Below are 57,671 nucleotides of genomic sequence, written 5' to 3'. Positions count from 1 at the left end.
CATAATAAAAATAAGGACACCGTCTTTTCCATCATACTTCAAGAGCTATTGTTAGTTGATATTTTCCCAGTTGTTATCAAGTTACTTGATACACCTTGGGAACTTGCTGATTCAAAAAACAGTGCTCCTAAAATACTTAAGAATGAAAAAATAAAAAAGAAAAAAACACACCCTATTATAAAAACTTCATTTATTATTCTTTCAATATTTATTGTTTTTTTTTCGTTTATGGTCACATTCCCAAATGATAATAACCATACTCAATCAAAGAAAATTACTGAAATTGAAAACATTCTTAAAGGAACACAATTTCCTATTATCGTATCCGAAGAAATACAAGGCAAAAATCTTATCTTGGTAAGAACACAGCGAGATTTAGATTGGAGCATGCAACGTCTGGTAAATACCAATTACGGCGAAAGATTTATAATCAAAAAAATTAATCAATTTGAAGAAGAACTTGAAGGCAAGCTAATAGAATTAATTCCAAATATTTTAAAAATTGATCTATCTAATCCTTGCCAACCTGTGATTAAAAAATTATCGATTGATAGCGAAGTTAAAAGCAATGACGCCATAGACAATCTATTTTCAAGCTATTTTAGTTGTTATAAAAAAATTGAAATACATCAAATCAATTCCGATGAATTACTAAAAAAATCAGAATTAGGACTGACAGAGATTGATGTAAAATGGCATAAAATAGTTAAAGATAAAAAAATAATTTATGTCATAAAAGATAGTCTCAATGATAAACAGACTATTTCTTTAATTAATTTCACAAATTCATTTTATAAAGAATGGGGGGAAAAATATATTCAATTTTCTATTTCTCTTGAAAACAATGTTTTGATAGGGAAATCATTTATCACTAACGCCAGTGGCTATGTTCTTTTAGGTAATAATCATTGGCTATTTAATTCAACTACATTTTAATAAACAAGGTATTTATATGGCTCTAGTGAACGGAAACTGGGCGGCATCAACACTTGAAGCAGATCGTATTGTTAAAGATAGCTCAGGTCAAGATATTGTCGATAATGGTAAGTGGGGAATGATGTATCGCAGCTCTGCGGGGATCAGCGATCGCGTTAAAGTCGTCGGCGATGAATTAAAATCCATGCTTGATAACCCAAGTTTAGAAGTCGATAACCCATTAGTACTGGGAAAAATTACTGCACTAAGTGGCAACTACAATATGGCAAGGCAATTACAAAGTAATGTCATGAAATCAATTAAAGATGCGGCACAAGCTATTATTCGCAATGTTTAATCTTATAACCATGATTTATTAATTAAAATTAATTTAAAGAGGAAAATAATATGCCAGCAATAGATACAAATGGGAATTGGACTGCATCTACATTAGAAACAACCAGCACAACAGCGAGTGATAATAAATGGGGCATGATGTACCGCAGCTCTGCGGGGATCAGTGATCGCGTTAAAGTCGTCGGGGATGAATTAAAATCCATGCTTGATAATCCAAGTTTAGAAGTCGATAACCCACTGGTACTTGGCAAAATCACCGCATTAAGCGGAAATTATAATATGGCGCGCCAATTACAAAGTAATGTCATGAAGTCAATAAAAGATGCTGCTCAAGCGATTATTCGAAACGTCTAATATTTATTAGAGCATCACTCAATATGGTGCTCTAAAGTTTAAAGGAAACAATTATGTTAACGATTACTACACCAAAGTTTTCAGTATCTGATTTTACCGATATGACACCGACATCAACGGTAACATCATTACCATTAGAGGATACAGTAAAAAAACTTTTTGCTGAATACACAGCAACTGTTGGGAATGAAAAAGCGAACCTGATTACAAAAGCAAATAATACTGACCCAAGTAATCCCGCTAAATTATTGGAACTCCAAAACCAAGTTGGTAATTACAGCCTGGCTCTAAATATGATCAGTACATTGGTACACAAGAGTGTCTCTGCAGTTGATACCGTAATAAAAGCACAATAGCTTATGAATATGCTGAAGAAGTTTATTTTAATTGGTTTTATTGGCTTACTACTAGGTTGTGATAATCAATTATTACTTAGTAAGCTCAGCCAAAGGCAAAGTAACGAGGTGCTTGCAATATTACAACAGCATGGCGTTGATGCTAATCGTAAACAAGATAATAAAAATGGAGATTCTATTCGTGTTTCGCCTCGTGATTTTGTGATTGCTGTTGACTTATTACGCCAATACAATTTGCCATCAAAAGATCCGGTAGAAATTATTCAAGCATTTCCTGGAGACTCGCTGGTTGCATCACCGCAGGCCGAGCGTACCCGCTTACTTTCTTTAATTGAACAACGGTTAGAACAATCATTACTGACTATCCCTGATGTAATTAATGCAAGAGTTCACGTTAGTTATCCTTTAAATGGAAATGGAGCCGTAAAACAAGCTCAAAAAGTCTCTAGCCTAGTGACCTATTCAGGCAATGAGGACCCAAAAATGATGATGAATAAAATCAAGTTATTCCTAACCAGCAGTTTTGCTGAAACGGGTTATGACAATGTTTCAGTTGTTATTGTTAATCGCCCTCCTCTACAGTATCAAATAAAACCTGAGTCAGATTATTCAACTAACCCAGTCTTAATCAGCACTATTATTGCAGTAATTATAAGCCTATTTAGTGCGCTACTTTTACTTTGGTACCGCCAAAATAAAAAGCAACAAACAGTAATCAATAGTTCAGAGATACAACCTCATGACACAGTTGAATAAACTTTTAATTCACCAGAGCAATATTTTTCTCGCACCCGGTCACTATTTTCATCGGGAGTTTAATCATGCTCTGTATCATGAATTACCCCCTTTACTACAAAAAGAACATAACCAATGGCTGATACAACAATATTCACTCACATTACCCAATGAAAGAACCTGTCTATTGCCCACTGTGTTATCTAATCATTGGCTAGATTTACCTAAAATTGCATTAGGTTTAGGTGTGATATTACACCCTACTCCTCTTCCTTGGTGGGGTGAGTTATCGCAATACCGCATACTACATACACGTTTAGGTCAATCATTTTGGCAGTTAGATAGCCTGCCTTTAGTAACACCACAAACATTGCTTGCTCTTGGAATGGATCAGCTATTGCTGTGTTTATCGCCTTTTGGCGATATTTACACCCACAGAGCGAAATACATGTTTAGTAACGCTATACAGACGCTAGCACGACCATCGATAAAAACGATGCTACCTTGGAATATAATTGAAGAAACATGTCACTATGTCAGAGAAAACACAACCCAATATCAAGCAGACTTTATTTGAAAAAGTTTTAATTAAAAGCCCGATACTAAGTGCAGATAAATACTGCAGGGCTGTCGTTAAACAAGCCCATAAAAAAGCAAATGCTTACTACCAAACAGCGATACAAGAAAAAAATGAAATTTATAATACAGCTTACCAAAACGGTTATAATAATGGCATAAAACAATTACTCTCTAATTTCATTAACACGATAGAAAATAGTGAAAAGCAATATCAAGAAAAAATAAAAACAAGTGAGGCTCTATTAGTGCAACGACTCACTGAATTTTTTACTGATGAACGCTTACACGATATTATCGTTCACTATTTTAAACAACAGAGAACTAAATTAGAGAATGTGACTTTGTATCTACCCTCTAAAATGCAAAAACAATTTAGAGATACCATGCCAGATATTTCACTAAAAGTGAGTACCTCAAATACGATTGCACTTGAAATTGATAACAAAATTACATATTTCTCTCCTACTGTGGCCATAAATAATATATTACCTCATGTATTTTCAGTCTCAACACGTTGTAACCTATTGAAAGAACAGAAAGATAATTATCAAAAGATGATTGAATTAATTAATTTATCGAGCAATCAAAATGAAGATAACACCACCGATTAATCATGCCTCTACATTTCCATCAACACAGCTATCCAATGGAAACTTGCAGCAAAAAGTTTCATCAGAATGGCAATTAAAGTTTGAAAATAAGAAGGAAAATAATATTAACATGACCAATTTTTCAACTGATGATCAGGCAAGTATTAATCAGTTTATTAGTGAGTTTAAAGTATGTAATGACTCAAAAGCATTTTTTTCATGCTTATTTAAAAAAATGATTAGCTTAAAAAAGCATGAAAAAGAAAATTTTATTGCCGGTACTATGCAAATGATTCAATCACCTAAAAACCCTGAGCTGAATCATTTAAATGAAAAATTCAAGAAGGCATTGTATCGCTATATGTCCGTAAGCCTAATGAGCTCACCATTAACGGAGCAACTTAGTCATAATATGAACAAATTTAGCCTCGATGGTGAAGATGACGACATTTCATTCATATAAAAAAGAATTCTAAATATTGTCGCCTATAAAATATCCGACCAGAATTAACAGGTTTAGTTTGTATTCTTAATAAACTAAACCTTTCCCATTATAAAATATAAAAAATACAAATATAAAATTGATATAAATACATCCATATAATGAGTTAAATTTACATCATCAATGTACTTTGTCTTATTATAAAAAAACGCCTTAATTTTTTAGTTATCTTATAGTGTGTCGTTTTTTATATTGACACTAATTTATGGATAATTAGGATGTATATAATTACTATTCAATTAAACTATTTTTATGGGAAATATTATGAGTAACATCAACCATCATGAAATAGAACCTATGGTTCTTTTGTCTGAACAAGTGGTTTATGACCCTCTCAAACGTACGCTTTCTCGAGGAAAATTAACGGTAAATCTTTCAGAAAACGAATCTTGCTTATTAAAATTATTATTAATAAAAACAAATAGTAAGAGAGATGTCATGTATGAAATATGGGAAAAACGCGGTACGATAGTGACCGAAAGTAGCTACTATAAACTGGTTAGACAATTACGCCAATCCTTCAAAAAAATCGAATTAGACGAAAGCCTTATAATGACATTACCAAGAATTGGAATTTTATATACGGGTGAAAAATCAGAGATGCCTATTCTACCCAAAAGAAGTGAAAAACATAATCTTTATACTTATATTAAATGCTTTTTACAAAGGGTTTTTAATCACTCATCCCAATAAATTATCAATATAGTTACAGGTAAATTATGCGAAAATCAAATAGATTTAATCACTTATTACGCCCTATGCTTACATTAATATTCATGAGTTTATTATTTGGGTGTGCAAATTTCACTAAAAATATAAAGTCTAAATTTAATATTAAAGGTGATGTTTATTCACAATCAACGGATATTCCAGAAAATTCAGATATTACACTTTCTATTACTAATCTAGATATAACTCATTCAATTAAAAACAGTTTTGATTTCCATTTCAAAACAACTGAAACTAATCGTACAGTTTCTTTTTCAATTAATCTACCGGATGAATTAGTCAATAGCCCTCATCAACTAGGTGCAAGCGTTAGAATTGAAAAGGAAGGTGAATTGATTATGATGAGCAATAAAATAATTGAAATCCCCATGAATCACTCAGAAAAGTTATCATTACCTATTATACCGATACAATAATAAAAAAACCAACACTGACCAAAAAATAAAAAATACAACATCAAAATTTAAATAAAAAACAATTATAAACTCATAAAATTAAATTTATTAAAATTTAATTTTCATACCTGTATGCCTATAAATCTTGAAATAAATTTCAAATTAGACACTGACAACCAAGTCCGATGAGAAATGTTTATTAGAAAATGAATTTATTATATTTAAACCACCCTTTCTGGAGCTATTAATGAACACAGAATTTAGGAATAATATTCCTAAACGCTTTAAGCTTATTGCTTGGCTAAATATTATTACACAAGTTAGCTTCCCGCTATCTTGTGTTTTTACCCCAACTATCGCAAATAGTACCACCATTTTTAATCAAAAATTATTATCTGAGAATCAATTAGACTTCCATCAAACGCAAGCTTATAGATTACAAGAGGGGGAAACCATTCTCTCTATTACTAAAAAATATAATATTACTATTGATTCTTTACGTAAATTAAATCAGTTTCGTACTTTCTCTCAACCATTTGAACAATTGCAATCTGGTGCGGAATTAGATATCCCTATGGCGCCATTACCAACCATAATATGGGATAGTACAAAGCCAAAAGAGATAATACCAACAAATGATGAGATTAAACTTGCACAATTAGCGTCTCAGACGGGTAAATTTTTAACCAATAAACCTAGCCAGGAAAATACTGAAACGTTAGTTCGTAACATGGTCACCTCAACGGTCAGTACTTCTATACAGAATTGGATGAATCAACGTGGTAATGCCCAAATTCGCTTAGAGGCTGATAAACAATTATCATTTAAAAATTCTCAGTTCGATATATTACTTCCTCTGTATGAAACTGAACAAAAACTCCTATTTACCCAAGGAAGCCTTCATCGCACCGATGATCGATTACAAACTAACCTTGGATTTGGTATTCGTTGGTTTGGCGACCAACAAATGTTCGGAGCTAACACATTTTTCGACCATGACATTTCTCGGGGACACTCTCGTTTCGGCTTAGGAGCCGAATATCACCGTGATTTCCTAAAGCTTGCCGCCAATAGCTACCACCCTATCAGTCAATGGAAAGCATCTAAGGATTTAGACGATCATGCTGAACGCCCGAGTCATGGTTGGGATATTCGCGCCGAAGGCTGGTTACCCAACTATCCACATTTAGGCGGCAAGCTCACCTATGAACAATATTATGGCGATCGCGTTGCGCTTTTTGGAGCCAAAAATTTACAACGCAATCCCCATGCTATTACTGCGAGTGTTAATTATACCCCATTCCCATTATTGACCTTTACGGCAGAGCAACGTCAAGGTAAATCCAGTCAACAAGATACTCGCTTAGGCATGAATATCACTTATCATTTAGGAAAGACATGGAAGGAACATATCAATCCTGAGGCAGTCAGTAAACTACGCTCACTCGTGGGTGGTCGCTACGATTTTGTTGATAGAAATAACAACATCATCCTCCAATACCTTAAAAAGGAAGTTATTCATCTCTTATTCAGTAGCGTCATTACCGGTTACGCTGGCGAGAAAAAGCCATTAGAGTACACCGTCAATAGTCAATATGGTTTTGATCATATCAATTGGTCTGCGCCAGTAATGATCGCTGCAGGCGGTCAATTTATTGATGAAAAAAATGGCCGCTACAGTGTTATTTTGCCTGAATATAAATCTGACACTAAAGCGGTTAATCTATATACCGTCAACGCCACCGCTATTGATAAAAAAAATAATTCATCCCCGAATGTCACGTTACAAGTTATTGTCACACAACCTGCTATTTATTCGACAAAAAGTGGGATTACGCCACAAAAAGTCTCATTGACCGCAAATGGAAAAACGGAGCAAACCTTAACGTTATTAGTGAAGGATAAAAATGGTCATCCGATTGATATTGCCGCAGATGAAATTCGTTTAGAAAAAACATCTATGATGAAACGTGCTAAACGTTCAGCGCCTCATGGAGAAGCCCGTGGCTTAAAAGCATCACGTAAGAAAACCGTAAAAATCAGCCCATTTTCACGCCTAGCCGCTGGCCAGTATCAGGCAACACTAACTGCAGGTATAACGCCAGAAATATTTAGTTTAACCCCTGTCGTACGCGAAACATTATTCTCACCAATACAAGTGACGATAGTGGCAGACAAGACCACACCGCAAATTTCATCACCAATCGTGAACACTACTCAACCCCAAGTCGCCAATGGCAAAAACCCGGTTGAAATCAAAATCCAATTAACCGATACCCACGGTAACCCACTTGCTAATACCGAGGTAACGTGGGGCTCGAACAAAGACTCTAAAGAGGTGATCTTTAAAGATACCGTGACCACCACCGATAAAGATGGCTTTGCTACCGCGACCATCAACAGTACCGTATCCGGTGAGGTTCAAATTACCGCAACTGCTGATAGCGCCACACCACAAGATATTCAAGTCACCTTTGTGCCGGATAAAACCACTAGCACCATCGCAACTAACAATATTCACATCGCCCAAAAAGAGACGGTGGCAAATGGTAAAACGCCGAATGTGGTTGAAATTAAAGTCACCGATGCCCATGGCAACCCCGTTCCCAACACAGAAGTGAAATTTGCAACCGACAAAGGCCAGTTAACGGAAACAACCGTTAAAACAGACAGCCATGGTGTTGCCAAAACGGAGATCACCAGTGCCGTCGCCGGTGATGCTATCATCACCATTACCGTTGATGGCAAAGAGACTCAGCAAACGCTTCTGTTTGAAAGTGACAAAACCACGCCACAAATTTCATCGCCCACGGTGAACACCACTCAACCCCAAGTTGCCAATGGTAAAAACCCGGTTGAAATTAAAATCCAATTAACCGATACCCACGGTAACCCACTTGCTAATACCGAGGTAACGTGGGGCTCGAACAAAGACTCTAAAGAGGTGGTCTTTAAAGATTCCGTAACCACTACCGATAATGACGGCTTTGCTACCGCGACCATCAACAGTACCGTATCCGGCGAGGTTCAAATTACCGCAACTGCTGATAGCGCCACACCACAAGATATTCAAGTCACCTTTGTACCCGATAAAACCACTAGCACCATCGCAACTAACAATATTCACATCGCCCAAAAAGAGACGGTGGCAAATGGTAAAACGCCGAATGTGGTTGAAATTAAAGTCACCGATGCCCATGGCAACCCCGTTCCCAACACAGAAGTGAAATTTGCAACCGACAAAGGTCAGTTAACGGAAACAACCGTTAAAACAGACAGCCATGGTGTTGCCAAAACGGAGATCACCAGTACCGTTGCCGGTGATGCTATCATCACCATTACCGTTGATGGCAAAGAGACTCAGCAAACGCTTCAGTTTGAAAGTGACAAGACCACGCCGCAAATTTCATCACCAATCGTGAACACTACTCAACCTCAAGTCGCCAATGGCAAAAATCCGGTTGAAATCAAAATCCAATTAACCGATACCCACGGTAACCCACTTGCTAATACCGAGGTAACGTGGGGCTCGAACAAAGACTCTAAAGAGGTGATCTTTAAAGATACCGTGACCACCACCGATAAAGATGGCTTTGCTACCGCTATCATCAACAGTACCGTATCCGGTGAGGTTCAAATTACCGCAACTGCTGATAGCGCCACACCACAAGATATTCAAGTCACCTTTGTACCCGATAAAACTACTAGCACCATCGCAACTAACAATATTCACATCGCCCAAAAAGAGACGGTGGCAAATGGTAAAACGCCGAATGTGGTTGAAATTAAAGTCACCGATGCCCATGGCAACCCCGTTCCCAACACAGAAGTGAAATTTGCAACCGACAAAGGTCAGTTAACGGAAACAGTCGTTAAAACAGACAGCCATGGTGTTGCCAAAACGGAGATCACCAGTACCGTCGCCGGTGATGCCATCATCACCATTACCGTTGATGGCAAAGAGACTCAGCAAACACTTCAGTTTGAAAGTGACAAAACCACGCCGCAAATTTCATCACCCACGGTAAACACCACTCAACCCCAAGTCGCCAATGGTAAAAACCCGGTTGAAATCAAAATCCAATTAACCGATACCCACGGCAACCCACTCGCCAATACCGACATTACATGGGATTCAAACAAAGCCCCTAAAGAGGTGGTCTTTAAAGATACCGTGACCACTACCGATAAAGATGGCTTTGCTACTGCGATCATCAACAGTACCGTATCCGGCGAGGTTCAAATTACCGCAACCGCGAGTGGTGCCACACCACAAGATATTCAAGTCACCTTTGTACCGGATAAAACCACCAGTACTATCGCGACTAACAATATCCACATCGCCCAAAAAGAAACGGTGGCAAATGGTAAAACGCCGAATGTGGTTGAAATTAAAGTCACCGATGCTCATGGCAATCCCGTTCCTAACACAGAAGTGAAATTTGCAACCGACAAAGGCCAGTTAACGGAAACAACCGTTAAAACAGACCGCCATGGTGTTGCCAAAACGGAGATCACCAGTACCGTTGCCGGTGATGCTATCATCACCATTACCGTTGATGGCAAAGAGACTCAGCAAACACTTCAGTTTGAAAGTGACAAAACCACGCCGCAATTAGTTAAGCCAAATACAAGTAATCCACCACAAGTGGCTAATGGAGCCGCGCCTTTTGAAATCAAAACACAACTTACCGACGCTAATGGCAATCCACTCGCCAATACCGTAGTCAAATGGCTATCAGATAAAAGCTCAAGTGAAGTCACGTTCTCAAATACGACAACAATGACAGATAAAGATGGTTATGCAACAACTCAAGTCACCAGTACTACCGCTGGAAATGTTGTTATCACTGCAACGGCAAACAATACAAGTCCACAAAAAATCAGCGTCGAATTTTTGCCAGATAACAGTACTGCAACCATTAAACCTTCTGATCTTGTTATCAGTCATACTTCATCGGTCGCGGATGGTTCAACACCGAATACCGTTTCAGTTACCGTTACCGATGCTAAAGGTAATAAAATCCCTAATATCGAGGTTGGGTTTAAAACAGATAAAGGCAATCTAACAAATACCAAAGTCATGACCGATGCCAATGGTATTGCAAAGACAGAGCTAAAAAGTACTGAAATAGGTAATGCCTTGGTGACTATTTCCGTGGGTGGGAATAGCTTCGATAAAACAATTAGCTTTATTGCTAATCACCAAACAGCCAAAGTTAATTCCGTTATACCTGAACCCAAGAAACTCTATCTAGCGGATGGTAAAACACGTGTTATCTATACGGCTAAAGTTATTGACGCCAATAATAATCCTATTGCCAATATGGATGTTAATTGGTCATCTAACTTACCGACTTCAGAGCTGGAAATTACGCCAAAAATCAGTAAAACCGATGCGCAAGGCGTCACAACGATTGCAGTCACTAGCACCAAAGCAGCTCCCGTTATCGTAACTGCATCGGTCAATAATAACAGTAAGTCGGCTTCTTCAATTTCGTTCACTGCGGATAACACCAAAGCACAAATTTCAGCATTTAATATCAGTAAGCAAACGATTATTGCTAATGGCACTGACACGACGCTAATTGACACATATATTACTGATAATTATGGAAATCCATTAGAAGGAGTTGAGGTTAAATTTACGAATAACAGAGGGAAAGATGTTAATATTGCAACACTATCTCCCCTGTTTAAAACCAATAAAAATGGTTACGTAAAAGTTGAAGTCAGCACCCGAAAGGCGATGGAAATTATTCTGTCTGCACAAATTGCGAGTAACTCATCAGCTAAATCGACCACGATTCGATCTATTGCAGATAATAGTACTGCCACAGCCACTATTACCGCCTCAAAAGATAGTGTTCAAATTAGTCAACGAACGCAAAAGGTAACATTGAAAGCAGTCGTCAAAGATGCCGAACAAAACCCACTAGTAAACACACCGATTACATGGTTAAGCGATAATAACCAGCTCAACACCAATACCACGCTAACTGATAGCCAAGGGCAAGCTCAGGTCGAACTCTCTGGCTATACGGCAGGTAAAACCACGGTGACAGCTCAATTACTCAACAGCAATGAAGAACAAAAAGTTATCCAATTTCTTGCTAGCGAAGCAAAAGCTCAATACAGTTCTTTCGAAATAAAACCACAAACTATTACGGCAAATGGTCAAATGCAGGCAACTGCTATCTTTACGTTGAAAGATCAATGGGACAATCCAATTACAGGGAAATCAGTTCAATGGGAAAGCGATAATAAAGCCATTACTATTTCTGATAAGCAAGAATTAGCAACGAACAAAGGTGTTTATCAAGCCAAAATTAGTGGAACTCAAGCCGGTAGTTACACAATTAAAGCAATTTCAGGAACAATCATTAAGCAAAAAATGATTGGCTTTGTTGCAGACCAGAGCACTTCAACACTGACCGATATTAACATCACCGGCCTATCTTCCGTCAAAGCGGATGGCGTCAGCCATATTACGGTACAAGCCATCATTAAAGATGCTGCTGGTAATCCTGCTTCCGGTATCCCGGTTGGTTGGAAAACAGAAATAGGCGAATTAAATCAAGTTATTAGCAATACTGACTATCGAGGTATTGCACAAGTAACGCTAACAAGCTCTATTGCTGGAAAAGGTAAGGTTAGTGCAATTTTAGGTCAATCAACTAAAAAAATTGCAAATGAAATTACATTTTTACCCGACAGCCCTTCTAAAAGTGCATCAACTGTCGTACTCACCGTGCCATCTATCAGCGCGGCAACAGGAAAGACGGAAGTGATTGTCACGATTAAAGATAACACCGGAAATCGACTCTGGGGTCTTCACAAGAAAATTAGCTTAGGTTATTCAACAGACTTAGGTTTAGAAAAAACACCTGTATTCACAGAAAACAAAACGAGGGTCGGCACATATCATGCAGAGCTTAGTGGTATTAAAGCAGGAAAAACTAATGTTAGCGTCTATGTTGATGGCGTAAAACTAGACAATGATGTTGCCCTCACGGTAACCGCAAATAGCAGAACAGCAAAAGTGCGCGGGGATATTACATCGGTAAAAACAACGGAAGTCGTTGGTAATGAGGTAACCTACAATGCGACCTTTGAAGACGCTAACGGTAATTTACTCGGTGCTGGCGTTCCGGTATTTTGGATCGCTAATGACGGCACTTTGTTATCTGCTAGCCAAACAATAACTGATGCTAATGGGCAAAGCCGTATTACGGTAAAACGTAATCTTGTTGGTAGCGCTGAGGTAACTGTAAATCTAACCTCACAAAATAGCAAAGCCGCGCGTGTCGTCCACTTTACGCAAGCTACGCTTGATATCAGTAAAACTACATTCGGCTTAGTCACTGACACTATTGTGGCAGGAAAACAAACACACTTAAATATTGTGCTAAAAGACCAGTTTGGTAATTTACTCACCCGTCCAATAGCATCAATAAAAGTGAAAAGTTCAACTTCTCACATTTCAATCAAGCCCGTCACCGAAGTCGCATTGGGCCATTATCAAGCGGTAGTCACCAGTAATCAGGCTGTCACCGGTATATTAAATGTTGAGGTCGATGGTGTTGCTTTAACACAACCCAAAAACCTGAATATCATTGGTGATAAAGCAGATTTAAATATTAAGGATTTAGTTGCAAGTACCAAAACCGTAAAAGTGGGTTCTTCAACGGGTGTTATCTATCAAGTGACTGTCGTTGATAAATATGGTAATCCGCTCCCTGCGGTAAACGTCTCATGGCACTTACAGGGTAAAGCAGAACCGTTCCCTTATTCATCGACGACCAATCTCCAAGGTGTTGCAGAAATAAAGCTAACCAGCCTTAAAGCTGGGGAGCTAGTTATGACGGCGGTGTTATCGGATAAAGTTGAGAAGAAAGCCAGTGTAGTCCAAGTCATCGCAGGTGATATCAATACACAATTATCAACCTTTACGGCGAATAAAACCGAAATTGGGCCAGATAACAAGGAAGAAATCTTCTTCACCGTAAAACTACAAGATGACTTTGGTAACGCGATTTCCAACCAAAAAGTGATGATTGAAAGTAATCTTCCTAAGAGCGATTTCATTATTCAATCAGTGGTCGATCACCAAGATGGTCGATATAGTGCAAAAGCTACAGCCGCTACAACGGCGGCCAAAAAAGGGTCGGTTAAATTAACAGCTAAGGTAAATAACAAAACTATCGCTAAATCGATTGATATTAAAATTGATGCGATCACACCGATATTAAGCTTTGATAAAAGTGTAAAGAGTACGACTTATTCATCAGCCATTGATAACGGACAAACGATTAAAGGGCTTCCTAACGGGTTTATGCCAAGATGGTCTAGTGATAATACAAGTATTGCTACGGTTGATGACCAAGGAAAAGTCAAACTCAAAAAAGCGGGGAGAACAAAGATTTGGGCACGCATTGATGGTGATGGGGTCTATAAATCAGCGGCGGTTAGCTATGATCTCGATGTGGAAAAAGCGAAACCAAAGCTTAAGTTAACCAGCAGTAAAACAATTAAAGCAACTTGGGATGATGGCGCTAAGCCAAAAATTGAAGCCGCTTTCGACAATACAGATGCGGCGACGCTTCCTGTGGAATACATCAGCAAACACTCGAATATTGCCCAGATTGACTTCCAAACAGGGGTAATCGCCCAAATAAAACCCGGTGTTGCTAAATTAACCATCAATACAAAAGAAACTGAGCAATTCTTAGCGGATAGCCAAGAAATTACCTATGACTTAGCCAAAGCTCACTTCAACATTAAATTTACACATTCGGAACAAGAGACGACCGATCAAAAAAACCAATTTAACTTGCAACAAGCGAGCCCTGCTGTACCACAAAAAGCAGGTGCAGTATGGGTTTCAGACTCAAAAGCTATCGTTGATATTAGCTCAAATGGCTCCATCAATCGCTTAAGCAAAGGGAAAACTAAACTAACATTAGCCATTAAAAATAATGATTACTATGAAGATACACAAGCTTCATATACCACCAAGGTCTATGCCAAACCTAACCTGTCATCAACCAATATCGTTTATCGCAATAATGGGCAAGAAAAACGTAGCGGAACTGAGTGGTTGCCCGTTTATACGGACGATACACTAACCGTTAATATTCCCCCTATTCAATATACGGAATACGATAAACCTTTGAGTGTTGAAGTTTTATTAAAATCAGGTAACCGAATACTTAAAACGGAAAAACTGCAAAATATAGGTAAGCATAATAGTGTGACTTTCCAGCCCGATAAAGATTACTATAAAAAAGATCTTGTTATTGAAGTTAATGCACCAGGAAAAACCAACCTAGGTATCGTGGCAAGCAAACAACATAATGTATTAGTTGATTATATTGACCCACTGCGAATAGGCAAACTACAAACCGATTATCAGCCACGTTATATCGTCACGGATGATGATAAAGACGATGCTGATAATAAGTGTCTAGATGCAGCTTCAGCTTGGCTCTATTCATCACATCGACATTTTCTTATTCAGCCAATCACTAAACTGGATATTGGTACTAAAAGTTTATTAGTTCCATTGCGTATTAGCCATAGTGTTCAAAAAGTCAACGGTGACGTTGATACTTTTGATTTTAAAAATCACTATGAGGTCAAAAATACGGATCGTTATAAATTTGATAGCGTCAGTCGAAAATATTCCGTAAAGAGTGCCTGCCTAAGCGACTACTACGGTAATGGCATATTAAAAACCCATTTAGAATTTGGTGATAAATCAGAAAATTATGAAATGAAATTCTACTGGGAAGGGTTAAATCGTCATCCACATAAACCCAGTATTTAACTAAATACTTTACCAAGCCAACTGTTCAACACAGTTGGCTTTTTATTAAATTCACGCCATCTTTTCCCCAAACATTAACGGAAAACTGATAAAAAATTAATCTTTTTTAAGGGTACTAAATAATCATACCTTTGAGACCATCAGCAACTTACTTTAATCCCAATCTTTTCGCGAGTCGGTGTAAGTTTGCAATATTCATCTCTAGGTCTCTTGCGCTAGCTGACCAATTATGGTGATTTTTCTCTAATATTTGAGTAATCATTTTTCGTTGAAAATCTTCCGTTGCATCACGCAAATTTTTTGCTGGCACGATTAATGTATTTTCAGGTATTCCTGTATTTGTATCGTGACTATTTTCAAATATAAAATGTTGTGGCTGTAAAATAATCTCATCTTTATTACTTGATGCACGTGCTAATACAATAGCTCGGTGGATCGCATGTTCAAGCTCACGCACATTCCCAGGCCATGGATAATTAAGTAGATACGTCCGTAATGGTGGGCTTAATATCACTCTCGATAAGCCAAATCGTAGACGGTATTGTTCACAAAAATAACCTGCTAAGAGAATAATATCTTCACCACGCTCTTTCAGTGGTGGAACCAATAATGGGAATACACTCAAGCGATGAAAAAGGTCTGCACGAAACTGCCCTTTTAGTACCTCTTCACGCAAATCACGATTCGTTGCGGCTAATACCCGGACATTAACTCGTAAATTACTGTCATCACCGACTCGTTGAATGTCCCCATACTGTAAGACACGTAATAATTTAGCTTGTAATGACAATGAAAGTTCACCGATTTCATCTAAAAATAATGTGCCATTATCTGCCATTTCAAATTTACCGCTGCGGTGACTTATTGCCCCTGTAAATGCCCCTTTTACATGCCCAAATAACTCACTTTCCGCAACACTTTCGGGTAATGCTGCGCAATTTAAATAAATAAGAGGCTGGTCTGCTCGAGGTGATTTCTCATGAATCGATTTAACGACCAATTCTTTACCGGTTCCCGTTTCCCCCCCAACCAATACATTTAGCTCAGATGCCGCTACGATTTCAATTTCTTTTTTAAGCTGCATCATCTGAGGTGATAAACCGATAATTTCGGTATTTACCGCGGGCTTAAATAAAATAGGCTTATTCGGTAAGATATTCTGACTCTCAAGTTGCTCAATCAACAATGCATTATTGAGTGCCCCCGCTGCCAATGCAGAAATAAGCCGTAATTCTTCATTACTAAAGAAATCGAATTGGTCTGGTTCCATTCCATCTAGTGTTAATGCGCCAATAAGATTTTGTCCTGCATATAATGGTAGCCCAACACATGCATGCACTTTTAAATGTTGATGGTTTGGAATTAAGCCGTCATAAGGATCAGGTAATTGGCTATCTGCGGGAAAACGCACCACATCACCAGCTCGTGCAATCGCCTCTAAGCGTGGATGCCCTTCCAATAGAAAGCGTCGCCCCAACACGTCAGGTACTAAGCCATCAATTGCTAGCGGGATAAATTGACCCGATTCATAACGTAATAAAGCGCAAGCATCGCATTTTAATGTTTGGCGTAATGTGGTGATCAATCGTTGAAAACGGTCTTGGTGTTCAATACCACTTTGTAGCTCTATCGCAATACCCGCCAAAATATCCACAGAAAACCCCATATACCCCCCTTTGTCAATTTGACTATTATTATAGTCATAATGACAATCATTGATAGTGTCATTATGACTAACATTTCATGATAAAAAACAAAATAATTAGACAAATCAAAAAGATAAAACTTGGCACGTATCTTGATAATACCTCTGTATATTCTAGAAAATGATAGGACCAATAAAGATGGCAATTCAGGTAAAAAATAACATTCAATGGGTTGGGCAGCGGGATTGGGAAGTGCGTGATTTTCATGGCACTGAATATAAGACACTCAAAGGAAGTAGCTATAATAGCTATCTGATTTGTGAAGAAAAAAATGTGCTTATTGATACTGTTGATCACAAATTTAGCCGTGAGTTTGTACAAAATCTTCGTGCTCAAATTGATTTAAACGATATTGATTACATTATTATCAACCATGCAGAAGAAGATCACGCGGGTGCTTTAACCGAATTAATGAGCTGTATTCCCGACACGCCAATTTATTGTACCGCCAATGCGATTGATTCGATTAATGGCCATCACCATCATCCTGAATGGAATTTTAATATTGTCAAAACAGGGGACACGCTTGATATTGGTAATAATAAACAGCTCATTTTTGTCGAAACACCGATGCTTCATTGGCCTGACAGTATGATGACCTATCTCACTGAAGATGCGGTTTTATTCAGTAATGATGCCTTTGGTCAACACTATTGCGATGAACGATTGTTCAATGATGAAGTCGACCAAAATGAACTATTTGAGCAATGCCAACGTTATTACGCCAACATTCTCACCCCATTCAGCCGCTTAGTCACCCCCAAAATCAATGAAATTTTAGGCTTTAATTTACCTGTTGATATGATTGCGACTTCCCACGGTGTGGTCTGGCGTGATAATCCAACCCAAATTGTTGAACTGTATTTAAAATGGGCCAATGACTACCAAGAAGACCGTATTACTATTTTTTATGACACCATGTCGAATAATACCCGCATGATGGCAGATGCTATTGCACAAGGTATTAATGAAGTTGATCCAAACGTATTTGTGAAAATTTTTAATGTGGCTCGAAGTGATAAAAACGACATTCTGACCAACGTTTTTCGTTCGAAAGGAACGCTCGTGGGCTCATCCACAATGAATAATGTCATGATGCCTAAAATTGCCGGCATGTTGGAAGAACTCACCGGACTGCGTTTTCGTAATAAAAAAGCCGCTGCATTTGGTAGCTATGGTTGGAATTGTGGCGCGGTAGATAGAATACAAACGCGCTTAATGGATGCCGGATTTGAAACCACATTATCACTCAAAGCAAAATGGCGACCAGATAGTCATACTTTAGACCAATGTCGCGAATATGGACGTGAGATAGCGCGACAGTGGGCGCTAACCCCATTACCTTTATCTGCTGCGTGCTAAAATTTTATATAAAAATAGATCATATTAAGGAATAACAATCATGCAATTAAGAGATAAAACATTAGGGCAATTAGCACTTTCAATACCCAGAGCTTCATCCGTATTTCGTCAGTACGATATTGATTTTTGCTGTGGTGGAAAACAAACCCTAAGCCGATCTGCAGAGAAAAAAGGTCTCGATATCGATATGTTAGAAGCGCAATTATCTGAGCTCTCTCAAGAAACATTAGAAAAAGATTGGCGCGAAGCCCCCCTTGCTGAAATTATTGATTTTATTATTGTCCGTTATCATGACAGACACAGAGCGCAATTACCTGAACTTATATTACAAGCAGAAAAAGTGGAACGTGTTCATGCCAATAAACCAACTGTCCCTAAAGGGCTAACAAAATATTTAGAGGCACTACACGAAGAACTCAGCAGTCATATGATGAAAGAGGAACGTATTTTATTCCCGATGATAAAAAATGGCTTAGGTCAAAATGCAGCTGCACCGATTAGTGTTATGGAACAAGAGCACGATGATGCGGGTGATATTTTAGAAGCCATTAAAAGAATTACAGATAACGTCACCCCACCACCTGAAGCCTGTACAACTTGGCGTGTTTTATACAACGGAATTAATGAATTAATTGACGACCTGATGAATCATATTAATTTAGAAAATAATTTATTATTTCCTAGAGCTTTATCTGGCAACTCATAATTTTCCCCCAGCCATCTCACCTCGAGGTGGCTACTCGTCACAATATGACTGTATATCGAAATTATTGTATAAGTTGGATAAAAACTCCAACTTAAGGCGCTTACCATACTTATTTCCAGTTTTTAGGTCTAAGTGCTATTTTTAATAGTACTAGACTTGTTTTTATTGAAATTCAATTCTAGGTTTTTATACTTTTTAAAGGGTTGGTCTGAAAACCGGATTTGAGCTTTATTTCTTTATTAACGATAACGCTAATTGACTGTCTTCTGATGATGAACAACGGATCCTGTTCTGCTATTCCAGTAAATATGTCATAAATAAAGTTCTCTGAATCCCACTTTGATAAAAATTGGAGATAAAATGAGTTCTGTGCACGCAGTAAATCAAAAATCGCAAACCAGTTCTTGGCGGCGCATCGTTTCCGACCTTTTAGACAAAGCCGATATCGAGATCAATGGTTGCCGAGAGTTTGATATTCAAGTTCATAATAACCAATTTTTCAAACGGGTATTACAGCAAGGATCGATGGGGCTAGGTGAAAGTTATATGGATGGTTGGTGGGACTGTGAACGTCTGGATATTTTTTTCCAACGCATCTTGCGCGCAAAGTTAGAAAATCAGCTACCTCAGCGTATCAATGACATCATCAAAATTGCGACGGCTCGTCTTCGTAATCTACAAACCCGCAAACGGGCGCGTATTGTCGGTGAGGAACATTATGATTTGGGTAATGATTTATTTGAACATATGCTAGACCCGTATATGCAATATTCTTGTGGTTATTGGAAAGGTTTAAGCGATGACCCTGCAAATTTAGCGCAAGCTCAAGAACAAAAGCTAAAACTTATTTGTGAAAAACTCCAATTAAAGCCGGGTATGCGCCTGTTAGATATTGGTTGTGGATGGGGTGGACTCGCGGCCTACGCGGCCAAAAACTACGGCGTATCGGTGACAGGCGTTACCATTTCAGCCGAACAACAAAAATATGCCCAAATACGCTGTACTGACCTTAATGTTAATATCATTTTGGAAGATTACCGTGACTTAAATGACCAATTTGATCGAATTGTGTCTGTCGGTATGTTTGAGCATGTGGGTCCCAAAAATTATGCCACCTACTTTGACGTCATCACCCGAAACTTAAAACCAGATGGGCTTTTTTTATTACACACCATTGGCTCTAATCAAAATAAGGTTAGTGTCGATGCATGGATAGATAAATACATTTTCCCTAATGGTTGCCTACCTTCAATACAAAATATTGGCGATAGTAGCGAAAATAAATTAGTGATGGAAGACTGGCATAATTTTGGTGCGGATTATGATCGCACGTTATTAGCATGGTACGCCCGTTTCCAAGCCGCGTGGCCTGAGCTTGAAAAAAACTATACCCCTCGTTTTAAAAGAATGTTTGCTTATTATCTTAATGCCTGTGCTGGTGCTTTTCGCGCTCGAGATATTCAATTATGGCAAATATTGTGGAGCCCACAGGGTCATGACGGCGGGTTAAGAGTACCCCGGTAAATATGATTAATAAGCTTATCGCTATTGAGTATTTTATTTCTCTTCATAAAAACTAGAGAATTATCTTTTACATTAAAAAGATAATTCTCTGTAATTACAGCTTACTTGTAATTCTGCTTAATCTCTTGCGAGATAACAAAACCACGTTTTGATTCTTTTTCTGCAATTTCAACAGATAGCCCAATATAGGCTCTAGGATCGAGCATTTCTTTAATTTCATCACGACTAAATGCTGCCGAAATAACTGCATTTTTGGTTAGATTGGTATAAAAATCCTCACCATCTGCGGCAGTTTTAATCGCTTCCTCATACAATAAAGCGTGCGCTTTATCTTTACCGAGTTTTTCGGCCATTTTCATCATAACGTATTCGGTATTATCTAACCCTTTATTTCTTAGTACGTTATGTAGCATTCTTTCCTCATGTGGCACTATCGTTCTAGAAAGTTCTTCCGTTCTCAATAGAATTTCAGTGGTTAGCTCTAATGCCTCTTCAAGTAATCCATCAAATAACATATATGAACTACTATCACCTTCATAAGGCCTAACGGCAGAGTACATACCAACACTTGGTAAGGAATATAGTTTCTGTGAATTAGCGATAATTCCTTTGGCTAATTTAGGGTTAATTTTATGTGGCATCGTGCTACTCCCCACCGTCCCCTTAGTAAACCCTTCAGAAACCTCGGCAATTTCTTCTAATGTTGTACTGTAAACCTCTTCACCAATTTTATGACAAATATTCGCCATCAAGGCTAAATTAGCGATGTACTCTAATTTATGCGTACTGAGATTTCTTGATGGAACTTCCATCGCTTCCATGCTCGTTAATTCAGCAACTCTTTTTTGAACGGCAATCCCGACCTCAGGCATTGAGTTAAATGCGCCGACCGCGCCTCCCATCATAATGGTGAACACACGCTTTTCGCACTCTTTCATTCTCTGGTAGCAATCGATAAAATCGCTTATCCATACCGAAACTTTGTATCCATAAGTGATAGGGATCGCATGGCGTCCATGAGTTCTTCCTGGCATCACCATTTTTTTTGTTTTCTCAGCTAAGTTTGATAAATTTTCAATAATCTCACTGAGTAATAACATAAATTTATGATGTACCGTTTTCATCATATACAGCTGTGAACTTTGTTGGATATTCTGCGTGGTAATACCGTAATGGATGTATTTACCACTCTCTTCCGAACATGCATTCACTAATACTTTTAGAAAAGGAACGAAGCCATGGCCAATTTTTTGATAAATACGGTTCATTTCTTCAAAATCAATATTCTCTATTACTGCCTTTTCTTTTATTTCATCAGCAGCTGATTGAGGAATAAAACCGAGTTCAGCTTGCGCTTGCGCTAACATTGATTCAAACATTAGCCACGTTGAATATTTCGCTTCATTAGATAGTAGCGCTTTTATACCACGGTCATCGATTGTTTTACTCTTAGAATCATATAAGGCTCTCATCATATATCCTTTTTATTTCTTCATTGCGTCATCAACAGCATTGCGGACAAATTCAACTTTCGGCCCATAAACAACATGAACATGGTTTGCCGCAGGAAAGAAAAATGCTGTACATCCTGATTCCAACATTAATTCTTTATCTATTTTATTGATCTCTGAGATATCAATACGAAGCCTTGTAATACAGTTATCCACATTACGAATATTTTGTTTACCACCTAAAGCTTCAATAAGAATTTCTGCAATTTCCCCGTAACGCTTTTCTTTGATTAAGGTATTTTTAAGATTGGCAGATTCTTCTCTTCCCGGTGTTTTAATATCAAATTTAACGATAGCCCAGTAGAAAATAAAGTACGTGAGAACGGCTAAACTACTGCCAATAATGACTAAGAAAATCCAATTGGTATGCTCATATAACAAGCCAAAAATGGTGAAATCAAAAACAGTACCTCGAATATAACCAATGGCAACTCCCGCGAGAGAGAGTAAAACAGCACCAATACCAACGATGATGGCGTAAATTAAATATAAGAGTGGTGCAATAAAGACAAAGGTAAACTCTAGTGGTTCGGTCACGTTACCCAGCATCGCCGTTAATACCATGGTCACCAGCATCGATTTAACTTCAGCGCGATTTTCTTTTCTTGAGGTCTTATAAATAGCCAAGGCAATCGCAGGGAATAAAAATAGCGTGACCAACATTTGTTGCTGAGCCATAAAACGCGTCAAGCTCGGCATCATGGACCAATATTCGCTATTTGGCCCTTGATTAAATAACACTTCGGTCATTGCAGGGACGACACCAACAAAGGTTTCCCCATCAATAACATAAGAGCCACCCGCTTCGGTAAATCTAAACAGTACGTTCCAAACGTGGTGTAACCCGAAAGGAATAAATAATCGCTCACCTGCGGCGGTAAAGAATGGACCAACAGGGCTTAAGATCACTGCCGATAATTTCATTAAACCAAGAACTAAAACTTCCCAGATAAACGGTAAAAATGCCCCAACCACCATCATTAAGCCAATCATGATAATAGAAACAGATTTTTTCCCTGAGAAGAAAGCAAATGCGGTTGGTAGCTCAAGGTTATAAAATTTATCAGTAGCCCAAGCGGCAATTAACCCAGTGATAATCCCCCCAGCTGCACTTATATTCATGGTTTGTATGCCTAACACCTTGATCTGCCCAACTTGGGTCATAATCGCCGCATCAGCTAATTTACCATTAAGTATCAGCCAAACATTGATGGTGATTATCAAGGTCAAGTACCCGACAACGGAAGCAAAAACCGCGATCCCTTTATCTCGTTGGCTCATTCCATAAGCAACCCCCATCGCAAACAGGAGTGGAATATTGTCAAAAATAACTCCAGCAATAGAGCGGATGCTGACTAATAACGCATTGACCGTTTCATTTCCAAGGAAGGGAAATCGAGCAATCATATAGGTTTGGACTAAAGCCCCACTGATACCCAGTATCATACCGATTGGAGCCAAAACGCCGATAGGAAGAAGTAACGTTCTCCCAAAGCGTTGAATTGACTCGCTAAACTTTCTTTTAGCCATATTATTTCCTGATGACAAAGAAGATTGAAATTACAGGAATACTAGCACTGGGATTTTTAAAAGAAATGATGTTGCGGTTTTAAATGTTAACTCAGGTCATTAATTATGACCTAAGTCATTTTGATAGGATTTAAATTAAATACTGGCGTTCATTTTGATCATTTTAATTATAGGTTAAAATATTTGTTAATATATATAATCTCACCCAATATATATTTTATATTAACGTTTCTAATTCATTTATCAGTAAATCAACTAGAATAAAAAAACCTATCCTAGATTTTGTGTCATCTTTTTTTGTATCATGATTATCTGCAAAACAGAAAAGGTTATTGTTCGTATAGGTTGTTAACTCGTTGGTATGGAAAGCCGTCATACTGATAATATTGGCCTCCTTCAATTGAACAATTTTTGCTGTTTCAATAATTTTTTTGGTTCCCCCCGAAAGGGAGATAAAAATAACAGTATCTTCACTACTGACTAATCGAGTAAAGGAATCAGATAAGTTGTAATCATTAATAAAAAAGCAATGTAGACCTAATGCAAATAATAGGTGCTCAAGGTAGTATCCAACGGCTTTGCTCGTTCCTCTTGTCACAATAAAAATATTTCTGGAATGACGCAAAATTTTAGCACAATCGTGAATTTGTTCTTCATTAATCAATGTAAAACTTTTATTAATATTTTTTTCTAACTGTGTTTTATAAGATACTAAACTTGTTTTTTCAGTTTTATTTTTGGTTAAAATATAATTATTAATTTGAAACTTCAGCTCTTTAAACCCACTAAAGCCTAATTTTTGAGATAAATTAATAATTACTGTTTTTGATACAAATGTCTTAGCAACTAATTCATTAATATTTAAGTAAGGTATATCCGCAATATTATCAGTGAGGTATTTCAATACTTTCTTTTCACTGATTGTTAAGTTATCGTAATTTTTTAAAAAATCCAGCATATCTCACCTAATGAATTCAGTATAAAATCCCATCTAAATACAGGGCTTCAAACCATGGCCAATTTAAATTGTATGGAATGACGATAAACTTCCAATATCTTCATTATACGTTAGGTGATGCTTTTATGTCGATTTTTCCCCTATCGAATTAAAACAGGCAGTAGGCATTGCAGTTGCGACTAATCCCCGAATAACAAATAACATGATGGCAAGGAACTTCAAATTATCCATTTTGTGGTGGACAATCTTTTATCAATCATAAATAAACGTCACGCCAATCACTGACTGCACTTTTCCTGCAGTTACTTGCCCTGTCGTTCGAGCATATCGCGCACTCAAGCCAAGGTTGACTGTGGATGTTCCCACTCGGCCCAGTGAAACATCTTGGTTTGCTGAAATGGCATTACCATTACGTACTAACTGAATTCCCACACCTTTTGCTGTATTGGTGCCCGAAAGTGTATTGGCAAATATTGAAGTACTGGTATCTGTTGTACCTGAAAGGTAATAAGAAATATTTTGACTAGATGCACAATAAATAGAGAGCGGAACTTGTGCTGTGCCCGGATATTCAGGCAATGTCACTACCACATTACGCGAGGATACATCACATCCGCCAATAGGAACAATAACGTTATTATTCGCATATAGATTCCATGTAAATGTCGCTGTATGTATGTTACCACCACCCGGTATGTCCGATCCGATTTGGTACATAACTAGTGATGCAAAAAGAGTCCCTCTATTTATTACAACACCGCCAGCAGCAGAGATAGGTGTAAGATAAAGCTGAGTATTCCACGGGACATAAGATCCAGAAGAAAAATTTTGCTGGTGAGTTGGTGAGGTTAAAGGAAATGAATAACTTGATCCATAGTACCTTAACGAACCAGTAAATTTGGAAAGAACCCCCCCATAAGCAGACCCTCTAATCATACTAACGAGGTCTTTTCGGATTGCAGGGCTATCATTTTTACAATAAATAGATTGTGACAGATCCACCACAAGGTTTTGCCCTGCCTGTACACTCGGCTGCAAGTTAACGTAGACGTTGGCCGTTGCTGTGCCTGAAGCACTGTTTAAAACATTTCCCGTTGAATCATAGCAAGTAAATGCATACGCCGAAGAAATCCCTGCGAAATAAATAAACAGATTAATTGAAAGTAATCTAACCATTTTTTTTACATTCATAATTTAACTCACTGATAAGTATAGGTGACATCAATAACAGCCTGTATGGTTCCCTGTGTCGCGCCGCCTTTAACTGACAGCGCCCTTACCTGTAAGGGAAAACTAGTTGATAATGTTGAATCGCTGACCTGTAATTTTTTCTGTGCACCATTGTTTAAGTTATTACCCGCAATATCTTGTAATTGCAGCTGAATATTTCCAGCGGTTCCTTGGTTTTTGTAATAACCTGTCGTATCTGCGGTACCTTTAAAGGTCGCCGTCACCATGGATGTCCCAATAGGGCAACTGACTAAGTCCAATGAAACCGAGTGCCAATCTGAAGAAGAGCCTGGCGTTATTAAATTAAAGGTATAGAGATCCCCTAAATCCACATTTGCTGTTTTTGTCGATACAGTACAAGGCTTTGCAACAACACTTCCATTAACGGTCACGGTGACATCTGCAGCCTGTGTTGGCGTTATCTGTATGGACAATAATCCCAATATTAGCGTCGTCACCTTCCATTTATTATTGATCATGACATCCTCCGCTTACTGGAATTCAAGCGTAAAAGTTGCTGTTGCACGAATATGCCCGGCGGTAACCGGAAGCCTAGAAGCCATTAATCGCGCATAAAAATTCAATGTATTACCCCGACTCGCAATTAAGGGTGTCCAAGCGATATTATTGCTGCTGGTATTAAGTATCATAGGCGTTCGAGTACTATCTAGGATTTGTATGCCTACGCCAGAAGCGTTGGCATTACCCGGTTCCAATGCCAACAAAGAATTATTATTAGCATCTGCAATACCAACAAAACCAACCTTGACCGCAATCACCGAGCTACCACAGGGTGTTAGCTCGATATTAAAAGGAACAATCGGAGTTACCTCGCCGACGGTATACAATTGTTTAACGGCATTTGTTAACAAATCAACCACTTGGTTTTGAGAACCTGGTGCTACTGCACAAGTATTATCTTTAACATTACCTTTAATATTAATTGTGCTATCTGCTGCATACGCACCTTGCGATAGCAGCATCATCAGCATCGAAGCAGAGAAAATTTTCAATTTATCGAACACTATTTACTCCTTAGAGGCATTCTGCGCTGTACTTACTGAGTATTTCCTGCTGACTTTGCTCAGGTAGTGTGTAATTGATATAGCACTGTGCATCAGGACCATCCCCCCAGCGAGCAATTAACTGTCCAGTAAGCGGTAATCCTGTTAAATAAACTTGTCCTTCATCAGCAACAATACTGCCACTACTATTTTCTTTTAACGAAACGATAGTGCCAAAGGGGATTGGTTTTCCATTTCGAGTAAGAGTCATCAGTACTTTTATACCCACTTTCGGATTGAAGTTTGCACGTACAACCGCACCTCGAGTTGGAACCACGCTCACGACGGGATCCTCAAGGTCAACATTATTTGCCAATGTATTTGTGTTTAGAGCAATTCGGTTTTCGCGATAATCAGTGGCATAAGGTAAAATGGCATAGCCACGCCAATCAGTTTCAACACCCGTTTGATTTTCAACTTTGACATGTCCAGCCCCCGGTGCTTTAACTAAAACAACCGTATCATTCATCGGTTGACTGAGGGTCACACCGTCAGCGTGCGCTAAAACACCACCACTTAGACCATAATAAATTTGGCGAACGCTATCGGTATAGCTATAACCTACGTTCGAATTACCATAAGCACCGCGATAATTGAGCGCGGTATATCCCGTTGCAGACGATTTTCCTTGCCCACCACCCGCATAGCCAGTTTGAACGCTATAGCTTAAATTATTATCTTCAAGCAATGTCCCATATAAACCCGCTGTATTATTTATTCGCCCTTTAAGGTCATGGGATACGTTATAGCTCGCACTTGCATTACGCCATATAGATTGGCTATCTGAACGCATCCAATAACTAAATGGAATATTCATATTCAGCGCTAACATTTGGTCATTAGACTCTTGCCAGGAATTTTTAGATAAGCTGTAACTCAAACCCCAACTAATTCCGTCAATCAGCGTATTCATACCAACCTGTAATTGCTTATCAGATTTACTGGTATTCCAATAAGTTTCATGACTTCCCGTGATATATAATGTTGATTGTTCACCGAGTTGCTGGCTTAGGCTTAGCTGAATTTTTTCACGTTTGTTGTAAGCTAAATTATAATAATCGGTAAATTTTGGTGTGACCTCGATAAGGCCATCTTGGGTAGCAATGTTATAGCCATTCATTCGCTTATACGTCGTATCAGCAAAAGAATAATAGCCTTTGGTGGAATAACGGTAGCCTGCTAACTGGATAATAGTTCCCGTTTCATTCATCGATTTATTATAAAGAAAACGTATAGATTGCCCTTGATGATTGCTATCGTCGGGCAGCTTGGCATTCGCATGTGTAATATCAATCGATAGCGCACCAAAGATGCCGATATTCTTACCCAATCCAGCATTAAATGACTGGTAACGATCCGCAAATTGTGACCCACCATACAGCGTCCAGCCTGATGATAAACCATGCATTATCGAGCCTTGAATAAAACGAGGCTTTTCCTGTTGGCCATTACCTGAGCGATAATCACCGACAGTAACCGCATATTGCGTCTGGCCTTCTCGTTGTAATAAAGGCACGGAAGAATAAGGAACAGTGAAACTTTGTATTGAGCCATCCGCTTCCGTAATAGTGACTTTTAGATCACCACTATTACCCGCTGCATATAAATCATTAATGACGAAAGGCCCAGGTGGAAAGGTATTACGGTAAATTTCATAACCATTTTGTTTAATGGAAACATCCGCTGTACCACGTGCAATTCCGCGAATAACCGGTGCAAACCCCTTCTGACTTTCAGGTAGCATGTTATCGTCGGATGCCCATTGGATACCACGGAAATTAAAGCTATCGAATATATCGCTCGGCGTATAACTATCACCGATAATTAAACGTGCACGGAATTCATTGATCCCACGTTCCAAATAAGTATTAATATGCTCCCAACGGGTATCATTATTAACACTACCTGTACTGTGACTCCATGTAGACGTATCCCGTAAGCGCCATGGTCCCAAATTTATTCCACTTTGTAGGTTCAAATAGGTGTAACTGCTATTTTTACCATTTTGATTACGCGCATTACTTCCTGTCAGGCTATAGTTCAAAATCCCAGCGGTAATGCCTGAATCCCAAAATTCAGGTGGAATAAAATCTCGCGCCCTATCTTTCATGAATACTTGGGGTACAGTAATAAATAATCTTTGTAATCCAACATCAAATCTCGCAGTTGAATCTTCAATTAAGCTACCTAAAGACTGGCAAGTATCGGCGGGCAGTTTGTCACTCCCCTCAACAGCATAAATATTAACCCCCATTTTCACTAATTCATTCGGCGTCAAACAGGGTGATAGCGCCATTTTATCGCCATCAGCCGTAAACCGTACATCTCGCGTAAAGAGATACCCATCATTGAGATAAACATCGACTCGATAAGTGCCTTCAGGCACTTCCTGCCCTTTCTCAAAAGCGGATAAATCCGCAACCGCAGAAGGGTCATCAGCAAGAAAACGCGGATTAAAATATAATTCTGCCTGAGCCCAAGCAGGATATAGGCATACACCAATAAAAAGTGTCAATGGAACTAAAAGAAAACGACGGTTAGACATATATCTAAACAATGCCTTTTTCCCTGAAATGAATTGCCCTTTCTCAGATGTCAAATATGACATATTCCCTCCGACCCGATCAACGACGTCGCTCAGTCCGTTATCTATTACAAAATGATATTTAGCTATGCTTTAGCAGACGATTACTGAATACGCCCTGTCATTTTTGGGGTTAATGCACCGTAATCATTGATGGTTTGGAAAGTAATCTCACCATTTGCATTTGCTGGAATGCTGACAGACGCCTCACCAAATGGTGGCACAAGCACATTATTCAATTTAGCGGAGCCCGCTCTTAGATCTGCCACCGTGGCGTAATAGGGTGTTGGGTTTACAACGATGAGGGAACCAACTTGGCGTTTGAAACGTAATTCATCAGCGACCTTATCAGGTGCAATAGAGAGTCCGTCTGGACGATAATATAATTTGATGCGGCTGATAATCGCTAATTGCAGCGTATTTTCATTGAGTTTTGATTTATCCATTGCCGGAATCGCTTTAACATTTAACCAAAAAAGGCTTTCCTTATCCTGAGGAAGTTGGTTATTAGTCGCATCAATAATACGCAAGGTATTTTCTTTTTTACCTTGCATAGAAAATAATGGTGGCGTAATCGCAAACTGGTTATCTTTTTGGCCGTTAGCATTTTCCACCCATGATTGGATGAGAAAAACACCTTTTTCATCATTATTTGTGACTGCAAGTTGAACTTGTTTTTGTCCAGCAGGATAAATGACTCGAGTCGCACCCAGTGCAACACCAGCATATACCTGAGTTGAAATGCTTGAACAGAGTAATATTAATAAGGCAGCAATAAGCTGGCGAGTTGTTCCTGTTTTCATTTTTACATCTGTCCTTCTTTTACTAAAAACATTAAAAACATGCGTTATCATTTTCGCGATGCTTTATTCATAAGTTAGCGAAAACAACGCTTCGGCATTGGCCTTTCCGCCTGTAATTTGATAGCTGGTAGCACGATATTTCGCTATAAAATGCAAGGTCATATCACCATTACTCAGTTGAGATATTTTTCGTGGTGAGCTATTTATCGGGATCAACGTATTTTTGGAATCAAAAATAGCCAGCCCCATACCAGTTGCAGTATCTGGTCCCTCGCCGATAGAAAAAATATCTGGATTTTTATCATTAGCGACACCAGAGAATGTGATCGAAACCGATTCGCTAACCGCATTACTGCACTCACGCAGATGAATATCAAAGATAACGGGGGCGGTATCTTGGCCTGGCGCATGGAGCATATTCGTTCGTAACTGCCCCATATTAACGGTCAACATTCGGTCTGAAGTATCAACACTACATGCTTCCGCAATCAACTCACCCTGAAAGCGCATCCCACCACCGGGAAGTTGAACCTTCCACTGATTACCGGCCTCAAGTAACGAAGAAAACAGAAGCAGTAGACTAAGCATCAGCCCTCTCATGAGCCTTCACCTTTTTTAGTTTTTTGTTGATAGAAAGCCTTCCCTGGCTTATCAATTTTTATATCCTTACATACGCTTTAATGCTTATTCGTATTGCACTGCGAACGTTGCATCAGCATTAGCAACACCAGCAGTAGTTGCACCAAGTGCATAGTAACGAGCTTGGAATGGTAGAATATTAGTGCCATCTTTCAGCGTGATTGCACTACTAAAAGTAGCGCCATCAAGACCCAGTGGTGTACTCTTAGAATCCAAAATTTGGATACCAACATTAGTCGCTGCACCCGAAGCCGAAGAAGCGACAGATAAAACAGTCGGGTTAGCCGCATTAGCAGATACGCCGGTAAAAGCAATTTTTGCTGATGTTGCAACAGTCGAGTCACAGTCATTCAGCTGGATATTAAAACCAACAGAACCACTGGTATCTCCCGCTTGTGCTAGCTTAGCGGTACGGAACTGACCAAGACGTACTGTTTGCTCTACAGAGTCAGCATCAACAGCACATGCTGCGTTTACTAACTCACCTTTAAAATGTACAGTACCGCCATTAACTGTCGTGGTTGCGGCAAAAGCAGCAACTGAACTTAAAGACAGAGCTGAAACAACAACAAGTGCTAGTGATTTAACTTTCATAAAATTTCCTTATGTTTATTTATTGCAAAAACATTAATAATATGGGGAGGTTAAATAAAGATTTAATAAGACTAATCTTGCAAATTTCAAATTTAATTAAACTAGGCAGGCTTAAATTTAATTAAATTAAAGCCTTAATATTCTCCATTAATATTTTTATATTCGTCAAACTTAATAAGGTTAATTATTTTCTCAAGAAAACTCACGATATCATACCTATCCATCTCAAGTGCATTGAGTAGTAACAGTAGCTTATCAAATGTTATATGATTGACTCCATTTTCATAACGAGATATTTGCTGCTGACTAACATTTATTCTCTTAGCGAGCTCACTACCTGTTAATCCAGTTCGTCTACGATATGACTTTAACATTTTGCCAATATTATTTGATAACGGATCATTCGCTTGCATTCTAAACCTCTCAAATCATTTTAGTTGACTCATTTGATGTATTGTTAATATGACGAATATTTGTCAACTCGTATTAAGGTATAGAATGATGACTGGCGTTAGAAATTGTTTTTTCCGATCAAAATCATACTTTTTGATAGCTGGAGACTATCGTGAGATCATGGTTTGATCGGTTTTGCCGATCGACTCATTTGAGGAGTAAAAAATATCGTTATTAATTAGATAGCTAACTAAAGTTAAATTTCATTAAACAATGAAGTATCATTTTGAGATAAATATCATGAATAAATCAATTACATGTAATTAGAGTAAAATAGAAACAATAATTTACAATAAACAAGAGTAGTTAATAGATATAATTAAAAACAAAAAAATTAAACTCGAACAGGATTTAAAAAAAAATAGAAATTTAAATAGCACCAATACGAATTATATTTTATATATCACAATAAAACATTGTAAAAACAAACTAACTACATAGGAATATAAGGTAAAATACTAAACCATAAAAACTATCGGTATACTACACCAATCGTAAAGTCATTTTAATAATGATAGTTTTAAATTTCATTCACCATTACATTTATAATTCACCTCTACTAGACTTGAAATGATTTTAATTAATACCTTTCTATGCTCAATGTAATCAAAAAAAGATAATCATAAAATAACATTAAACATTTATACCAACTACGTTTCATAAATTTTCTTCTCACTCACCCATATAGTCTGTATAGCAATGTGAAGTTTATCTTCACTCTTTAATATACGGATATCCCCAGCTGCCACATTAATGAGTAGTCATATTACTATCTAATGGGTTTATGGCGTTAGATAGTTGCCCTTTGCTTGATATCGAAAAAACAAAAATCAACATTTGATCCCTCTTACCTTTCTCCTTTTATTTCATTATGGGGTATATTGAGAGCACTATCGTAAAATTATCTTTTTATAACAGGTGACATTGGCAATGGCTCTAATCCCCAAAAATTACGCGCGGCTGGAAAGCGGCTACCGTGAGAAAGCACTAAAACTCTATCCGTGGGTATGTGGACGCTGTACACGGGAATTTGTTTATTCAAACCTACGCGAATTAACGGTTCACCATATCGATCACGACCATACCAATAACCCTGAAGATGGGAGTAACTGGGAGTTATTGTGCCTATTTTGTCATGACCACGAGCACTCGAAGTACACCGAAGCTGATCTTTACGGCACGCGGGTTGTGGCGGGAGAAGATGCGCAAAAAGATATTGGTGAAGCAACCTACAATCCCTTTGCTGATTTAAAATCGATGCTTAATAAAAAGAAATAATGTATTGGTTCCGACCTGACAGTACCTTAACCGTAAAATTAATTGTCAGGTCAATTCCGAGATAGTATAAAGTAACGCAATAAACACCTCCTGCCATATCGTTAAATCCTTCCAACGCCCATAGCATCCCGATCATGAATATAACTCATGTTGTAATGAAATTAAGTCGCTTTCACTCATCCCGTTGCTCTGGCATAAATTAGACATATTAACTAATTGACAACATAAAGACTGAAGAATGAGAACATTAATAACTTCTCGATAATTAAGAGATGAATGTCGTTTTCATGCCAGTGCTTAGGATGCAAGATTATAATGAACAAATACTTTACATTTACGATTAAAAGCAGTCTTTTCGATGAGAATTATAATCCTTCTGAAAATACGCGTATCACGACCAATTTTGCGAATTTAGCCAGAGGGAAAGACCGTCAGGAGAATTTGCGCAATACGTTGATGATGATTAATAATCGTTTCAATTCATTAGCCTCTTGGGATAATCCAAAAAGTGACCGCTATGCTGTCGAACTTGAAATCATTTCAGTAGAGATGAAGATTGAACACAATAGTAATACCTTCCCGGTGATTGAAATATTAAAAACGAATATTATTGATAAAAAAACGCATCAACGAATTGAAGGTATTGTCGGGAATAACTTCTCTTCTTATGTGCGAGATTATGATTTTAGCGTCTTGCTATTAGCCCATAATAAAAATCAACCTGAGTTTAGTATTCCAGATAACTTTGGTAACTTGCATGGGAATATATTCAAATATTTTGTTAGCTCAAATGCGTACAAAGCAAATTTTAATAAATCACCGGTAATATGCTTAAGTGTATCGAATAAAGATACCTATCATCGAACGGGGAACCAGCACCCTATATTAGGCATAGAGTATCAGCAAAATAATGCATCTTTGACTGAACAATATTTCGAAAAAATGGGGCTGCAGGTTCGCTATTTTATGCCTCAAAATAGTGTCGCCCCTTTAGCGTTTTATTTTACAGGTGATTTACTCAGTGATTACACGAATATCGAGCTTATCAGTACTATCAGCACGATGGAAACGTTCCAAAAGATTTACCGACCTGAGATTTACAATGCTAATTCTGCCGCAGGGCAATGTTATCAACCAAGCCTGAATCAACAGGATTATTCATTAACAAAAATTGTTTATGACCGAGAAGAACGTAGCCAGTTGGCTATTGAGCAGGGGAAATTTACGGAAGAGTATTTCATCAAACCCTATAAGCATATTCTTGAGCAACAGCCTGCTAACTGCGCGCTTTAATTAACCAAAAATAAAAGGTCATCGATGATGAAAATACTACTACCAACTTCGACTGCGGGCAGTTTACCTAAGCCTTCTTGGCTTGCACAACCTGAGACACTTTGGTCACCTTGGAAATTGCAAAACGAGGAATTAATTGAAGGAAAACAAGATGCGCTCCGGTTGTCGCTAGATGATCAACTACGAGCAGGTATTGATATTGTCAGTGATGGTGAACAAACCCGCCAACACTTTGTCACAACATTTATTGAACACCTCAGTGGCGTTGATTTTGAGAAACGTCAGGTGGTTAAAATCCGTGACCGTTATGATGCAAGCGTGCCGACCGTTGTTGATGCAGTGACCCGTCAAAAACCTGTTTTTGTGGAAGATGCCAAATTTTTACGTCAGCTAACTAAGCAGCCGATTAAATGGGCTTTACCTGGTCCCATGACGATGATAGACACGCTCTATGATAACCATTATAAAAGCCGTGAAAAACTCGCTTGGGAATTTGCCAAGATCCTCAATCAAGAAGCCAAAGAATTAGAAGCTGCGGGTGTCGATATTATCCAGTTTGATGAGCCTGCCTTTAATGTTTTTTTTGACGAAGTCAATGATTGGGGGATCGCAGCCTTAGAAAGAGCCATCGAAGGACTTAAGTGTGAAACTGCGGTACATATCTGTTATGGATACGGTATCAAGGCGAACACAGATTGGAAGAAAACGCTGGGGTCAGAGTGGAGGCAATACGAAGAAGCTTTCCCTAAATTGCAAACCTCTAATATCGATATAATCTCATTAGAGTGTCACAATTCCCACGTTCCAATGGATTTAATTGAATTGATCCGTGGTAAAAAAGTGATGGTCGGTGCCATTGACGTAGCAAGCAATACCATAGAAACACCGGAAGAAGTCGCCAATACCTTACGCAAAGCACTTCAGTTTGTTGATGCGGACAAGCTCTACCCTTCCACGAACTGTGGTATGGCGCCTTTATCTCGCCAAGTGGCCAGTGGCAAACTCAATGCCTTAAGCGCCGGTGCAGAGATCATCCGAAAAGAGCTATCAGGTAAATAACTTTACCCAATATTTTAATTTCGGCAGACAAATAAATTACTTCACTTTACAGGGTTGAATGCCTAAAAAGCCTCAACCCTAATTATTCTGCTAGTTTTTCACAAAACTCGGGTGGATTACGCTTACGTCTGAGTGCTCGATTGCTGACTATCGACACCACCTACAAAATGGAATGATAACTCGAAGTTACTAAACTCTTCTTAGAGTGAAACATTAACTGGTGCGGAAATATTTTATCGATGAGTATGTTAAGTTATCACTCTCTTATTCCGTATCACGAACTCCCGCCTCATTAAGTCTCAAAACACTAATATAGCTCATCCTAAAAATATATATTTTTAGTTATTTTTTGAGTTTTCACTCAAATTTCGATTTAATAATTTAAATATTTTCAAAACTTTTTCTTTATTTAAATGATACCTCTTGTTTAATCCAATCGTTTTATATCTTAAAAACTTAAAATATCACTTAAGTTGGACTTAATGATTTTGATTTTATTTTAATCTATTTACAATTTTGCATTGTCATTTGATATTAATTTTGATTATCTATATAAGATGTAAAAGTATAATCAATTGATTATTATTAATATTTTCCATCCATATGTTATCAATTTGAAATAGTTATGTTTAGTTATTAATTTCAGGTTTTTATTTTGTTTTAATTATTAAATATCATTTTATTTAAGATATAACTCTTAAGTATTAGTCTTTTAATGAACCTCTCTACTCGATTGCTGTTTTTTTCGACACGCTATTGTCATGTTTTTTAAGTCTTTATTTATACCATCATAAGATATCCATATTAAATATAATTGAATTGATTGCTTATTAGCCATTTGACCAATGTTTTTTAATTCGTTAAATTACGCTAATATTGAGTATTTTGGTTGTGTAACCTAAAATATTGCATTTTTTTGTTATATCATTCTGTATTTTATTTAAATTTTGGTTTTTTACTTTTAAATTAAGTAATCTTATATAAAAAATCAAATCTAAATGAAATTTTTTAGAGAGCTAAAATTGTGTGTAAGAAACAAGTCCTTAATGATTATAAGAATATTTTCGTTAAGGAAGTTGGAAGAGAAATCAGTAGGTTAAGAAGACGTTCAGGAATGACAGGAAAAGAATTAGCAAGTTATTTAGGGGTATCTCAACAGCAATTATCTAGATATGAATGTGGTATTTGTGCAATTAGATTAGATTATCTAATGGTATTATTGCATTCTCTTGAAGAGCCTGTTGATTCTTTTTTTAATAGAGTTCTTTCAAATGTTTATGAATATAATAATGAAATTGGATTTCGTTATTATAATATATTTTTCCCTTTGAGCGAACATGTCAACTAATAAACCATAAACTAATAAATTTAAGTTAATTAAATTTATTAGTTTTCTTTGACTGAAGTCTAATTAAAGACTTTTATATTATTTTAAATAAGGATAATTCATTATTATGAATAAATTTATCTTAGCAACTTTAATTTCTGGCGCAATGAGTGCATCTGCTTTTGCAACTGATGCAGGTAAAGGTACTGTCATTTTTACAGGTTCTATTATTGAAGCACCGTGCTCCATTGCACCAGGGGATGAAAGCCAGACCATTGATTTAGGCCAAGTTTCTAATGTTACTCTACAAAAAGGTGGAATGTCTGCTGCTCAACCTTTTGATATTCATTTAGAAGGCTGTACGTTGAATGCCGAATATAAAGATGAACAAGGTGTAACACAGACATATAACAATATGGTTGAAGTGAAATTTGAGGGAACTGAATGGGTTAATAAAGGCGGTAATACTGGATTAATTCAAATCACAGGTGATGCTTCTGGTGCAGGTATCGTATTAATGAATAAATCAGGAGCAAAAATTAATATTAATGATTCAACTATTGAGCGCGCTTATACCTCAGGAAATAATATTTTAAGTTTCCAAGCTGCTCTACAAGGTTTGTCAGATGCGACTGTGGTACCGGGTAGCTTCCAAGCGGTTACCAATTTTACTTTGGCTTATAACTAATCACGGTTAGCTATTACCAATAATATATTCCCCTAGCATCTTAAATTGTTAGGGGAATTATTGAAGAGAGGAGACTCATTTATGAAAGCTATCTCTGTCAGTGCTCTGTTATTTGCAAGTCAATTTGCCATTTTATCAAGTGTGCAGGCACAGACATCTTCATTATGGGGAAGTGTCAATATGAATGGCAGTATTGTTGATTCAGCATGTGCAATTGATACTGGCTCTTATGAACAAGTTGTTGATATGGGTATTTTACCTATTGGGACAATACGTCAACAAGGGCAAAGCCCTATTCGTCCTTTTTCTATTACCTTAATAGGTTGCACTTTAATGCCTTATACCGGTTCAGCTTGGCAAGCTTTTACCGTGACTTTTGATGGTCCAACTTCTGGTAATTGGTTTACGGTATCTGGGGATGCTCATGGTGTTGCTCTCTCATTACAAGATGCTGATGGACAACTTATTTATCCTGGGCGATTCACGAAAAAACAGACGATTAAACCTGAGAATATGGTACTGCATTACGGATTGAGGTTAGTTTCCGATAACCAGCCGTTGCGCCCTGGAGAGTATCAAAGTGCTCTACGTTTTAAACTGGATTATTACTAATTATAAAAAGTTATTTTTAGCTTGTATTTTTGCTGGACTTGATTTTTAGGGATGTTATTTATGTCTTCATCACGACCTGTATTATTTCGCCTGAATAGCTTAGGTTTGACCATTATTTTATCACTGTATGGTCTATCCACGCCATTATGGGCTTCTAAAACAATTGAATTCAATACCGATGTATTGGACCTAGAAGATAAAAATAACATTGACTTAGAGCAGTTTTCTCGTGCGGGTCATATTATGACTGGCACCTATTCTTTTACATTAAAAGTAAATGGCGAACAATTATCTGAAGTATCAGTGCCTTTTTATATCCCTGAAGGAGATCCTCAAGGAAGCGATGCCTGTATATCACCGGAGGTAGTGGAGCAACTAGGATTAACTTCATCGGCAAAAAAAGAATTAACTTGGTGGCACGATGGCGAATGTCTTGCATCAAGTAGTCTACCTGGGATGCAAATTCGTGGAGAATTAGCATCTTCTTCATTATATGTAAGTATTCCACAAGCTTACCTCGAATATACCTCACCTAACTGGGATCCTCCCTCTCGTTGGGATGATGGAATCACCGCATTAATGCTAGATTATAACGTTAATGGCAATACTAATAATTCCTATAACGGTGGCCATGATAGCTACACATTAAATGGAAATGGTGTTGTAGGATTAAATTTAGGTGCTTGGCGCTTTCGGTCCGATTGGCAGGGAAGTTTAAACCATACTACTGGTTCTAGTAATTCAACCAATGAAGATTTAGATTGGAATCGGTTTTATGCCTACCGCGCATTACCTTCACTCGCTGCAAAATTGGTGCTAGGAGAAGACTACCTCGTATCTAATATATTTGATTCATTTCGTTTTATAGGGGCTAGTGTTCGTTCTGAATTAAATATGCTGCCACCTAATTTACGTGGCTATGCACCGGAAGTCACTGGGATTGCAAACACCAATGCAACCGTCATTATTAGCCAGCAAGGACGAGTGTTATATGAAACACAGGTCGCGCCGGGGCCATTTCGTATCCAAGATTTGAGTGATGCGGTTAGCGGCAAGTTAGATGTCATCATTAAAGAACAAGATGGGACAACCCAAGAGTTTCAAATAGATACAGCTAGTCTGCCCTATTTAACACGTCCAGGACAAGTACAATATAAATTAGCATTAGGTCAACCTACAAATTATCAACGTCACAGTGAAGGAGACTCGTTTGTGACGGGGGAATTTTCGTGGGGAGTAAACAATGGATGGTCACTATTTGGCGGTAGCCTTAATAGTAAAAACTACAATGCGGTATCACTGGGTATTGGACGTGATTTATTAGCATTTGGCGCTTTATCTTTTGATATTACTCAATCTTTTGCTCGTTTACCGAGTATAGGAAATTTAAATGGCGGCTCCTACCGCATCAATTACTCTAAACGTTTTGAAGCGATTGATAGCACCATTCAATTTGCAGGGTATCGATTTTCAGAACGTAACTTTATGTCAATGTCTGATTTCTTAAGCGCACTGCAAACAGGTGAGCGTTATGGCGGAAATAAAGAGCTCTATACCATATCACTGAATAAGAATTTCAGTGAGTTAGGAATGTCATTATATCTGAACTATAACCATCAAACCTATTGGGATCAGCCAGATAATGACTACTACAGCGTCATGTTGTCAAAATATATGGATATTGGCTCACTAAAAAATATCAGCATTAACTTATCAGCAAACCGTAGAACTTATAACGGTGTGAAGGATGACAGTATATATCTATCGACTTCATTCCCTCTAAGTCATGGGGCCAATATAGGATACTCGTTGAATAGTAGCCGTTACGAAACGACTAACCGTGCAACTTATTACGACCGTATCGATGATAGAACTACATACCAATTGAGTACAGGTAGTAGCAAAAAAGGTGGAACTGGTAGCGCATTTGTTACCCACCAATCCGATTTAGCACGTTTAACGGCTAATGCAAGTTATATGCATAATCAATATAGCGCTTTTGGCCTATCAGCAAGCGGTGGGATGACGATTACTCCGGAAGGGGGGAGTCTCCATCGTGTTAATACAATGGGTGGAACTAGAATGCTAGTCGATACCGATGGTGTTGCAAATGTACCGATCAAAGGCATTGGTGCACCAATAACGTCGAATATATTTGGTAAAGCCATTGTTGGCGATATGAGTAGTTACTACCGTAATAAAGCACAAATTGATTTAAATATGCTTCCAGATAATGTGGATGCACAACAATCAGTGGTACAAGCTACGCTGACGGAAGGTGCTGTCGGCTATCGTCATTTTTCCGTGGTATCAGGGCAAAAAGCAATGACTATACTTCGATTCCCAGACGGTAGCCATCCTCCATTTGGTGCTCAAATTCAAAATAGTAAAGGGCAAAATACAGGGATCGTCGGAGATGCAGGGAGTGCTTATATTAGCGGAATTAACCCTCAGAATGTGATGACAGTAACGTGGGGAGAGGACAATGCTTGTCAGGTAACATTTCCTGATCAGTTAGATCCGCTACAGGATGCATTACTACTGCCATGTATTCCAACAACATTGCCAACATTAACAACAAAAAAATAGTTTTATTAGACATAAACTTAGTCTAATTCATTCAAAAAATCACATTAACAAAAATGTAGTTTAAGAGTGAATACATAAATAAAAGGTAAATTAATCATGCAATTAATGACTCATTATCGTACAGCTATCTATCTGATTAGCCTAGCTATATTCAGTAGCACAGCTTATTCTGCAGTATCGATGGACAGAACTCGGATCATATTTAATGGCGGTCAGAAATCCATATCATTAAATATTTCCAATAATAACAATCAATTGCCCTATTTAGCGCAAGGTTGGATTGAAAATATCGAAGGTCAAAAAATTCAATCACCTCTGGTTGTATTACCGCCAGTACAACGTTTAGAGCCGGGTAAATCAAGTCAAGTAAAAATTGAAGCATTACCTGTAATCAATACGTTACCACAAGATCGAGAGTCTTTATTTTATTTTAATTTACGCGAAATACCGCCAAAAAGTGATAAGCCAAACTCTCTACAAATTGCTCTGCAAACACGAGTGAAACTATTTTATCGCCCTAAAGCAATCATTCCTGAACAAAACAGCGTGCCATGGCAAGAAAGATTAACCTTAGATAAGCAAGGTGAACGTTTTATCATAAAAAATCCAACGCCTTATTACATCACGATTATCAATGCGACAGCTCATGGAAAAGCTTCGGATGGCAAAGATTTTACTCCTGTTATGGTGCCACCATTTGAGCAAAATGATTTAGGCATTAGCGCTAAACAACTCGGTAATTCTCCAGTACTAACTTATATCAATGATTATGGTGGGCGCCCTAATTTGACATTTCATTGTCAAACATCGAACTGCCAAGTTGTACCTAATAGTAAAAGCGAATAATTCAAATGAGCTTTTGGTTAATAGTGTTCATATTGACAGGTAGTAGGGAGTAAAAATGACAGATATGCACAGAAAAAATTTTGTTCAATATGGTTTAATTATCACAGTATTGAGTAGTGGTATCACTTTATCGAGTCAAGCGGTAGGAGAAAATAATAGCAGTCTCTATCGCCCAACTGATAATTGGAACGTCGATGGGCAACATGGCATTGTGTATGTCAAAGGTTCATTGACCGAAAGCCCATGCCAACTCGCTATGACATCAAGTTACCAATCAGTAGAGATGGGTAACCTTGATACAGGAACATTGCAGCGTAATGGTAAAGGAACTCCAATACCGTTTCATATTGAACTAGAAAATTGTTTAGAGACAGAAACTCGTTTAAATAATGTACGAACGGATATAACAGCATGGAGTTCTAGCCAGCCAGCAGTAAAAATACGCTTTTTGGCTGCTAGTGTGCCATCAATGCCAGACTTAGTAAGCGTTAATGGTGCGAAAGGATTGGGACTGGCGATCACAACATTAAACGGCTCACTATTACCCCTTGGACTAGAAAGTGAGCCCCTGTTATTACCTTCAGGACAAAGCCAGTTAACTTATTATGTTACGCCAGTCAGAACAGGACAGTTACAACCGGGCACATATTCAGCCCTCATTGCCTTTGAAATGCTGTATGACTAGCGGGAGAGTAACATGACCAAACACATTATTTCTGGACTGTTTCTATCCCTATTCGGTTTGTTTTCTAATCTGGCAATTGCCGATATATATACCTTGACCGTTAAAGTCACTGTCATAGAAAAAACCTGTGATATTTATGGAAACGGTGGCCCTAATCAGCCAATCACGGTTGATATGGAAGATCTTATTATCAAAAAAATTGACGGGCAAAAATATGAAACCGAGATCCCTTATCAGCTCGATTGTACAGATGCCGCCAATAATCCAGCGTTAAAAATGAAATTCGACGGGACGCAGATGGCTGGTCAAGGGGTTAACATATTAAAGACATCCGTTGATAACTTAGGGTTAGCCTTAAAAATGGGAAGCAATGACATGACCATTGGAAAATGGCATCCATTTAATTACAGCGTGCACCCTAGATTAAGTGTGATCCCAATTGCAAGTGGAACGGGTGGTATTAATAATGAGCAAATGACCGCCTCCGCGACTTTAAGTGTGGAGTATCAGTAATGAAGCTTAAAACAACATTAAGATCACTGGTTTTCACATTAAGCAGTTTAGTGTCTGTAGCGGTATCCGCAATTGAAGTCAATTTTACCGCGAATTTAATTCAAAACCCGCCTTGCGATATCTCGGGACCCGATGGTGCTAATCAGCCAATCAAAGTGCCATTTGGCGATGTCGGTATCACCAAAATTAATGGTGTGAACTACCGGCAAGATTTCACGCTAACACTTAATTGTGGAGCTGGTCTCGGAAATGCCGTAGCGGTCTATCTCGAATACCGTGGAATGATTGCCCCATTTGATGACAATGCATTACAAGCGAGTCTGCTAGGGTTGGGAGTTCGGTTATATCAAAATGGGAACGTGGTACCACCAAATACAGGGATACCGATAAATATGTCGAGCAACGATACGAGGGATTTATCGTTCTATGCGGTACCAGTAAAAGATACAAGCCCAGTATCAACGTTATATGCAGAGGATTTTACAGCAACGGCTAGTATGGAGCTGAACTATCCATGAAAAAACAACACAGAAAAATGCGACGTTTATCCTTACTGAGCACCGCAGTATTCATGCTCAGTGCTTATTCATTAAGTACTCAAGCTGCGAATAGTAATGAAATTCAGTACAGGGGAACATTAGTTGCTTTACCCTGTACGGTTGAGCCTAGGTTTGAAAATTTTTTAGTGGAAATAGGGGAAGTCAATTCTAAGCAATTGTATTTACATGGTCGAACTTATGGTGTGCTATTTGAGTTTGAATTGAAGGATTGTGATACCTCCCTTGGTAATTGGATAACGGCTTCCTTTACGGGAAATAGTAACATACATGGATTATTAAAATTTGACACCGGAAGTGAAGCGTCTGGTGCCGTAATCGGAATTGAAACCTTAAGTGGTGTGCAGTTACCGATTAACTCAGCACAGCCCTACCCTTCTCAGGCGATAAAAGATGGGCCCGTCACAATAAAACTACGAGCGTATGTACAGGGTGATAGCGAATCTGTCATGAATAAATCTATTACTCCCGGCTATTTTATGGCAACGATGACTTATACCTTAAGGTATGAGTGAAAACATAATCATAAACAGTAGATAAAAGATAATCACATGAATTTTAAGCATAATATTAATATAACCAAACTAATATCCTATTTCACTTTTTTAGCCACAATCAGTATAATCTCTACTGCAAATGCTCAAGTTTATTTTGCCTCACAACAGCAAGGTTATTATCTAGATATTTTGGCTACAGGCGGGTTTGTGGGTCCAATACCTCAGATGTCAGAAGAGTGGTGTCAATACGGTCTCTCTACCACGCCATATTTAATGAGATGTGCAGAAAATGAAGACTCGATTACGACTGAAAGTATGTCAACACAAGTCGGTTGTAGCGCTTTAGTTGAAGTCACATCCATGAGAAATAATACAACTAACAAAAATCTTAGTCGAACTAATAAAGTTAGAGCTATCAATATTGGCTCGGTCATTTTTGGTCAACACAGTATTTTTAGTTTCAGCCATGTTTCTAAGTATAAGGATTGGAGACGTGTTTTATGTTCCAGTCACACAGCAGAAACAGTACCTATTGAAACCAGTGATTCTGGAGGATCTTGGATATACCCTGAACAAGGGTTTTCTTTTGGAGATCAACTTGAGTTATGTGTAAAAGAAGCATTTATTAATGTTAGAGGGACTGCTACATATAATACCTATTATGCAACAAAAGGAAATAGTTATTGTACGATGGTAGATTCCGTTGCCCCCTCTTGTGAGATTGCTGGTAGTTTAGAAATTAATCTTGGTTCTGTGGGTATCGGCAAACAGGCTTATGGAACAACAGCAGGTGTAATGTTAACTTGCCCAAGCACCTCTTCAATTAAAGTAACCATGGTAAAAGAAAACCCAGAGGGTAATATTGCGTTAAAAGGGGCATCTAGCCATACGGTCAATGCGAAGATGAGAATGAAGGTAGGAAATAGTCCAGAGGCGACGGAATGGTCTGGCATTGTTAACTCAACAACACCAATTATATTTTCTGCTGCTATCAATAATGTTGGAAATGAACCCGGTGAATTTTCTGGACAAACTGTCATTATTTTAAGTAATAATTAAGATTATTACTCGTCATATAAATATAAAAGCCATAACTTTATATTAGGTATGGCCTTTATATTAAAGAAGTAATATCACTTGGAGCCCTTCATATTTTTATTCTATTCACAAGAAAAATAAAATCTCCATAAGCCCTATTTATTACAAATAAAAAATAAGAATTTAGGAGGCAAGTCATACCATACCTAAATACACTCCCAATCCCCTCAATTGAGGGTTGATCTGAGGTTACCTCAGTTGAACTGAAGACCACAAAAATCGCATTGGCTCTTACTTAAGCTTATTTTTGAAATATAACGTACAGAGATCTTTATCTGTGAACATTATCTCTATATCAGCAATTTGATTAATATATTAAGAATGAGAAAGGTAAACATGTTTTTCTATTTACCTTTCTCAATTTTATTGTTCTATTATTTTGAATATAACTAAATATAACCAATTGATATTAAAAATATTTATTTATCCAGTACAACAAGTTAAACCTTATAAATTCTGTTGGAAGAATACCGTGAGTTTATCAAAAGGAATTTTATTTAAATTATCATATAAATCAACATGATCAGCATTTGGAATAATCAATAATTCTTTAGGATCTGAAGCCACTTTGTACACATCTTCAGAATAATAACGAGAATGGGCATTTTCCCCTGCAATCAGTAAAATTGGCCTCGGTGATATCATTTCAAGATTGGCATACATTGGAAAATTGAAGAAAGATATCGGCGTTGTTGCTGTCCACGCTGTTGTAGAATTAATTGAGCGAGAATGGAAGCCTCGAGGGGTACGGTAATAATCAAAAAATGCCGCTAATACCGGTGGTGCATTCTCAGGTAAAATTTCAGGTAAAACACGCAGCCCCTTTATAATATGACCATTTTCATCGAATGGTACCTCATGATAGCCTAAAGCATCGCGCCCGCTTTTGGCATCTTTCCAACGCTGCTGGCTAAGATAATCAATAACTTTATGTCGTTCTTCAAGGGTGTAACTATCTTGATATCCTCGGCTGATACTGCGAGACATATCGTACATTGATGCCGTCGCCACAGCTTTAATCCGCGAATCGCTACTCGCTGCGGTTAAAGCCATGCCACTTAATCCGCAGATGGCTAACACACCGATACGATCGCGATCAACGTTTGACAGTAATCCTAGAAAATCAATGGCAGCGCTAAAGTCTTCCGTATTGATATCCGCAGAAGCAACATTTCGAGGCTCACCACCACTTTCTCCAGTAAAAGAGGGATCAAACGCCAAAGTGATAAAACCACGCTCTGCTAATGTTTGCGCATATAACCCTGAGGACTGCTCTTTTACTGCACCAAATGGACCACTTAATGCAATCGCAGCGAATGACCCCTTCGTATTTTTAGGTTGATATAAATCCCCGGCTAAGACTAAACCATAGCGATTTTTGAATGTGACCTTTTTATGTTCAACTTTATCGCTTTTCACGAAGGTTTTATCCCATTGATCACTGGCAATTGTGTTTGATTGCGCTAATGCTGGAGCCGTAATTATTGATGCCATACTCGCAACGGCAATACTCGCGCCGGTTAATTTCAATAAATGTCGACGTTCATTATTCATCATATACACCTTCTTCTATTCATTTTCTTGGATAAGCTCAATTACGACTTGTTTTGGTGATTTAAATTGTAGGTATTCAAGCCCATGGGTTATTTTTCCTAATCGGACTAACCCAGAGGAATATCGAAATGATTGATAAAAAATCGCAATGTTTCCCCAAGGAGCGTAATAAGTAATGTCCCCCGCTTCAGGCACGATCCCATCGGGTGTATTGTGAGTTTGTAGCTTTCGAGGAAGATACGTGATTTTTTCTGTGGATGAATAGTCCGCCAACTCAGCGGTGAGCGGTAATAAACTGATAAAATCACGCGTTATTTCTGAATCCTCTAATACTGCCATTATTATTTGTGTATCAACACGGATTTGGATTAAGTATTCTTTTGATTCTATGGATAAATTACGAGCCAAGAGTGGCTGGCTGGCACAAGTCATTACTAACAGAAAATAAAAAGGTAATACGATAAGCACATTTTTAAATAATGTTTTAAACATATCATTCTCCTTTTTCTGCCTTTGCTGTGCATTGAACAAATATTGCGGCTACCACAAGCAATAATGCACTGACAATAAAAGCACTTTCATAGCCCCCAACATCAAATAATATGCCGCCCACCGAAGCACCACAGGCAATGGACAGTTGGATCACCGCAACCATCAAACCGCCTCCCGCTTCTGCATTATTTGAAAATACTCGAGGTACCCAGCTCCACCAGCCAACGGGAGCCGCAGTCGCAATAAAACCCCAAACACTCAGTAATACGATGACAACAAAAATGGAATGACCAAAGAAAATTAACGATACAGCAATGCAGGCCATCAATAACGGGATGACGATGAGTGTTCGATAAAAACGTATTTTTAATAAGCTATTAATAAGCAGTGTTCCGATAAATCCTGCAACACCAATCAGTAACAAGATAAATGTCACCATCGAAATATCGACTTTTGCCGCAGTTTCGAGAAAAGGACGCACATACGTAAATAGGGTAAATTGCCCCATAAAAAATAGCCCAATGGCTAGCATACCGAGTGTCACAACACGGTATTTAAAAAAACTAAAAATACTGAAGACCTGCGGGGAATTTTGATGACTTGTCGAATCAGTTGGCATTGTGGGTAAACTCATCCATAGCCACACAATGGCTGCTATCGCAATAGGCACTAGGCAAAAAAAAGCACCTCTCCACCCAATAGTTGCCCCTAAATATGCCCCTAACGGGGCAGCAATGACGGTTGCTAGCGCATTGCCACTATTAAAAATGGCAAGTGCTTTAGGAACCTGCTCTATCGGTACAAGCCGCATTGCTATCGCAGCAGACATAGACCAAAAACCACCAACGGCAACACCGATTAGTGCACGACCCACCATATAAAGGTAATAATTGGGCGCTAAGGCTATCACCGCCCCCGAAATCCCCATCAATAACGTAAGCCCAAGTAACAAAGCTTTACGGTTTAAATTACGCGTAAATACAGAAATAAATAAACTCGTTATAACAGCAAAAAAACCTGAAATTGTAATACCTTGCCCCGCCATTCCCTCTGTCACCTGAAAATCAATTGCTAAAGGTGTTAACAAACTAACAGGCATAAATTCTGAAGCTATCAATACAAAAACACATAGCGTCATGGCGAAGACCGCACTCCAGTTCGCCTTTTTAGGGAATTTTTGCTGTTGAAGAATTGCAGTATCCATCTGTTTTATTCGCCTTTATGTCTACGATATTTAATGGACATCATCATGACATACAGGTGATAATTTAATTAGTAGGCATAATCTTCATGAACTTGTGAGAAAAATTCACTAATGATAAAAAATAAAATGAATGACTTACACGCTTTTCTTATCGTTGCGCAAGAGCAAAGCTTTACAAAAGCGGCTGCAAGACTCGGTGTAACACCCTCTGCCTTAAGTCATACCATCCGGCTTTTAGAAGAACGATTGGGTATTCGGCTGCTTGCAAGAACAACCCGAAATGTCTCCGTGACTGAGGCCGGCGCACAACTGATGAACGCTATCAGTCCGTTATTTGAACAGATTGATACTGAACTTAATGCGTTAAGTGAGCTAAGAGATAATCCGCGCGGAACTATTCGTTTAAGCTGTACAGATGACCAAATTGAAATTTATATCCGACCAATATTGAATGATTTTTTACAAAAATATCCGGATATCACATTAGAAGTATATGTAGATTATGGCTTTACAAATATTGTAGAAGAACGCTTCGATGCGGGAATCCGAATTGGCGATGACATCAACAAAGATATGATAGCGGTACGTATTGGACCAGATTGGCGTTTAATTGCCGTGGCCTCTCCCGTTTATTTTAAACAATACCCTCTCCCCCTAATTCCTACCGACTTAACTGATCATCAATGTATCAATATTCGCCATCGTGCTGCTGGTTCTATTTATGCGTGGGAATTTAAACAAGATGGTCGTATAACAAGCATAAAGGTAGATGGACAATTGGTTTTCAACAGTACACTACACCAGTTAAATGCAGCACTTGATGGTATGGGAATCGCCTATATTCCGGAACATTTAGCAGAACCTTATATTTCCACGGGAAAACTACAATCTGTATTAACCGATTACAGCCCTTACTTTGAAGGCTTTCACCTGTATTACCCAAACCGTCGGCAGTCTTCACCTGCTTTTATGGCTTTTGTAGAGGCGATCAGGTATCGATTACCTTGAGTATATTGGTACGTTACTCTATTTCGATAAACTCACCGCTATGACGAAAGTTATGAGCCATAGAATCAAATTTCTATTATTGAATTGAAATCAATTTCTATGAATGTTTTGATGAGCAAAATTTTTACGCGCAAATAATCTGCAAGTAATGGCATACTGGCACCACTCTCATTTATCCCTATATGTCCATTGATGCCTTCGTTTCTGATTGGATAGAAAAAATATGACATCGCCCCTTACTCGGAATTGGCAGAGTACGCGGGGAAAAAAGGTCATATCCTCTTTATCGATTTATGACAGAAAAATTACCCTTTATAATGATAGTAAATAGCTATCAACCAGCATCCCTTTTTACCCTCTTACGCAGAATGGTGTATACTTGCCGACAAGAAATTTATTCACGGTTAATTAATAATGAAAGAAATCGAAAAAGCACAAATTAAACTTCTTAGCGACCGTTTAGACCTTATTCGTCGCCAGATGGCAAGTATGCAGCTAGCGAACGAAGCGGAAAAGTACGCAGAACTTGAAAAAGAAAAAGCGACGCTGGAAGTTGAAATCGCTCGTCTGAAGGAAACACGTAACAAGAAACTCAGCAAAGAAGCGCAGAAATTGGTGGATATGCCATTCAAACGCCCGATCACTAAAAAAGAGCAAGCTGATATTGGCAAACTGAAAAAAGCCGTACGAGGCATAATAATTGTCCATCCAATGACGGCATTAGGCCGTGAAATGGGACTGGATGATATGACCGGTTTTTCTAAGACCGAGTTCTAGTTAGAAAACCAACCCAATTAAAATCGGTAATGACCCGCTAATACTGGAAGGTTCTTAATACACTTTGTGTTGTTATGAACCGCTAGTTCGTAATCCACCTTCATGGTGAAACTCTCTTTCGCCCGTAAATACACTCATCGCTCACTGATACGCGATCACAGGAGTCGCATATAGATATAAATAATATGATTTAAAAAGAAATTATTAATATGGATAAATAACTAACCCCCAAATGCACCCCCAAGACAAAAATCATACCTAAATTCATAGTCTGATTAAGAGGTTAATGAGTGGGTTGTTAACGAGATAATTATACCCTCTCATGACCCTTCTGTTAAATAGTTTGCCGCCCATTAAAATGCTCGTGCATCTTTTCACTCATCACCCAAAGCGCCTTATTCAATTTAATATCCCCATCAATGCCATTCACTGAACGAGTGCGAGCCCTCTTACCTTTAGCGTTCCGACCCGATAGCCCTCCTTTGATTAAATTCTCCTGCAAACGTTGGTATACTGTCCAAAGATCATCTTTCTTATCTTCCCAGCGACGAGGCTGTAATACTTGTTCTTCAGTAATCGGTTGGTGTTCCTCACCAAAGCGATAGGTCAGAGCCGCTTGTGCCAAGGCTTGTTGTGCTGGTGGTGGCAACAATAATGATTGCATTTGTTCGCGCTTTTCCGCTACCGAATCAAACGTTTCCAATACCTCATAAGCCCCTTCAATTACCTTCCCAACAACATCACCTTTATGTGGCACTCGCACTTCACCAAAGGTATCTCCGCACACTAGACCATTTTGGCAGACTGATCTAAATAACCCCGGTAACATTTGATAACTACTTGAACCATCATGACTATTTAAAAGAATAATTTCAGGCACTTGAATACCTGTGATTTGGTCATGGCGTCGAAGTCTTAACATATGCTTGGTATGCTCTCTACGACTCGTATCACGAACACGTGTCTGACAGGCAAAGAACGGGTAGAAGCCTTCCTTTTGAAGACTATCGAGTAAGGTAATGGTTGGGATGTAAGTGTATCGGTCGCTTCTGGATTCATGTTTCTCTTCTGAAAATACGCTGGGTACAGTACGTAACAACTCTTCAATAGTTAACGGACGGTCACGACGAATGCTATTCGCCGCACTAAAGCGGGAAGCTAAACGAGTCATAATAAATTTCCTTGAAAATAAAGTAGATAGGTAAAACTTAAAGAATGAAGTAAGGGGGTAGTTAATCGATTAGATGGAAAATAGCTGAACTTTCGGGATGTTGAATGGCGTAGTCACGAAGTTGGTAGAAACGCTCAACTAGTAGTTCACTTTCGGTTCTAAATGACCACTGGCTATACAACATCAAGCAGACAGCGACACCTGCCGCTTCTGGGCTCAGTACTGCTTCATTGCCATTGTGTATATTGTGCATATTGTGCATATTGAACAGTGTTAATTTTTCGGGGCTCAAATCCGGATAAATAAACGCACCGCCATTGGGTAAGGTGCAGTATTCCCAATAACCGCCTGCATATTCATCACAAAACTGCCCCATGATGGTAAAGATAACAACTTCAAACGTGGCGAAGCCTTCAACAGTGCCAAAGTGGGTTTGCCAAAAATGCATGCGCTGGTGGTTGGAAACGTGTGTTGCGATGATGGGTTCAAGTATCATAAGAAAGCCCTTTTGTGGATATGACGAAATAAAAAAGGCAGACCAGTTGGCCTGCCGTTATGCTGTTATTACATTGAAATAATTGAGTTTTAGTGGTCGCTAAATAGTCCGTTGAGCAGTCGTTCAATGGCGCCACCTAATAACGAGGTACACGCTAGTGTTGCGCCAAGTCGAGCGGCTTGAATTTCTGCTCCAGAATACTCGCCTTCAAGCGTAAGTTGCTCATTGACCGTCTTCTGGGCGTAGTAGGTGATAGACACTAGTGTCACAACGCTTACTGAGGTCGCGATAAGTTTAAAGATAGACATAAATTCACCTTAATGAATGTGCCTACAGAGTGTAAGCGCAAAAGAGACCGTGAAAAATCCGGTAAATTTTCACGATGAGTCGATTAGTAACGATAGCGAGAAAACTCGGGTTTTGTAATGGATTGTATTTGGTAGAAAAAGAGCGCTTTTGCTAGGTTGTTAATATAATCTTTTGAGTTCATTTTATCTTGATATATCCAAGCTAATGCATCCGTACGGGCTGATTGGCCCATAACCTTGATTATCCACGGCGTGAAGTCTTCTCTTCCTCTTGAGTCTTCGAGACTAAATAGCGCATGAGTTAATACGGGTTTTTCAGGATTAACGAGACTCCAAATAAAGATTTGAGTCAGTGCCCAATCTGACGAGTTTGTCTGAGCTTGTTTTAACTCATGAATATACTTCTCCGTTTCTTGTATCCCAACATTTTGCTGTGCTTTAAATGGGGCCATTACTTCTTCAATCTGTTTCTGACGTTTAACCATGCTTTGTCGTAGCCGGGTTTCTAACTGTGTGAGTTGTTGTTTCGCATTTGACTCTTGATTTAACCACGAAAGCAGAATTTTACTGACGTCATCTGCCTCATAGCGAAAAGCGTCCAGCGGATCTATCAGACTATTCCAGTGTGCGAGTTGTTGTTTTTCTTCTTCAGACGGTTGATAGTTTGGTATAAATTCAAATTCGTAAGCGACAAAATAATTCTGTTTAATATGTTGCCGTAATAATGACCAATCGAACTCTTGCTGGGTGATAGAGGTGACTATATGCAAAACAGAACTTAAGTCAGGTATAGTCACCTGACTTGCTAAGGTAAGAGGTTCAGCATTAGCTAATCGTGATTTTACTCCTTCCATGTTTTTGATTGTATTTTGATACCAGTTAGTTAAATTGCGGTTAATGACGGTTTGTAATACCCCTTCAGCTAACTGACACTTATAGACCACCAAGGGTCTTTCTTGTTCATCCGTTAAGGTTTCCCATGTTGACGAAACACAATCTTTACGGTGATTGAGTACACCGCCGAGGGTGACACTGCGGTCGTAATCATAAATCAATCCTTGAACATGCAAAATATCTTGGGAAACAGCCTTAGAGGGGGTTGATATTGCATCATCACATCCCAGCAATAGTGCGCTGCTGATGCAAACAGTATAAAAAATAGCTTTCATCTTAATACCTTATAATTTAACGAGTGATTGGATATATTGGTAATGGGGCAAAGCTTGAATAAACGCCTCTTCACATAACCGTTGATTAAGGGGTTCACGATAACGAAAGCCCCGCGCAGTCATGACCACATCTTGCAGGGCCATCACATCAAACACGTGAATGTGCTGTGCGATATCGGCGACGAGATACCAATGACCGTGGTAATAAATCAACTTATACGGGGCGACGTTCGTGATGTTTTTTCCTTGGTGGGCAAATTGCAGTAAACGCCGTTTCACAATGGCTTGCGTGAGGACATAAAAGCCCCCGAATAGCGAGGGACGCTGCTCTGGTGGCGTATGGTAGACAATAAATGGTGAATCAATCGTCGGGTCGAGCAAAACCGTCAGCAGCTTCCTGTCTAAGGCGGGAAACAGTGAGGTGACATGCGTAATGGCCGCAAAGCGCAGTATGTCCTTATCGGTACGAAAGGGGCGCTGTGACGCCGCTAATCGATAACCACCTTGGTGATATTCCAAATCCAGATACTGAAGGCGCTCATTAAAATCACGCCGTAGGGTGCGAGTTGAAACATTGAGCTCCTCTGAAAGTGCTGATAAATAAACAGTTTCTCCTCGAAATAATTGACTGATAATAAACGCCAACCGAGACGCAAGCCGGTCATGGCGAGACGCAGATGTCGACATGATGTTGTCCTTATTAAAATAGCTCCGGCAAGCGGATAGAGTGGGAGTGGTGAACCTTATTGCGATAAGGCTTTTTGTCGTAAGTACGCCACAATGATGCAGGCGGGGACAGTGACACGATAAGCGGGTCCCGCTAAGTCAGCGACAAGCCATGCTGAACTAACAGCAAGACCAAGCGGCCCTGCAATCAAGGAAAGTGCTCGGTGTGCGGCAAAGAGTGTACCGAGGGTGGCTACCCCACCGAGTGCATTAATCACGCCAATGGCTGAGAGTGTGGCCACTTCCAGTGCAGCAATGCCTGAGGTACGGATAGCCGCTTGAACAGCAATCAAAATCAGTTGGGGAGTGGGATTGGTGAGATTAAGTTGCATATCACGAGAGAAGGCTTGTAGCTCTTCTGTCGTCAGCGCATTTAAGCTTTTTTCTAATACTTTCAATAACAGATTTAACTCTAAGGTTTCAGTATTTCCGACCTTCGGATAATTGACGTCGAGGTGGTCACAGACATCTTGTAATATTTCACGATATAACACGCCTTTATTACCTCGAACGAGACTCATCAAGCTGTTGGCCCCAAAGGCTTGTAGCTCCGCCGCAATTGACATCCAGTATTGCTGGTGCTCAGGATGATACAGTTGATATTCAGGCGAGCTGGTTAAGGTTTCAGTCCAGCGCTTTTGTCCATCTTTACTGTCATGGATGAGCACAGACACCAGCAAGTCCAGCTCTTCATTGCTGCATTCACGTAAAAACGCTAAATCGGTATCTAATCGGTAAGTTGTCATCAATGTTATTCTCGAGTTTGAAAAAGAGGACACCACGATAACAACCTCACCGGACAGGTTATGTCCGGCTATTTGACTTTTTTTTGGTATAAAAAGGAGAGAAAATGACAGGGTGTGTCACGAACTTAATCTAACTTGTTGATATATAAATTAAATAGTCAGACTCATTATCCCTAAAATAATATATATATGAAAAAATACTGAATCATGATGATTTTAATTTATTCATCTTCTTTTTCAATTAGATATGTCAAATACTCGTTAATTTTCATTCGGTGACGTTTAGCTAGCCTCGATAACTTATCTTTCACACCTTTATCTAAATACGTGTTCAACACTTTCTTTTCTACAATTTGATTTCGATAGTTTTCTTGTGACCACGCTTTTTTCATTTTAATCATCAATAGCTCTTTTGAGTCTGGTGATATATCTAAGCTAACATCAAAATACCCCATTAACTGCACTCGTTCACTTGCAAATGTATAAGCTTCTGAACGAGGGAATCGAGAAAATAAACGTGACCTTGCAATATAATTTTTTGCCCATTTCATTTGGATTGCATTACCTTCATCAAGCCATGACAAGTAGTTTGCATCCTTAATTGACATCCATTCCTGTTTCAAATACGCAAGAACTTCAATTTTCTTTTCCATTGAAGAATCCAGTAAATCAAAAAAACACATAATATTATTTAATGCATCCTTTGCATTATTAGGCGCTTGAGGTAAGCCTTGCTTGCGATACTCGTACTCATCCAATGGAGTTGGGTAATCGACACGTTCATATGCAGATGATTGATGAATGCCTCGATATAGATGGTTACTAATAGCAAAAATCTTTTTGTTCGTTAAATAATGATTGATGTAATAGAGAATAAAAAATGTACATCGCTGATTGGATTTAATCCAATCAAATTCTTCATTTTGTATAACTTTACAACTAAATGCATCCCTCGCCTCACGAATGAACCGCATACGCTCTGCCGTATCTTCCAGCTTATTTTTTATGGCTTGATTAAGCTCTTTTTCACTTTGTAGACGAGTCTTCATCAATGGAAGGTTTAACATTTTTGAAATGTAAGAACTATAAAAATACCGTTCTCTGTCATTACTTACTTTTAAATATTTATCCTGCTTAGACATAAATTCTCCCATAAGAACTACGTAGTAATAGTGTAGTTTATTTTGTCTTTAATTAGTCTCTATTATGTCACAATTTACGTTGTTTTTATGTCATACTTTGTGTTGTATATACGTATAGATGATTTAATTATAAATAATTACTTTCAATAAGTTGAAATAAAAAGTACTAACTTAAAGCATCTGTAATGAGTTTAAAATCAAAAAATAACCTGATAATTTCAAGCATGACCATCTAATAAGCAAGGGTGTTCGAGTTCAGCCTCTAGGATTGTTTATTATTAGTAAGTTAATCGAGATACCTCTTGTTTATCTTGAACAGTTCATCTCTATGCTGACGACAGAAGGATGATAACTAGTAAAGTCTCGCTTAATATCACTCAAAGGATATTAAGCATAAATAATGTAACTCCCTACTGATTTAGGTAAAAACTAGCGTTCTTTATATTGCGGCCGGTAGAAAAATTAAAAAAAAATTCCTCGCCTGATGATACGAACTTTTACTCGATCACAGGTAACCAAAATGACCCATCATGCACTTCACCTAAATCAAGTTGCTCTCTCAACCACTTTTGAAAATGACCGTTTAACACTCACTCAGGATCACGCAATGCGTGAGTTGGTTTCTTTACTCATGGGCAATATTAATCGCCTCTCAAAGCGATTAAATCATCAGTCAGATTTATATAAGGGTATTCCCTTATCCCCAGATAACCCACGTTTGAAACTGATCTCTGAGTCCCCCAAAGGTGAGCTATTTTTAGACACACTCAAGTTCACGGCTTACATTCAATCAATGAAAACATCTCGAATACAGCACTTACATCCCACCCTAGTACTGTTGCTTTCTCTGGTTAAAAAATACCGTCTAAGCAAGGCACTCATAGACGGTGATAAATACTCGATGGTGGATGCCCCTGAACACGTTCAGTGGCTTAACGAGGCCTTCCGTGAGTTCCAAAGCACGTTAAAGAGCCCGGACTACAAAAAGCAAGTCCGTCACTTTGAACAAGGCGCTCAGAAGAATTACAGACGGGCTAAAAAGTACATTGACTCGTTGTATGAATGCTATTCCAAACTGCTGGTTGTACGAATCGACTTATCTTATCGAAGTGGGGTTAACTACAAAGTCAAAGCTCACCACCTCCGTCAGCACCGTCAAGCCCTGTACAAAGCCATTAATAGCCACCCACTCTTTTCATGGTGCATCGGGTATATCTTGAAATTGGAATTCGGTATGGAAAAAGGATTTCATTACCACGCCTTGTTTTTCTTTGATGGACAAAAAGTGAGGCAAGACATCACGCTGGGTAAATGGATTGGTGAACTCTGGCAAGAGCGTATTACAGACTGGGCTGGCTTGTATTTTAACTGCAATTACCAAAAAGAAAAATATCGTGAACTGGGGATTGGGTTATTACCCCGAGGTAATGCTTATCTGAAGAAAGGGTTGCTCAATGCGGTCAGGTATTTATGCAAAACCGATGCATGGGTTCGTCTGGTCGTGCCGGAATTCAAACGTACCTTTTGGCGAGGAGAAATCAAGCCCAGAAAACGTCGGTAGTTAACAGCCAAGTTATTTTTTACACGTCCGGTTAATGATGTGGAGTGATATCTACATCAACCTTTTCGATATCGCTCCTGCTTTTTACCCACGTTAAAAACAGGAGTTTTACCATGAGTATATTAACTGAAGATGTTGCATTACTTGATGACCAATTCATTGACATGAAGTTTATCACAGCACTAACAGGGTTAACGGATAAGTGGTTCTATAAGCTCATTCAAGAGGGTGAGTTCCCAAAACCCATCAAGTTTGGTCGTATGTCACGCT

Annotated in this window: 52 protein-coding genes and 1 pseudogene (2 of these 53 cut by a window edge); 31 read left to right on the top strand and 22 right to left on the bottom strand. The window is 38.5% G+C overall.

Annotation, left to right across the window (positions count from 1 at the left end; all coding sequences use genetic code 11):
* The 11 genes from M998_RS11485 to M998_RS11435 form a co-directional block, all read left to right on the top strand.
* Positions 1-936, top strand: the 3' portion of a protein-coding gene (locus M998_RS11485) for a PrgH/EprH family type III secretion apparatus protein (protein ID WP_068908941.1). It extends 240 nt beyond the left edge of the window; the window shows 936 of its 1,176 coding nt (coding positions 241-1,176); its start codon lies off the left edge, out of view; the stop codon is at positions 934-936.
* A gap of 16 nt (positions 937-952) precedes the next feature.
* On the top strand, positions 953-1,273 hold the full coding sequence (locus tag M998_RS11480; protein WP_082913026.1) for an EscF/YscF/HrpA family type III secretion system needle major subunit: 321 nt from the start codon (positions 953-955) through the stop codon (positions 1,271-1,273).
* Positions 1,274-1,323: 50 nt separating this feature from the next.
* Positions 1,324-1,626, top strand: a complete 303-nt coding sequence (locus M998_RS11475) for an EscF/YscF/HrpA family type III secretion system needle major subunit (protein WP_068908939.1) — start codon at positions 1,324-1,326, stop codon at positions 1,624-1,626.
* A 53-nt stretch (positions 1,627-1,679) separates the two neighbouring features.
* Positions 1,680-1,982, top strand: coding sequence for a type III secretion system inner rod subunit SctI (gene sctI, locus M998_RS11470; protein WP_068908938.1), 303 nt, complete (start codon positions 1,680-1,682; stop codon positions 1,980-1,982).
* Between the two features lie 3 nt (positions 1,983-1,985).
* Entirely contained in the window at positions 1,986-2,738 is a 753-nt protein-coding gene (sctJ, locus tag M998_RS11465) for a type III secretion system inner membrane ring lipoprotein SctJ (protein ID WP_068438849.1), read from the top strand.
* Complete coding sequence (locus tag M998_RS11460; RefSeq protein WP_068908936.1) at positions 2,722-3,294, top strand: hypothetical protein; 573 nt, start codon at positions 2,722-2,724, stop codon at positions 3,292-3,294. The genes sctJ and M998_RS11460 overlap by 17 nt, the downstream gene beginning before the upstream one ends.
* Positions 3,251-3,907, top strand: a complete 657-nt coding sequence (locus M998_RS11455; RefSeq protein ID WP_068908934.1) for a hypothetical protein — start codon at positions 3,251-3,253, stop codon at positions 3,905-3,907. Before M998_RS11460 ends, M998_RS11455 begins: the two co-directional genes overlap by 44 nt.
* Positions 3,885-4,349 (top strand): hypothetical protein, encoded by a 465-nt coding sequence (locus M998_RS11450; RefSeq protein ID WP_068908932.1) that lies wholly within the window; start codon positions 3,885-3,887, stop codon positions 4,347-4,349. Before M998_RS11455 ends, M998_RS11450 begins: the two co-directional genes overlap by 23 nt.
* A 303-nt stretch (positions 4,350-4,652) precedes the next feature.
* A complete protein-coding gene (locus tag M998_RS11445; RefSeq protein WP_068908930.1) occupies positions 4,653-5,081 on the top strand; it encodes a winged helix-turn-helix domain-containing protein in 429 nt (142 codons plus the stop codon).
* Between the two features lie 26 nt (positions 5,082-5,107).
* Positions 5,108-5,533 (top strand): hypothetical protein, encoded by a 426-nt coding sequence (locus tag M998_RS11440; RefSeq protein WP_068908929.1) that lies wholly within the window; start codon positions 5,108-5,110, stop codon positions 5,531-5,533.
* 226 nt (positions 5,534-5,759) lie between these two features.
* Entirely contained in the window at positions 5,760-15,341 is a 9,582-nt protein-coding gene (locus M998_RS11435) for an Ig-like domain-containing protein (protein ID WP_068908927.1), read from the top strand.
* Positions 15,342-15,489: 148 nt separating this feature from the next.
* On the opposite strand, the gene norR is transcribed toward M998_RS11435, so the two are convergent.
* Positions 15,490-17,007: a nitric oxide reductase transcriptional regulator NorR gene (gene norR, locus M998_RS11430; RefSeq protein ID WP_068908925.1), complete on the bottom strand. Its 1,518-nt coding sequence runs from the start codon at positions 17,005-17,007 to the stop codon at positions 15,490-15,492.
* A 178-nt stretch (positions 17,008-17,185) separates the two neighbouring features.
* On the opposite strand from norR, the pseudogene norV reads away from it, so the two are divergent.
* From norV to cfa, 3 genes and pseudogenes are all read left to right on the top strand, one after another.
* Positions 17,186-18,391 (top strand): annotated as a pseudogene (gene norV / locus M998_RS11425) (anaerobic nitric oxide reductase flavorubredoxin); the annotation flags it as partial.
* Between the two features lie 58 nt (positions 18,392-18,449).
* On the top strand, positions 18,450-19,115 hold the full coding sequence (gene ytfE / locus M998_RS11420) for an iron-sulfur cluster repair protein YtfE (protein WP_068438865.1): 666 nt from the start codon (positions 18,450-18,452) through the stop codon (positions 19,113-19,115).
* A 360-nt stretch (positions 19,116-19,475) separates the two neighbouring features.
* Positions 19,476-20,639 (top strand): cyclopropane fatty acyl phospholipid synthase, encoded by a 1,164-nt coding sequence (gene cfa / locus M998_RS11415; RefSeq protein WP_068438867.1) that lies wholly within the window; start codon positions 19,476-19,478, stop codon positions 20,637-20,639.
* A gap of 101 nt (positions 20,640-20,740) precedes the next feature.
* Here cfa and M998_RS11410 read toward each other — a convergent pair whose 3' ends face one another.
* The 11 genes from M998_RS11410 to M998_RS11360 all read right to left on the bottom strand — a co-directional run bounded on the left by M998_RS11410 (position 20,741) and on the right by M998_RS11360 (position 31,965).
* Positions 20,741-22,111, bottom strand: a complete 1,371-nt coding sequence (locus M998_RS11410) for a class-II fumarase/aspartase family protein (RefSeq protein ID WP_068438870.1) — start codon at positions 22,109-22,111, stop codon at positions 20,741-20,743.
* 12 nt (positions 22,112-22,123) lie between these two features.
* Entirely contained in the window at positions 22,124-23,680 is a 1,557-nt protein-coding gene (locus M998_RS11405) for a PTS transporter subunit EIIC (protein WP_068438872.1), read from the bottom strand.
* 217 nt (positions 23,681-23,897) lie between these two features.
* Complete coding sequence (locus M998_RS11400; protein ID WP_068908921.1) at positions 23,898-24,638, bottom strand: MurR/RpiR family transcriptional regulator; 741 nt, start codon at positions 24,636-24,638, stop codon at positions 23,898-23,900.
* A gap of 252 nt (positions 24,639-24,890) precedes the next feature.
* Entirely contained in the window at positions 24,891-25,814 is a 924-nt protein-coding gene (locus M998_RS11395; protein ID WP_231906690.1) for a fimbrial protein, read from the bottom strand.
* A gap of 23 nt (positions 25,815-25,837) precedes the next feature.
* Entirely contained in the window at positions 25,838-26,347 is a 510-nt protein-coding gene (fimG, locus tag M998_RS11390) for a type 1 fimbrial minor subunit FimG (protein ID WP_068438878.1), read from the bottom strand.
* 12 nt (positions 26,348-26,359) lie between these two features.
* Entirely contained in the window at positions 26,360-26,860 is a 501-nt protein-coding gene (gene fimF / locus M998_RS11385; RefSeq protein ID WP_068439040.1) for a type 1 fimbrial adaptor subunit FimF, read from the bottom strand.
* 43 nt (positions 26,861-26,903) lie between these two features.
* Positions 26,904-29,477, bottom strand: a complete 2,574-nt coding sequence (locus tag M998_RS11380) for a fimbrial biogenesis usher protein (RefSeq protein WP_232007553.1) — start codon at positions 29,475-29,477, stop codon at positions 26,904-26,906.
* Between the two features lie 143 nt (positions 29,478-29,620).
* The gene (locus M998_RS11375) at positions 29,621-30,319 is read right to left on the bottom strand and encodes a fimbria/pilus periplasmic chaperone (protein ID WP_068438882.1); all 699 of its coding nucleotides are present in this window, start codon (positions 30,317-30,319) and stop codon (positions 29,621-29,623) included.
* Positions 30,320-30,382: 63 nt separating this feature from the next.
* Positions 30,383-30,919 (bottom strand): fimbrial protein, encoded by a 537-nt coding sequence (locus tag M998_RS11370; protein WP_068438884.1) that lies wholly within the window; start codon positions 30,917-30,919, stop codon positions 30,383-30,385.
* Positions 30,920-31,003: 84 nt separating this feature from the next.
* Entirely contained in the window at positions 31,004-31,552 is a 549-nt protein-coding gene (gene fimA, locus M998_RS11365) for a type 1 fimbrial major subunit FimA (protein WP_068438886.1), read from the bottom strand.
* 134 nt (positions 31,553-31,686) lie between these two features.
* Positions 31,687-31,965: a helix-turn-helix domain-containing protein gene (locus tag M998_RS11360; protein WP_068438888.1), complete on the bottom strand. Its 279-nt coding sequence runs from the start codon at positions 31,963-31,965 to the stop codon at positions 31,687-31,689.
* Between the two features lie 970 nt (positions 31,966-32,935).
* On the opposite strand from M998_RS11360, the gene yajD reads away from it, so the two are divergent.
* The 13 genes from yajD to M998_RS11295 all read left to right on the top strand — a co-directional run bounded on the left by yajD (position 32,936) and on the right by M998_RS11295 (position 45,008).
* On the top strand, positions 32,936-33,283 hold the full coding sequence (gene yajD, locus M998_RS11355; RefSeq protein WP_068438890.1) for an HNH nuclease YajD: 348 nt from the start codon (positions 32,936-32,938) through the stop codon (positions 33,281-33,283).
* 315 nt (positions 33,284-33,598) lie between these two features.
* Positions 33,599-34,576 (top strand): DUF1852 domain-containing protein, encoded by a 978-nt coding sequence (locus M998_RS11350; RefSeq protein ID WP_068438892.1) that lies wholly within the window; start codon positions 33,599-33,601, stop codon positions 34,574-34,576.
* A gap of 27 nt (positions 34,577-34,603) precedes the next feature.
* Positions 34,604-35,635, top strand: a complete 1,032-nt coding sequence (locus M998_RS11345) for a methionine synthase (protein WP_068438894.1) — start codon at positions 34,604-34,606, stop codon at positions 35,633-35,635.
* Between the two features lie 1,024 nt (positions 35,636-36,659).
* Complete coding sequence (locus M998_RS11340) at positions 36,660-36,983, top strand: helix-turn-helix domain-containing protein (protein WP_145980637.1); 324 nt, start codon at positions 36,660-36,662, stop codon at positions 36,981-36,983.
* Positions 36,984-37,089: 106 nt separating this feature from the next.
* The gene (locus tag M998_RS11335; protein ID WP_068908916.1) at positions 37,090-37,650 is read left to right on the top strand and encodes a fimbrial protein; all 561 of its coding nucleotides are present in this window, start codon (positions 37,090-37,092) and stop codon (positions 37,648-37,650) included.
* 81 nt (positions 37,651-37,731) lie between these two features.
* On the top strand, positions 37,732-38,262 hold the full coding sequence (locus M998_RS11330) for a fimbrial protein (RefSeq protein ID WP_068908914.1): 531 nt from the start codon (positions 37,732-37,734) through the stop codon (positions 38,260-38,262).
* Between the two features lie 60 nt (positions 38,263-38,322).
* Complete coding sequence (locus M998_RS11325) at positions 38,323-40,851, top strand: outer membrane usher protein (RefSeq protein ID WP_068908912.1); 2,529 nt, start codon at positions 38,323-38,325, stop codon at positions 40,849-40,851.
* 96 nt (positions 40,852-40,947) lie between these two features.
* Positions 40,948-41,697, top strand: coding sequence for a fimbria/pilus periplasmic chaperone (locus tag M998_RS11320; protein ID WP_068908910.1), 750 nt, complete (start codon positions 40,948-40,950; stop codon positions 41,695-41,697).
* Positions 41,698-41,752: 55 nt separating this feature from the next.
* Entirely contained in the window at positions 41,753-42,382 is a 630-nt protein-coding gene (locus tag M998_RS11315; protein ID WP_068908908.1) for a fimbrial protein, read from the top strand.
* A gap of 12 nt (positions 42,383-42,394) precedes the next feature.
* Positions 42,395-42,895, top strand: a complete 501-nt coding sequence (locus M998_RS11310; protein ID WP_082913024.1) for a fimbrial protein — start codon at positions 42,395-42,397, stop codon at positions 42,893-42,895.
* Positions 42,895-43,413 (top strand): fimbrial protein, encoded by a 519-nt coding sequence (locus M998_RS11305; protein WP_068908906.1) that lies wholly within the window; start codon positions 42,895-42,897, stop codon positions 43,411-43,413. The genes M998_RS11310 and M998_RS11305 overlap by 1 nt, the downstream gene beginning before the upstream one ends.
* Positions 43,410-43,967, top strand: a complete 558-nt coding sequence (locus M998_RS11300; RefSeq protein WP_232007526.1) for a fimbrial protein — start codon at positions 43,410-43,412, stop codon at positions 43,965-43,967. Before M998_RS11305 ends, M998_RS11300 begins: the two co-directional genes overlap by 4 nt.
* A 36-nt stretch (positions 43,968-44,003) precedes the next feature.
* A complete protein-coding gene (locus M998_RS11295) occupies positions 44,004-45,008 on the top strand; it encodes a hypothetical protein (protein ID WP_068908904.1) in 1,005 nt (334 codons plus the stop codon).
* A gap of 486 nt (positions 45,009-45,494) precedes the next feature.
* On the opposite strand, the gene M998_RS11290 is transcribed toward M998_RS11295, so the two are convergent.
* The 3 genes from M998_RS11290 to M998_RS11280 are packed head-to-tail and all read right to left on the bottom strand — an operon-like array spanning position 45,495 to position 48,297.
* Positions 45,495-46,601 (bottom strand): alpha/beta hydrolase, encoded by a 1,107-nt coding sequence (locus M998_RS11290; protein ID WP_375342651.1) that lies wholly within the window; start codon positions 46,599-46,601, stop codon positions 45,495-45,497.
* A gap of 15 nt (positions 46,602-46,616) precedes the next feature.
* Complete coding sequence (locus M998_RS11285) at positions 46,617-47,093, bottom strand: cyclophilin-like fold protein (protein ID WP_232007525.1); 477 nt, start codon at positions 47,091-47,093, stop codon at positions 46,617-46,619.
* A gap of 1 nt (position 47,094) precedes the next feature.
* Positions 47,095-48,297: an MFS transporter gene (locus tag M998_RS11280; RefSeq protein WP_068908901.1), complete on the bottom strand. Its 1,203-nt coding sequence runs from the start codon at positions 48,295-48,297 to the stop codon at positions 47,095-47,097.
* A 126-nt stretch (positions 48,298-48,423) separates the two neighbouring features.
* Here M998_RS11280 and M998_RS11275 point away from each other — a divergent pair, with 126 nt between their 5' ends.
* Together M998_RS11275 and M998_RS11270 are read left to right on the top strand one after the other, a co-directional pair.
* Positions 48,424-49,305 (top strand): LysR family transcriptional regulator, encoded by an 882-nt coding sequence (locus M998_RS11275; protein ID WP_232007524.1) that lies wholly within the window; start codon positions 48,424-48,426, stop codon positions 49,303-49,305.
* Between the two features lie 414 nt (positions 49,306-49,719).
* Entirely contained in the window at positions 49,720-50,082 is a 363-nt protein-coding gene (locus tag M998_RS11270) for a YibL family ribosome-associated protein (protein ID WP_068438902.1), read from the top strand.
* Between the two features lie 334 nt (positions 50,083-50,416).
* Here the strand turns inward: M998_RS11270 and M998_RS11265 are convergent, their stop codons facing one another.
* The 7 genes from M998_RS11265 to M998_RS11235 all read right to left on the bottom strand — a co-directional run bounded on the left by M998_RS11265 (position 50,417) and on the right by M998_RS11235 (position 55,840).
* Positions 50,417-51,253 (bottom strand): DUF932 domain-containing protein, encoded by an 837-nt coding sequence (locus tag M998_RS11265; RefSeq protein WP_068908897.1) that lies wholly within the window; start codon positions 51,251-51,253, stop codon positions 50,417-50,419.
* Positions 51,254-51,314: 61 nt separating this feature from the next.
* Positions 51,315-51,749, bottom strand: coding sequence for an antirestriction protein (locus tag M998_RS11260; RefSeq protein WP_068908895.1), 435 nt, complete (start codon positions 51,747-51,749; stop codon positions 51,315-51,317).
* An 89-nt stretch (positions 51,750-51,838) separates the two neighbouring features.
* Complete coding sequence (locus M998_RS11255) at positions 51,839-52,057, bottom strand: hypothetical protein (protein WP_068438909.1); 219 nt, start codon at positions 52,055-52,057, stop codon at positions 51,839-51,841.
* Between the two features lie 83 nt (positions 52,058-52,140).
* On the bottom strand, positions 52,141-53,226 hold the full coding sequence (locus M998_RS11250) for a hypothetical protein (RefSeq protein ID WP_068908893.1): 1,086 nt from the start codon (positions 53,224-53,226) through the stop codon (positions 52,141-52,143).
* Between the two features lie 9 nt (positions 53,227-53,235).
* Positions 53,236-53,913, bottom strand: a complete 678-nt coding sequence (locus M998_RS11245; RefSeq protein ID WP_068438913.1) for a helix-turn-helix transcriptional regulator — start codon at positions 53,911-53,913, stop codon at positions 53,236-53,238.
* 56 nt (positions 53,914-53,969) lie between these two features.
* Positions 53,970-54,698, bottom strand: coding sequence for a DUF3944 domain-containing protein (locus M998_RS11240; RefSeq protein WP_068908891.1), 729 nt, complete (start codon positions 54,696-54,698; stop codon positions 53,970-53,972).
* Positions 54,699-54,919: 221 nt separating this feature from the next.
* Positions 54,920-55,840 (bottom strand): hypothetical protein, encoded by a 921-nt coding sequence (locus M998_RS11235; protein ID WP_068438919.1) that lies wholly within the window; start codon positions 55,838-55,840, stop codon positions 54,920-54,922.
* Between the two features lie 520 nt (positions 55,841-56,360).
* Between M998_RS11235 and M998_RS11230 the strand changes: the two genes are divergently transcribed.
* Both M998_RS11230 and M998_RS11225 read left to right on the top strand, forming a co-directional pair.
* Positions 56,361-57,401 (top strand): YagK/YfjJ domain-containing protein, encoded by a 1,041-nt coding sequence (locus tag M998_RS11230; protein ID WP_068908889.1) that lies wholly within the window; start codon positions 56,361-56,363, stop codon positions 57,399-57,401.
* Positions 57,402-57,514: 113 nt separating this feature from the next.
* A protein-coding gene (locus M998_RS11225) for a helix-turn-helix transcriptional regulator (RefSeq protein ID WP_197467536.1) crosses the window boundary here: on the top strand, positions 57,515-57,671 show its 5' portion. 56 nt of this gene lie beyond the right edge of the window; the window shows 157 of its 213 coding nt (coding positions 1-157); it begins with the start codon at positions 57,515-57,517; the stop codon falls past the right edge of the window.

The organism is Providencia heimbachae ATCC 35613 (assembly GCF_001655055.1).
Taxonomy (GTDB): Bacteria; Pseudomonadota; Gammaproteobacteria; order Enterobacterales; family Enterobacteriaceae; genus Providencia; species Providencia heimbachae.
This window is presented reverse-complemented; position numbering and strand designations above follow the sequence as displayed.

Coding starts and splice junctions, on each gene's coding strand:
- M998_RS11370 (WP_068438884.1), bottom strand. CDS start 30,919: ATGAGAGGGCTGATGCTTAGTCTACTGCTTCTGTTTTCTTCGTTACTT.
- M998_RS11440 (WP_068908929.1), top strand. CDS start 5,108: ATGCGAAAATCAAATAGATTTAATCACTTATTACGCCCTATGCTTACA.
- yajD (WP_068438890.1), top strand. CDS start 32,936: ATGGCTCTAATCCCCAAAAATTACGCGCGGCTGGAAAGCGGCTACCGT.
- M998_RS11450 (WP_068908932.1), top strand. CDS start 3,885: ATGAAGATAACACCACCGATTAATCATGCCTCTACATTTCCATCAACA.
- M998_RS11255 (WP_068438909.1), bottom strand. CDS start 52,057: ATGTCTATCTTTAAACTTATCGCGACCTCAGTAAGCGTTGTGACACTA.
- M998_RS11270 (WP_068438902.1), top strand. CDS start 49,720: ATGAAAGAAATCGAAAAAGCACAAATTAAACTTCTTAGCGACCGTTTA.
- M998_RS11350 (WP_068438892.1), top strand. CDS start 33,599: ATGAACAAATACTTTACATTTACGATTAAAAGCAGTCTTTTCGATGAG.
- M998_RS11240 (WP_068908891.1), bottom strand. CDS start 54,698: ATGACAACTTACCGATTAGATACCGATTTAGCGTTTTTACGTGAATGC.
- M998_RS11250 (WP_068908893.1), bottom strand. CDS start 53,226: ATGAAAGCTATTTTTTATACTGTTTGCATCAGCAGCGCACTATTGCTG.
- norR (WP_068908925.1), bottom strand. CDS start 17,007: ATGGGGTTTTCTGTGGATATTTTGGCGGGTATTGCGATAGAGCTACAA.
- sctI (WP_068908938.1), top strand. CDS start 1,680: ATGTTAACGATTACTACACCAAAGTTTTCAGTATCTGATTTTACCGAT.
- fimF (WP_068439040.1), bottom strand. CDS start 26,860: ATGCTGATGATGCTGCTATCGCAAGGTGCGTATGCAGCAGATAGCACA.
- ytfE (WP_068438865.1), top strand. CDS start 18,450: ATGCAATTAAGAGATAAAACATTAGGGCAATTAGCACTTTCAATACCC.
- M998_RS11280 (WP_068908901.1), bottom strand. CDS start 48,297: ATGGATACTGCAATTCTTCAACAGCAAAAATTCCCTAAAAAGGCGAAC.
- M998_RS11295 (WP_068908904.1), top strand. CDS start 44,004: ATGAATTTTAAGCATAATATTAATATAACCAAACTAATATCCTATTTC.
- M998_RS11310 (WP_082913024.1), top strand. CDS start 42,395: ATGACCAAACACATTATTTCTGGACTGTTTCTATCCCTATTCGGTTTG.
- M998_RS11345 (WP_068438894.1), top strand. CDS start 34,604: ATGAAAATACTACTACCAACTTCGACTGCGGGCAGTTTACCTAAGCCT.
- M998_RS11230 (WP_068908889.1), top strand. CDS start 56,361: ATGACCCATCATGCACTTCACCTAAATCAAGTTGCTCTCTCAACCACT.
- M998_RS11260 (WP_068908895.1), bottom strand. CDS start 51,749: ATGATACTTGAACCCATCATCGCAACACACGTTTCCAACCACCAGCGC.
- M998_RS11275 (WP_232007524.1), top strand. CDS start 48,424: ATGAATGACTTACACGCTTTTCTTATCGTTGCGCAAGAGCAAAGCTTT.
- cfa (WP_068438867.1), top strand. CDS start 19,476: ATGAGTTCTGTGCACGCAGTAAATCAAAAATCGCAAACCAGTTCTTGG.
- fimG (WP_068438878.1), bottom strand. CDS start 26,347: ATGATCAATAATAAATGGAAGGTGACGACGCTAATATTGGGATTATTG.
- M998_RS11375 (WP_068438882.1), bottom strand. CDS start 30,319: ATGAAAACAGGAACAACTCGCCAGCTTATTGCTGCCTTATTAATATTA.
- M998_RS11235 (WP_068438919.1), bottom strand. CDS start 55,840: ATGTCTAAGCAGGATAAATATTTAAAAGTAAGTAATGACAGAGAACGG.
- M998_RS11245 (WP_068438913.1), bottom strand. CDS start 53,913: ATGTCGACATCTGCGTCTCGCCATGACCGGCTTGCGTCTCGGTTGGCG.
- M998_RS11480 (WP_082913026.1), top strand. CDS start 953: ATGGCTCTAGTGAACGGAAACTGGGCGGCATCAACACTTGAAGCAGAT.
- M998_RS11320 (WP_068908910.1), top strand. CDS start 40,948: ATGCAATTAATGACTCATTATCGTACAGCTATCTATCTGATTAGCCTA.
- M998_RS11405 (WP_068438872.1), bottom strand. CDS start 23,680: ATGGCTAAAAGAAAGTTTAGCGAGTCAATTCAACGCTTTGGGAGAACG.
- M998_RS11285 (WP_232007525.1), bottom strand. CDS start 47,093: ATGTTTAAAACATTATTTAAAAATGTGCTTATCGTATTACCTTTTTAT.
- fimA (WP_068438886.1), bottom strand. CDS start 31,552: ATGAAAGTTAAATCACTAGCACTTGTTGTTGTTTCAGCTCTGTCTTTA.
- M998_RS11455 (WP_068908934.1), top strand. CDS start 3,251: ATGTCAGAGAAAACACAACCCAATATCAAGCAGACTTTATTTGAAAAA.
- M998_RS11300 (WP_232007526.1), top strand. CDS start 43,410: ATGAAAAAACAACACAGAAAAATGCGACGTTTATCCTTACTGAGCACC.
- M998_RS11435 (WP_068908927.1), top strand. CDS start 5,760: ATGAACACAGAATTTAGGAATAATATTCCTAAACGCTTTAAGCTTATT.
- M998_RS11290 (WP_375342651.1), bottom strand. CDS start 46,601: ATGAATAATGAACGTCGACATTTATTGAAATTAACCGGCGCGAGTATT.
- M998_RS11475 (WP_068908939.1), top strand. CDS start 1,324: ATGCCAGCAATAGATACAAATGGGAATTGGACTGCATCTACATTAGAA.
- sctJ (WP_068438849.1), top strand. CDS start 1,986: ATGAATATGCTGAAGAAGTTTATTTTAATTGGTTTTATTGGCTTACTA.
- M998_RS11315 (WP_068908908.1), top strand. CDS start 41,753: ATGACAGATATGCACAGAAAAAATTTTGTTCAATATGGTTTAATTATC.
- M998_RS11330 (WP_068908914.1), top strand. CDS start 37,732: ATGAAAGCTATCTCTGTCAGTGCTCTGTTATTTGCAAGTCAATTTGCC.
- M998_RS11265 (WP_068908897.1), bottom strand. CDS start 51,253: ATGACTCGTTTAGCTTCCCGCTTTAGTGCGGCGAATAGCATTCGTCGT.
- M998_RS11400 (WP_068908921.1), bottom strand. CDS start 24,638: ATGCTGGATTTTTTAAAAAATTACGATAACTTAACAATCAGTGAAAAG.
- M998_RS11395 (WP_231906690.1), bottom strand. CDS start 25,814: ATGGTTAGATTACTTTCAATTAATCTGTTTATTTATTTCGCAGGGATT.
- M998_RS11335 (WP_068908916.1), top strand. CDS start 37,090: ATGAATAAATTTATCTTAGCAACTTTAATTTCTGGCGCAATGAGTGCA.
- M998_RS11380 (WP_232007553.1), bottom strand. CDS start 29,477: ATGTCTAACCGTCGTTTTCTTTTAGTTCCATTGACACTTTTTATTGGT.
- M998_RS11460 (WP_068908936.1), top strand. CDS start 2,722: ATGACACAGTTGAATAAACTTTTAATTCACCAGAGCAATATTTTTCTC.
- M998_RS11360 (WP_068438888.1), bottom strand. CDS start 31,965: ATGCAAGCGAATGATCCGTTATCAAATAATATTGGCAAAATGTTAAAG.
- M998_RS11305 (WP_068908906.1), top strand. CDS start 42,895: ATGAAGCTTAAAACAACATTAAGATCACTGGTTTTCACATTAAGCAGT.
- M998_RS11325 (WP_068908912.1), top strand. CDS start 38,323: ATGTCTTCATCACGACCTGTATTATTTCGCCTGAATAGCTTAGGTTTG.
- M998_RS11445 (WP_068908930.1), top strand. CDS start 4,653: ATGAGTAACATCAACCATCATGAAATAGAACCTATGGTTCTTTTGTCT.
- M998_RS11410 (WP_068438870.1), bottom strand. CDS start 22,111: ATGAGAGCCTTATATGATTCTAAGAGTAAAACAATCGATGACCGTGGT.